This window comes from Marinobacter alkalisoli, from assembly GCF_045449855.1.
Taxonomy (GTDB): Bacteria; Pseudomonadota; Gammaproteobacteria; order Pseudomonadales; family Oleiphilaceae; genus Marinobacter.
On the sequence record NZ_JBJJLC010000006.1, the window covers coordinates 171,590 to 229,260 of the forward strand.

49 protein-coding genes (2 of these 49 running past the window's edge) are annotated in these 57,671 nt (G+C 57.6%); 36 read left to right on the forward strand and 13 right to left on the reverse strand.

Annotated features, from left to right (window positions below; all coding sequences use genetic code 11):
• On the forward strand, positions 1-378 hold the end of the coding sequence (gene cysB, locus ACJO5Y_RS04250; protein ID WP_406985184.1) for an HTH-type transcriptional regulator CysB. It extends 600 nt beyond the left edge of the window; 378 of the gene's 978 nt are visible here — the last part of the coding sequence; its start codon lies beyond the left edge, outside the window; it ends in the stop codon at positions 376-378.
• Here cysB and ACJO5Y_RS04255 read toward each other — a convergent pair.
• Positions 372-1,100: a phosphoadenylyl-sulfate reductase gene (locus ACJO5Y_RS04255; protein WP_406985185.1), complete on the reverse strand. Its 729-nt coding sequence runs from the start codon at positions 1,098-1,100 to the stop codon at positions 372-374. The genes cysB and ACJO5Y_RS04255 overlap by 7 nt on opposite strands.
• A 200-nt stretch (positions 1,101-1,300) precedes the next feature.
• Here ACJO5Y_RS04255 and thrH point away from each other — a divergent pair, with 200 nt between their 5' ends.
• On the forward strand, positions 1,301-1,915 hold the full coding sequence (gene thrH, locus ACJO5Y_RS04260) for a bifunctional phosphoserine phosphatase/homoserine phosphotransferase ThrH (protein ID WP_406985186.1): 615 nt from the start codon (positions 1,301-1,303) through the stop codon (positions 1,913-1,915).
• Between the two features lie 63 nt (positions 1,916-1,978).
• On the opposite strand, the gene pabB is transcribed toward thrH, so the two are convergent.
• Positions 1,979-3,331 carry an aminodeoxychorismate synthase component I gene (pabB, locus tag ACJO5Y_RS04265; protein WP_406985187.1) on the reverse strand — a complete coding sequence of 451 codons (1,353 nt, stop codon included), beginning with the start codon at positions 3,329-3,331 and terminating at the stop codon, positions 1,979-1,981.
• 184 nt (positions 3,332-3,515) lie between these two features.
• Between pabB and ACJO5Y_RS04270 the strand changes: the two genes are divergently transcribed.
• Positions 3,516-4,124, forward strand: a complete 609-nt coding sequence (locus ACJO5Y_RS04270) for a hypothetical protein (protein WP_406985188.1) — start codon at positions 3,516-3,518, stop codon at positions 4,122-4,124.
• A gap of 171 nt (positions 4,125-4,295) precedes the next feature.
• Positions 4,296-5,180, forward strand: coding sequence for a DUF6160 family protein (locus ACJO5Y_RS04275; protein ID WP_406985189.1), 885 nt, complete (start codon positions 4,296-4,298; stop codon positions 5,178-5,180).
• Positions 5,181-5,329: 149 nt separating this feature from the next.
• On the opposite strand, the gene ACJO5Y_RS04280 is transcribed toward ACJO5Y_RS04275, so the two are convergent.
• Complete coding sequence (locus ACJO5Y_RS04280; protein WP_406985190.1) at positions 5,330-5,959, reverse strand: hypothetical protein; 630 nt, start codon at positions 5,957-5,959, stop codon at positions 5,330-5,332.
• Between the two features lie 225 nt (positions 5,960-6,184).
• Here ACJO5Y_RS04280 and ACJO5Y_RS04285 point away from each other — a divergent pair, with 225 nt between their 5' ends.
• From ACJO5Y_RS04285 to ACJO5Y_RS04330, 10 genes are all read left to right on the forward strand, one after another.
• Positions 6,185-7,210: a DUF58 domain-containing protein gene (locus ACJO5Y_RS04285; RefSeq protein ID WP_406985191.1), complete on the forward strand. Its 1,026-nt coding sequence runs from the start codon at positions 6,185-6,187 to the stop codon at positions 7,208-7,210.
• Positions 7,210-9,303 carry a transglutaminase TgpA family protein gene (locus ACJO5Y_RS04290; RefSeq protein WP_406985192.1) on the forward strand — a complete coding sequence of 698 codons (2,094 nt, stop codon included), beginning with the start codon at positions 7,210-7,212 and terminating at the stop codon, positions 9,301-9,303. The genes ACJO5Y_RS04285 and ACJO5Y_RS04290 overlap by 1 nt, the downstream gene beginning before the upstream one ends.
• A 4-nt stretch (positions 9,304-9,307) precedes the next feature.
• Positions 9,308-10,339, forward strand: coding sequence for a DNA polymerase III subunit delta' (holB, locus tag ACJO5Y_RS04295; RefSeq protein WP_406985193.1), 1,032 nt, complete (start codon positions 9,308-9,310; stop codon positions 10,337-10,339).
• A 167-nt stretch (positions 10,340-10,506) separates the two neighbouring features.
• Entirely contained in the window at positions 10,507-10,857 is a 351-nt protein-coding gene (locus ACJO5Y_RS04300; RefSeq protein WP_008171779.1) for a PilZ domain-containing protein, read from the forward strand.
• Positions 10,858-10,879: 22 nt separating this feature from the next.
• Entirely contained in the window at positions 10,880-11,800 is a 921-nt protein-coding gene (locus tag ACJO5Y_RS04305) for an alpha/beta hydrolase (RefSeq protein WP_406985194.1), read from the forward strand.
• Positions 11,790-12,704, forward strand: coding sequence for a DUF4892 domain-containing protein (locus ACJO5Y_RS04310; RefSeq protein ID WP_406985195.1), 915 nt, complete (start codon positions 11,790-11,792; stop codon positions 12,702-12,704). Before ACJO5Y_RS04305 ends, ACJO5Y_RS04310 begins: the two co-directional genes overlap by 11 nt.
• A 5-nt stretch (positions 12,705-12,709) precedes the next feature.
• Complete coding sequence (locus tag ACJO5Y_RS04315) at positions 12,710-13,900, forward strand: patatin-like phospholipase family protein (RefSeq protein ID WP_406985196.1); 1,191 nt, start codon at positions 12,710-12,712, stop codon at positions 13,898-13,900.
• Positions 13,901-13,987: 87 nt separating this feature from the next.
• On the forward strand, positions 13,988-14,890 hold the full coding sequence (gene prmB / locus ACJO5Y_RS04320) for a 50S ribosomal protein L3 N(5)-glutamine methyltransferase (RefSeq protein ID WP_406985197.1): 903 nt from the start codon (positions 13,988-13,990) through the stop codon (positions 14,888-14,890).
• Between the two features lie 36 nt (positions 14,891-14,926).
• On the forward strand, positions 14,927-16,021 hold the full coding sequence (aroC, locus tag ACJO5Y_RS04325) for a chorismate synthase (protein ID WP_406985198.1): 1,095 nt from the start codon (positions 14,927-14,929) through the stop codon (positions 16,019-16,021).
• 141 nt (positions 16,022-16,162) lie between these two features.
• On the forward strand, positions 16,163-17,266 hold the full coding sequence (locus ACJO5Y_RS04330) for an MFS transporter (RefSeq protein ID WP_406985278.1): 1,104 nt from the start codon (positions 16,163-16,165) through the stop codon (positions 17,264-17,266).
• Between the two features lie 7 nt (positions 17,267-17,273).
• Here ACJO5Y_RS04330 and ACJO5Y_RS04335 read toward each other — a convergent pair whose 3' ends face one another.
• Both ACJO5Y_RS04335 and ACJO5Y_RS04340 read right to left on the reverse strand, forming a co-directional pair.
• Positions 17,274-18,419: a PilT/PilU family type 4a pilus ATPase gene (locus tag ACJO5Y_RS04335; protein ID WP_406985199.1), complete on the reverse strand. Its 1,146-nt coding sequence runs from the start codon at positions 18,417-18,419 to the stop codon at positions 17,274-17,276.
• A 69-nt stretch (positions 18,420-18,488) separates the two neighbouring features.
• Entirely contained in the window at positions 18,489-19,361 is an 873-nt protein-coding gene (locus tag ACJO5Y_RS04340; protein ID WP_406985200.1) for a LysR family transcriptional regulator, read from the reverse strand.
• A gap of 337 nt (positions 19,362-19,698) precedes the next feature.
• On the opposite strand from ACJO5Y_RS04340, the gene leuC reads away from it, so the two are divergent.
• The 20 genes from leuC to cobA all read left to right on the forward strand — a co-directional run bounded on the left by leuC (position 19,699) and on the right by cobA (position 44,870).
• Positions 19,699-21,117, forward strand: coding sequence for a 3-isopropylmalate dehydratase large subunit (gene leuC, locus ACJO5Y_RS04345; protein WP_406985201.1), 1,419 nt, complete (start codon positions 19,699-19,701; stop codon positions 21,115-21,117).
• A 16-nt stretch (positions 21,118-21,133) separates the two neighbouring features.
• Positions 21,134-21,781: a 3-isopropylmalate dehydratase small subunit gene (gene leuD / locus ACJO5Y_RS04350; RefSeq protein ID WP_406985202.1), complete on the forward strand. Its 648-nt coding sequence runs from the start codon at positions 21,134-21,136 to the stop codon at positions 21,779-21,781.
• A gap of 131 nt (positions 21,782-21,912) precedes the next feature.
• Positions 21,913-22,986, forward strand: a complete 1,074-nt coding sequence (gene leuB / locus ACJO5Y_RS04355) for a 3-isopropylmalate dehydrogenase (RefSeq protein WP_406985203.1) — start codon at positions 21,913-21,915, stop codon at positions 22,984-22,986.
• A gap of 128 nt (positions 22,987-23,114) precedes the next feature.
• Entirely contained in the window at positions 23,115-24,230 is a 1,116-nt protein-coding gene (gene asd, locus ACJO5Y_RS04360; RefSeq protein ID WP_406985204.1) for an aspartate-semialdehyde dehydrogenase, read from the forward strand.
• Between the two features lie 384 nt (positions 24,231-24,614).
• Entirely contained in the window at positions 24,615-27,821 is a 3,207-nt protein-coding gene (locus tag ACJO5Y_RS04365; RefSeq protein WP_406985205.1) for a FimV/HubP family polar landmark protein, read from the forward strand.
• 103 nt (positions 27,822-27,924) lie between these two features.
• Entirely contained in the window at positions 27,925-28,818 is an 894-nt protein-coding gene (gene truA, locus ACJO5Y_RS04370) for a tRNA pseudouridine(38-40) synthase TruA (protein ID WP_406985206.1), read from the forward strand.
• Positions 28,819-28,828: 10 nt separating this feature from the next.
• Positions 28,829-29,458 (forward strand): phosphoribosylanthranilate isomerase, encoded by a 630-nt coding sequence (locus ACJO5Y_RS04375; RefSeq protein WP_406985207.1) that lies wholly within the window; start codon positions 28,829-28,831, stop codon positions 29,456-29,458.
• Positions 29,451-30,659 (forward strand): tryptophan synthase subunit beta, encoded by a 1,209-nt coding sequence (trpB, locus tag ACJO5Y_RS04380; RefSeq protein WP_406985279.1) that lies wholly within the window; start codon positions 29,451-29,453, stop codon positions 30,657-30,659. Before ACJO5Y_RS04375 ends, trpB begins: the two co-directional genes overlap by 8 nt.
• A gap of 41 nt (positions 30,660-30,700) precedes the next feature.
• The gene (gene trpA, locus ACJO5Y_RS04385) at positions 30,701-31,513 is read left to right on the forward strand and encodes a tryptophan synthase subunit alpha (protein ID WP_406985208.1); all 813 of its coding nucleotides are present in this window, start codon (positions 30,701-30,703) and stop codon (positions 31,511-31,513) included.
• 46 nt (positions 31,514-31,559) lie between these two features.
• Positions 31,560-32,486, forward strand: a complete 927-nt coding sequence (accD, locus tag ACJO5Y_RS04390) for an acetyl-CoA carboxylase, carboxyltransferase subunit beta (protein ID WP_406985209.1) — start codon at positions 31,560-31,562, stop codon at positions 32,484-32,486.
• A complete protein-coding gene (gene folC, locus ACJO5Y_RS04395; protein WP_406985210.1) occupies positions 32,470-33,771 on the forward strand; it encodes a bifunctional tetrahydrofolate synthase/dihydrofolate synthase in 1,302 nt (433 codons plus the stop codon). The genes accD and folC overlap by 17 nt, the downstream gene beginning before the upstream one ends.
• A 137-nt stretch (positions 33,772-33,908) precedes the next feature.
• On the forward strand, positions 33,909-34,562 hold the full coding sequence (locus ACJO5Y_RS04400; protein WP_406985211.1) for an SPOR domain-containing protein: 654 nt from the start codon (positions 33,909-33,911) through the stop codon (positions 34,560-34,562).
• 94 nt (positions 34,563-34,656) lie between these two features.
• Complete coding sequence (locus ACJO5Y_RS04405; protein WP_406985212.1) at positions 34,657-35,226, forward strand: CvpA family protein; 570 nt, start codon at positions 34,657-34,659, stop codon at positions 35,224-35,226.
• A gap of 35 nt (positions 35,227-35,261) precedes the next feature.
• A complete protein-coding gene (purF, locus tag ACJO5Y_RS04410) occupies positions 35,262-36,785 on the forward strand; it encodes an amidophosphoribosyltransferase (protein ID WP_406985213.1) in 1,524 nt (507 codons plus the stop codon).
• A gap of 30 nt (positions 36,786-36,815) precedes the next feature.
• Positions 36,816-38,057 (forward strand): O-succinylhomoserine sulfhydrylase, encoded by a 1,242-nt coding sequence (locus ACJO5Y_RS04415; RefSeq protein WP_406985214.1) that lies wholly within the window; start codon positions 36,816-36,818, stop codon positions 38,055-38,057.
• Positions 38,058-38,063: 6 nt separating this feature from the next.
• Positions 38,064-40,649 (forward strand): DNA translocase FtsK, encoded by a 2,586-nt coding sequence (locus ACJO5Y_RS04420; protein ID WP_406985215.1) that lies wholly within the window; start codon positions 38,064-38,066, stop codon positions 40,647-40,649.
• Positions 40,650-40,662: 13 nt separating this feature from the next.
• Positions 40,663-41,316: an outer membrane lipoprotein periplasmic chaperone LolA gene (gene lolA, locus ACJO5Y_RS04425; RefSeq protein WP_406985216.1), complete on the forward strand. Its 654-nt coding sequence runs from the start codon at positions 40,663-40,665 to the stop codon at positions 41,314-41,316.
• Positions 41,316-42,656, forward strand: a complete 1,341-nt coding sequence (locus ACJO5Y_RS04430; protein ID WP_406985217.1) for a replication-associated recombination protein A — start codon at positions 41,316-41,318, stop codon at positions 42,654-42,656. Before lolA ends, ACJO5Y_RS04430 begins: the two co-directional genes overlap by 1 nt.
• A 91-nt stretch (positions 42,657-42,747) precedes the next feature.
• Complete coding sequence (gene serS, locus ACJO5Y_RS04435; RefSeq protein ID WP_406985218.1) at positions 42,748-44,022, forward strand: serine--tRNA ligase; 1,275 nt, start codon at positions 42,748-42,750, stop codon at positions 44,020-44,022.
• Positions 44,019-44,870 (forward strand): uroporphyrinogen-III C-methyltransferase, encoded by an 852-nt coding sequence (cobA, locus tag ACJO5Y_RS04440; RefSeq protein ID WP_406985219.1) that lies wholly within the window; start codon positions 44,019-44,021, stop codon positions 44,868-44,870. The genes serS and cobA overlap by 4 nt, the downstream gene beginning before the upstream one ends.
• Positions 44,871-44,906: 36 nt before the next feature.
• Here the strand turns inward: cobA and ACJO5Y_RS04445 are convergent, their stop codons facing one another.
• Positions 44,907-45,980: a 3-deoxy-7-phosphoheptulonate synthase gene (locus tag ACJO5Y_RS04445; RefSeq protein ID WP_406985220.1), complete on the reverse strand. Its 1,074-nt coding sequence runs from the start codon at positions 45,978-45,980 to the stop codon at positions 44,907-44,909.
• A gap of 230 nt (positions 45,981-46,210) precedes the next feature.
• On the opposite strand from ACJO5Y_RS04445, the gene ACJO5Y_RS04450 reads away from it, so the two are divergent.
• Both ACJO5Y_RS04450 and ACJO5Y_RS04455 read left to right on the forward strand, forming a co-directional pair.
• Complete coding sequence (locus ACJO5Y_RS04450) at positions 46,211-47,983, forward strand: DUF1631 family protein (RefSeq protein WP_406985221.1); 1,773 nt, start codon at positions 46,211-46,213, stop codon at positions 47,981-47,983.
• Between the two features lie 19 nt (positions 47,984-48,002).
• Entirely contained in the window at positions 48,003-48,419 is a 417-nt protein-coding gene (locus ACJO5Y_RS04455) for a PilZ domain-containing protein (protein ID WP_406985222.1), read from the forward strand.
• Positions 48,420-48,463: 44 nt separating this feature from the next.
• On the opposite strand, the gene ACJO5Y_RS04460 is transcribed toward ACJO5Y_RS04455, so the two are convergent.
• From ACJO5Y_RS04460 to gloB, 7 genes are all read right to left on the reverse strand, one after another.
• Complete coding sequence (locus ACJO5Y_RS04460; RefSeq protein WP_406985223.1) at positions 48,464-49,249, reverse strand: enoyl-ACP reductase FabI; 786 nt, start codon at positions 49,247-49,249, stop codon at positions 48,464-48,466.
• Between the two features lie 86 nt (positions 49,250-49,335).
• Positions 49,336-50,946 (reverse strand): ABC transporter ATP-binding protein, encoded by a 1,611-nt coding sequence (locus ACJO5Y_RS04465; protein ID WP_406985224.1) that lies wholly within the window; start codon positions 50,944-50,946, stop codon positions 49,336-49,338.
• A gap of 1 nt (position 50,947) precedes the next feature.
• Positions 50,948-51,967: an ABC transporter permease gene (locus ACJO5Y_RS04470; RefSeq protein WP_406985280.1), complete on the reverse strand. Its 1,020-nt coding sequence runs from the start codon at positions 51,965-51,967 to the stop codon at positions 50,948-50,950.
• A gap of 6 nt (positions 51,968-51,973) precedes the next feature.
• Complete coding sequence (locus ACJO5Y_RS04475) at positions 51,974-53,059, reverse strand: microcin C ABC transporter permease YejB (protein ID WP_406985225.1); 1,086 nt, start codon at positions 53,057-53,059, stop codon at positions 51,974-51,976.
• 43 nt (positions 53,060-53,102) lie between these two features.
• The gene (locus tag ACJO5Y_RS04480; protein WP_406985226.1) at positions 53,103-54,920 is read right to left on the reverse strand and encodes an extracellular solute-binding protein; all 1,818 of its coding nucleotides are present in this window, start codon (positions 54,918-54,920) and stop codon (positions 53,103-53,105) included.
• 80 nt (positions 54,921-55,000) lie between these two features.
• The gene (locus ACJO5Y_RS04485) at positions 55,001-56,746 is read right to left on the reverse strand and encodes a lytic transglycosylase (RefSeq protein ID WP_406985227.1); all 1,746 of its coding nucleotides are present in this window, start codon (positions 56,744-56,746) and stop codon (positions 55,001-55,003) included.
• Between the two features lie 155 nt (positions 56,747-56,901).
• Positions 56,902-57,671, reverse strand: partial view of a hydroxyacylglutathione hydrolase gene (gloB, locus tag ACJO5Y_RS04490; RefSeq protein ID WP_406985228.1) — the 3' portion only. 25 nt of this gene lie beyond the right edge of the window; the window shows 770 of its 795 coding nt (coding positions 26-795); the start codon falls outside the window, past its right edge — the gene reads right to left on this strand; the stop codon is at positions 56,902-56,904.

The following is a 57,671-nucleotide window of genomic DNA, read 5'->3' on the forward strand; positions in this document are numbered from 1 at the left end:
TTTACCGGTCGTTCCAAGCTGGATGAAGCGTTCCAGTCCCAGGGATTAACACCAAAGGTGGTCTTTACCGCCGCCGATGCCGATGTGATCAAGACCTACGTTCGCCTCGGGTTGGGGGTCGGCATCATTGCCAGCATGGCATTTGATGAGAAAGTTGATACCGACCTGGTTGCCCTGGACGCGCGCAAGCTGTTCCGGCCCAGCGTCACCCGCATCGGTTTCCGTAAGGGCACCTTCCTGCGCGGTTATATGTACGAGTTTATCCAGCGCTTCGCGCCCCATCTCACCCAGGAGAGGGTGGATGAGGCGGTTGCGCATCAGGGCAGCCGATCGGAAATCGAAGAGCTGTTCAGGGATGTCGAGCTGCCGACTTACTGATCGTCTTTGGCGATCAGATTCCCGGCGTGCAGGCCACATTCTTTCTGTGTGGCCTCTTCCCACCACCAGCGGCCTTCACGTTCGTGCTGGCCCGGAAGCACCGGTCGGGTGCAGGGCTCACAGCCGATACTGACGAAGCCTCTGTCGTGCAGTTTGTTGTATGGGGCTTCCGTCATGCGGATGTAGTCCCACACTTCCTTTGATGTCCAGTCCGCCAGGGGATTGAACTTCACCAGTTGGCGTTCGTCCGTGGAGAAGGCCTCGTCTATCTGCACCACCGGCACGTCGTTGCGGGTGCCCGGACTCTGGTCCTTGCGCTGCCCGGTAATCCAGGCGTCGACGGTCGCCAGTTTGCGGCGGAGCGGGTTGACCTTGCGAATGCCGCAACATTCCGAATGGCCATCTTCGTAGAAACTGAACATACCCTTGCGGGTGACCAGATCCTCTACTTCCTGCGCATCCGGGAACATCACCTCAATGTTAATGCCGTAATGCTTGCGCACCCGTTCCACGAACTCATAGGTTTCGGGATGCAGGCGACCGGTATCCAGGGTGAACACCTGAAGGTTATCAGTGAGCTTGTGGGCCATTTCAATCAGGGCCACGTCTTCGGCCCCACTGAAGGAGATGGCAATATTATCGAACTTCGCCAGGGCCGCTTTCAGAATGGCCCGGGGGCTCTGGCCTGCGAGTTCCTGCTGTAACGCGCCAATGTCTGTCATGAAAAGCTTAGTCCTTCATAAATGTGTGATAAATCTACCATTAAGGCGCGCCGGGCTAAAGGAATCTGGTCGTATATCCTTATAGCGGGCAAGAAGCACGATGCATTCGGCGGCGGATTTTCTTATCATACGGGCCCATTGAAACCCGAGCGTCCAGGCTGGCCGCCGGAAACACTGACTATGACAATCAGGAGATCACTGTGGAACTCGCGTGCCTTGACCTCGAAGGAGTACTGATCCCGGAAATCTGGATCGCGTTTGCGGAAAAAACCGGCATTGAGGAACTGAGGGCCACCACCCGCGATATCCCTGATTATGACGTATTGATGAAGCAGCGCCTGCGCCTGCTGGACGAGCACGGCTATGGTCTGCCCCAGATTCAGGAAGTGATCGGTGAACTGGACCCGCTGCCCGGTGCCAGCGAGTTTCTGGACTGGCTGCGTGAACGCTTCCAGGTGGTCATCCTGTCCGATACGTTCTACGAATTTGCCATGCCGCTGATGGCCAAACTGGGCTTCCCGACGCTACTTTGTCACAAGCTGGAAGTGGCGGAGAACGGTCAGATCACCAACTACCTGCTGCGCCAGCGCGATCCCAAGCGCCAGTCGGTAAGGGCCTTCCAGCTGCTGAACTACCGGGTTATCGCAGCCGGAGATTCCTACAACGACACCACCATGCTGAGCCAGGCGGAATCCGGCATCCTGTTCCACGCCCCGCAAAACGTCATTGACGAGTTCCCGCAGTTCCCGGCGGTTCACACGTTTGACGATCTCAGGCAGGAGTTCCTCAAGGCCAGTGCTGTTCACAGCGCCTGAGTTTCGGGTGTTATTGTTGTGTCGGATTACGCCTGCGGCTAATCCGACATCCACTAATCCGACTCACAACTCCAGCCGCTCCAGAAACTCCATAAGCGGCCGGACTTTGGTCAGCGTTTCCTCATACTCCGCCTGCGGATCGGAATCGGCAACGATCCCTCCACCTCCCCAGCATCGTATTGTCCCCTCGTTATCACAAAGCAGGGTCCTGATCGCGATATTGCTGTCCAATACACCGTTTAAACCCCAGTAAAACACCGATCCGCAATATGGACCGCGCCAGTGGGGTTCCAACTCCCGGATGATTTCCATGGCCCGTATCTTGGGCGCTCCGGTTATGGAGCCGCCGGGGAAGGCATCCAGAAGTGCTTTTATCGGTGACACATGCTCTTTGAGTGTGGCATGGATATGGCTGACCAGGTGATGAACATTGCGGTAGGACTCAAGGGCGAATAACTGGTCTACCGCCACGGTTCCGGTCACCGCGCTGACACCGAGATCGTTCCGGAGCAGATCCACGATCATCAGGTTTTCTGCACGATCCTTTTCCGAGGCACGTAACTCGTCCGCCAGGGCAGCGTCCTGTTCGGGGGTCGCACCGCGCGGGCGGGTGCCCTTGATCGGACTGGTGTGAACGGTTTTTCCCCGGATTTCCAGGAAGCGTTCTGGAGAAATCGAGAGTATTGAATGCCTGCCAGTCCGGATGAACGCACTGTACGGCGTGGGGTTGGCGTCTGAAAGCGCGCGGAAGGCCTGCCATGGATTGCCCGAATAGCGACCCTTGAACTCCTGGGAGAGATTGGCCTGGTAACAATCGCCGGCCTCAATGTACTGGCGAACCGCTGCAACGCTTGCTACGAATTCGTCCCGGGATTGAGTAGGCGTAAACGGAGTGGGCATGCGCCACCCCTCATCCGGTGAGGCTGGGTCGCCGGTCAGCCAGTCCTGGAGTTTTCTGCGGATTTTCCCCGGGCAGTCAGGGTGGACCCACAAATAATAGCTGTCGCTTGCCCTGTTATGGCTGGCGGACCACAAGTACAGGCCAGCGTGCATGAGTGGAACGTCAACGTCAGGGCATTGGTCAATCAGGCGTTTCTCTTTCACGTAGCCCAGTTCATACCCCAGGAAACCAATCCAGCCGCCTGTCAGGTGTTCCCCGGCTTCATTCTTGGGCATGGCATAGTGCCGGGATGCTTCCTCCATTTGCCCGGCGAGCTTGCGGAGATCAGCCGCTGCGGACCGGCCCGGGCTGATCTCCAGGGAGCGGTAGGCGCAGGCGGAAAACCCACAGATGACGCCCCGAGACTCGCCGGATCCAACGCTCCCGATATAAGCGAAGTCGGGTTCCTCGCAGGCATGATCCAATAGGTGGCTGTACTCTTCGCTGGTAATGGATCTGGAAACAGGCAGGTTCAAACTAACCCCGTAACAAATGTAGAAGAATGATAATCAGCCCACAAAACGGGCGTTGTCGGTTCCGAACTCCCGCTGATCTAATAGAGCGGACATTCCTCAGCTCCGGACAGGCTGGTCAATCTATTTTAACCGACTTCCGGGGCTGTCGTGTGGAAACCGGTTGAAAATAATAAGGAAGATTAGGATGACAAACCTCAACAAGTCACTGGTCAATATGGCGTTGACCGCAACTTTGCTCACATCCCCTCTAGCGTTATCCCAGGAAAATACGCTGGCCGTCGAAATACCAGAGAACAGCGTACTCTCTGATGGCATGCTGACCAAGGAGGAGTTGGCGAGATTCGCCGTTATTGGTCAACAGCAACTGGTAAAACTCACGGAACAGGCAACGGAGGAGTACACCAGCGAGTTAAGTGATAGTGACCCCAACATGCCAGCGGCCTGGATGCTGCTGGATGACGGGGAGACCATCAGGCGAATCAATATTGATGATCAGGCAGGGCAGGCGCCCGCCCGGGTGAGGATTCTGATGTACCGGGCAGCGCTCAAGTCGATTGCACGCCGCGGGAAGATCAATGCGGCAGTCATACTTTATACCGGCAAGGTTAAAGAGGGTGACGATGCCGAGGCATTGGTTATAGAGCATGAGCATCGACTCGGCATTTCCGCCAACAAGGTTGTGCCTTTCCGTCTGGATGGTGGGGAAGTGTCGTTCTCTCAGGCGGTTACCAGGGAAAAGCCTTTCCAGATGTTTTACGACGACAAGAATGAATCGCCGGCCCATCAGGGGTGAAACTGAGAAGTAATGCGCGTTTGTTTCAGGTTGTAAACGACTCGTGAAGAACTGTGAATGCAGTCACGGACTAGGACTGTAAAACAATCTTAAATGAAGTCGTGGGGTAAGGGACTCCACAACAAAAATACAAACTCAGATAACAACAACATGAGTTTATAAGGAGATAATATGAAAGGCCTGAAGAAAATCGCACTCGCCACAGCGGTCGCCGCTGCCCCTTTCGCGGCTCACGCTGACCTGAGGGCAATGGATGACAGTGCAATGGGTAACGTCACCGGTCAGGCCGGTGTGACCATTGAACTGGAAACCAAAGTAAGCATCGGCCAGTTCAAGTACACGGATGAAGGCTCCTTCGCGGTCAACGACATCGTTCTTGGTGGTGCCGGCGTGACAGCTGATGGCGCAGCCGCCGGCTACACTGATCTGCTGGACCAGTTGAAGATCGATATCGACGTGGCCGATGACGGTGACGCGGTTATCCACGTTGGCACCCTGGACGGCAACCCGATCGACTGGGGTATGACCGTTGGCTCCATGGAACTGCTGGCCGGCGGCACCGGGTCAGACAGCACCACGCTGATCTCCAACATGAGCGGATACGGTAACCTGGCACAGCTCGACTTGCGCGTTGACACCGCCACTGACCACCTGAACATCGTTGCTGCCTTCGACGTACAGGATATGGACTTTGACGTAGACTTCCTGGGTATCGGTGTCCGTGACATGGTGATCACCGGTGCTGGCGCCAACTTCGACTATGACGGCGACGGTTCTGTCATGTCTGAAGACGGTGATGGCGAGTTCGGTCTGGACCCGGCATCTCAGGAAGCTCAGGTACTGGCCGGCTTCGCCAACGTCAACCTGGATGTCTACAAGGGTGCTGGCCTCGGCGCCTCCACTGCCACAGACGTGTTGCGTATCGACGTGAACAACGTCTACATGGACATGTCTATCGGTGCAGTTGAAATCGGTGGTACTTCCATCGGTTCCTTCGCTATCGACAACCTGGCGGTTACCGACACCAAGCTGGCTGTGTATGGCCATGCTGACTAAGCGAACACTCGAAAGAGTCTAGCTTGTCTATGCCCCGCCATTGGCGGGGCATTTTTTTGTCTGCCAGGTAATTGCGAACAAAAAAACGGTGCCTCGCGAGGCACCGTTACAGGAATGCGATCTATCCCGCCAGGTGGTTCTGAATGCCGTTACTGATCAGGTACCGCGATCGACAAATCAAAACCACCCCCCGGCCGTGGGGTCAGGGTGACCGGCCCTTCGTTAATGGCGTGGGGAACTTCAATACGGTCAATGCCCGGGGGATTACCAATGGAAAAGTTTACGTTCTGGCCATCGTAGCCAATACCGAGCTGGTCGTTCAGGAATGTCTGGGTGAAAGGTTCATCCGGGATCTGGGCCTGCTGGCCAAAAATAATGGGCTGGATCGTGGGCGCAAAATCCGCGCGGGGCTGGGCGCGAGCCAGTTCTTCCTGAGGCAGCAGTAAAGCGCGGCGGAGAAACTCTTCCTCGGCCTGTTCCAGGGCGTCGGATTTGCCTTCTTCCTGGTAGCGCTGGAGGGCCTCCCGATAGGCTTCCTCTTCTGCTTCTGTCAGCACCGGTTCGCCGGGGGAAATTGTCAGGGAGCGAATAATGCGCTGTCGGTCTGCGGCGCTCTTTTGCTGATCCCTGGGGACGACAATAACGGCGGAGTCCTTCACATAGGTTTCCACCATCTCATCGGATGTCATGGTTTGGACCCCGGCCGACAGCGCGGAGCTGATAACGGCAAGGCCGGTGGCGCTGGCAATGGCAATGGAGAGGGACGTTGGGCGTGTCATGGTATAGCCTCTTGGCCTGTGATCCACGAAGGTGAGGTGCGTCTGAAAAGGTACGGCACTCAGTCAGCGCCCCATAAATCAGTATTCGGATTGCCAGACACAAATTCAAGGGATTTCTGGCGGGTTTGTGATCACCATCGGTGTATTGTCAGTATTGTTATAAAAATCCTTTAAAAGATGGTTATATAGGCAGCCTAATGTTCTTGGCTGGGTAACAGGAGCCATATGGTTCAGGCTATTCGTACACGCTGGCAGCGCTGGGTCAATCGCAGGATTCCCCGCGCGGACAAGCAGGTTTTCAGTCAGCGCAACATCTTCATACTGCCCACGGGGCCCGGGGTGGTGTTTGGCATGCTGCTGCTCATCATGCTCATCACCGGGATCAATTATCAGAACAGCCTGATTTATCTTCTCACGTTCATGTTGGGCGCGATTCTGGTGGCGGCCATGCACCAGACCCACCGGAACCTGGCGGGCCTGGAGCTTACCCTTGTTCAGGCCGGCGAGGGTTTTGCCGGAGACAGGATTCCGTTTCGTTTCCGTGCCGTGTCTGGCAGGCACGATGCGGTCGCCATATCGCTCAGCTGCGAACGCTACACCCTCAGTCAGCAACACGTTCCGGCAGGCCAGGCCGGGGATATGGTGCTGTCTGCTGAAAGCCCCCGTCGTGGGTATTTTCGTCCCGATCGGGTCCGGGTCGAAACCCGGTTTCCGTTCGGATTGCTCAAGGCCTGGTCCTGGGTGCGACCGGCATCCTTCGGCATTGTCTACCCGCGGCCGGTTCCGGCACCGGAAGCAACTGGCACCGTGACAGACGGCGATGATCAGGATACCTCCCGTTCCATGGACGGCAATGACCATGCGGATATGCGGCCATGGCGGGAGGGGGATCTGACCCAGCGGGTGTTATGGAAACGATACGCCCGTACCGGCCAGATGGTGATTGCCGACTGGGAAGGTGAGCAGGGCAGCCCTCACTGGCTCGACTATCAGGCCTTTCCGGGGGTGGATCAGGAATTGAGAGTCAGCTATCTCACTGCCCAGGTGCTTGAACGCAGCCGAACCGGCGTTCCTTTCGGTTTAAGTCTGCCGGGACAGGAGATAGGTCCGGACGCGGGACCTGCCCATGTCAGCCGGTGCCTGAAGAGTCTGGCGGTGTTTGGGCTTGAGAAGCCGCGGGATGATTCCACGGCTACTTTCGGTACACGGGGCCAGGCTGCCGGGTCGACGGTAGCCGGGGAGGGCGTTTGATGACCCTTGCCAGCGGTTACGGCGAACAGACCTTGCAGGGAACGGAGGCACCCGTATTACCCACCAGGGCCCTGATCTGGGTGATTGCCAGCTTTACGCTGCTGCTCACCCCTCAATGGGATCGACTTCCGCTCTGGCTGGTCGCCAGCTGTATTGTCCTTGCTGGTTGGCGTTGGCTGGCACAGTCCGGCCGTGTCCGGTTACCGGGGAAATGGTTGAAAACCGGCATCATGCTGGGGGTGATCGCGGTCTATATCGCCACCGTTCAGGGGCGCTTTACGGTGGACACGGCGGCGTCGTTTTTTGTGCTCGCGGTTGGCCTGAAATGGCTGGAGACCCGTTCTACGCGGGATTTCTATGTGCTGTTCTTTATTCTGGTGTATCTGGCAACCGTGAACTTCCTGTTCCATCAGGAGATCTATTGGGCCGTCGTGAATCTGATGGCGGTCGGCTTGTTGCTGGTGGGGCTTCAGGTTCTGAATGCGCCCGACCTGCCGGAGTCCATGGCATCCGGTTGGCGGCGGCTGGGGGCGATGTTACTGAAGACGCTGCCGATAGTGGTTCTGTTGTTTGTCTTCTTTCCCAGGATGGCACCGTTATGGAGCGTGCCCATGGTGTCCGGTGAGGCAAGATCGGGTATCAGTGACACCATGCGGCCGGGTGACATCTCCAACCTGGCGCAGAGCAGCGAGAGAGCCTTCCGGGCCACCTTTGGCGATGATCTTCCGGCCTACCGGGATCGGTACTGGCGTGGACTGATTCTCGACTATCTCGACGGAGAAACCTGGCGCCAGGGGCGTGATGAGCCCTTCAGGCGGCCGGGGCGGGTTGCGGTTGATGGCGGCGCGGGCGATCTTGAATCCGACCAATACGAGGTGCTGATGGAGCCCACGGATGAGCGTTGGGCGTTCGCGCTGGATGGTTCCGTGGCGGTTTCGGACAATGTGTTGCCGATCGATGAGGGGCTTTTCCGGTTTCGTCGCCCGGCGGACAGTGCCGTGCGCTATCGTATGGCCCTGGCTGACGGTGAAACCGATGACGCTGATGCGCCGCGAAGCCTGCGCCGATACCTGCAACTGCCGAGTCGCGGTAACCCCAGGGCCAGGGCGCTGGCGGAGGAGCTCAAAGCCGATTATCCCGACCCCGGCGCCATGGTCGAAGCGATGATGGCCCGCTTCCGGCAGCAACAGTACTTCTACACCCTGCGACCGCCGGCGATGCCGGAAGACGGCATTGACGCCCTGCTGTTCGATGCAAAACGGGGCTTTTGCGCCCATTACGCCGGTGCGACCACATTTTTGTTGCGGGCGGCGGGCGTTCCGGCACGGGTGGTTGTGGGCTACCAGGGTGGCGATCCCGGGGCTGATGACGAGTACCTGATCGTTCGTCAGTACGACGCCCACGCCTGGGTGGAGGCATGGATTGACGGCGAGGGATGGGTACGCGTGGATCCGACGGCTGCAATCGCTCCCGACCGCATTGAATCCGGTTTGCGGGATGCTGTCGCCGGTGAAGGCTCCTTCCTGGAAGACGACTGGGCTTCGCCGCAGCGGTACGGCAATATCCCCGTGCTGCAATGGGCGTCGTTGCAGGTGGACAGGATCAATTACCAATGGCAGCGCTGGGTCGTTGGCTATCAGGGCCAGTCACAGATGGACCTGATGTCCCGTTTGCCAGGGGGGCTCGGGCTCAAAGAGCTGGGTTACGCGACGGCGGGCATTGTCGGGTTGGCGTTGCTAGTGGCAGGCGCATTCTCGGCGTGGCAGGTGCGTCGGTCGGCAAGTCGTGATCCCGTGGTAAGGTTAATCCATCAGTGGCACCGGCTTTGTGAACGTGCCGGCATTCCGGTGCGATTCGGAGAGACTCCGGCCCAACTGGCCGACAGGATTGGTTCGGCCAGGCCTGCCGCCGCCGGAACCGCCAGGGCTTTTGCCCGGATGGTTAACAAGCATTACTATGGCAGCGATCCGGACGGGGAAGGGCGTCAATCCCGCGAGCAGATGCGACGCCTCCTGGTCACGATGCGTAAACAGATGTCACGGGCCCCCTCAAAGCCCCGTAAAACCACCACTAGAACAGCACTGGAAGGGTAACAGGTTGAATCCATCCGAAGCGTCCATGCCCTGGCTCCATGAAGCCTGGCAGAGCCTGCAGAAACGTCTTGCCGAGAACCGGCTGCCCCATGCGCTGCTGGTCACCGGGGAGCGTGGTGTTGGTAAACGGATGTTCGCGGACGGGCTGGCTGCACTGCTGATCTGCGACCAACCAGCCAGCGACAGTGATAATGGCCATCAGCCGTGTGGCGTATGCAAGCAGTGTGAGCTGGTTTCGGCGGGTACCCATCCGGATATCCGGATATACACCCCGGAAAAATCGCGGATGATCAAGGTAGACCAGGTGCGCGCACTGTCCACGTTTGCTGTGTCATCCCCGCAGGTCGGGCAGCGCAAGATCGCCATTATTGATCGTGCGGACCAGTTGAATATCAACTCCGCGAACGCCCTGCTCAAAACCCTGGAAGAGCCATCCGACGATGTGGTGCTGATTTTGCTGCAGGAAAGCGGGCGTCCGGTTTTACCGACTATCCGGTCCCGGTGCCAGAACCTGTTGATTGCGATTCCTGATGGCGACGCGGCTGCCCGATGGCTGGCGGCGGAAGTTATGAAGCTCGACGAGGCAGACCAACCGTCAGCCGAATTGTGCGGTAAAGCATTGGCGCTTTCCGGAAATGCGCCCAGACTGGCCTACGAGTACCTGACCAGTGATTTCCTGACGCAGCGCGATCAGGCGCTGGCGCAGTTTCGCCAGTTCATGAAAGGGCAGTTAACGGTGGGGGAAGCAGCAAAACCTTTCAAAGCCATGGGCCTGGAAGGCGCCCTGTGGCTATTTGAGGGCTGGGCCGCGGACCTGGCCCGGATAACCGCCGGTGGCAGCCCGAGGGATACGGATGCGGCGGATATGCTCGGCTATCTGGCCAAATCCAACCCGCCCTGGCGCGCACACCAGATACTGGAGTTGATCCATGAGGCCAGGTCTGCCGGCGTATACAATGTGAATCCGGAGCTGGAAGCCGGTCGGCTGTTGATCGCCTGGCAGGATTTAATGCCACGTAAACGGGCATCGGTCTGATCCCGATCGGCCACCGCAGGGAGAGCGATTTCGGTCAACTGCTGCTATGATTGCGAAATATCAGGGAATTTGATCCGTAGGTCGGATTAGTTAAGTAGGTCGGAATAGCCGCAGGCGTAATCCGACAAAACAACGTTTACAGCCATACAGACAGAAAGGTGTTAACTATGGGCCCCGGTTTTGGCGCACGAAGTGGCATTCTGACACTCACCATCAAGGACAAGGCCGTTCTGTACGCTGCGTATATGCCATACATCCGGCAAGGTGGGCTGTTCATCCCCACCCAGAAGCAGTATCAGCTTGGGGATGAAGTGTTTCTGCTGCTCAACCTGATGGATGAGCCCGAGAAGATTCCGGTTGCCGGAAAGGTAATCTGGATTACCCCGAAAGGCGCTCAGGGGAACCGGGCGGCCGGTATCGGTGTCCAGTTCAATGGGGACGATGAAACCGCGCGGACCAAGATTGAGTCCTATCTGGCCGGGTCACTGAGTTCAGATCGTCCGACCCACACCATGTAACCGGAAGCGAATAAACCCTTTAATGAATGATATTGCGTTATCCCCAAATACGGCCGTTGATACACCCTGCAAAGAAATAAACTGGCCCCTGCGAAATATCGAACTGGCCGGGCTGCATTGGCCCGCCGCCGATGCCCAAAGCGATTCCTGTCCGATTCTGATGCTTCATGGCTGGCTGGATAACAGTCTGACATTTGCTCACCTGGCGCCGGAACTCTGTCGTGAACGGGACGTATACGCCGTGGATATGGCGGGTCACGGTCATTCCGGTCATCGCCCGGAAGGTCAGAGTTACCTGCTGATGGATTACGTATCCGACCTGGCGGAACTGGTCGAGCGCCATTTTGGCGATCGTCCTGAGCACCAGGTGGATCTGGTCGGGCATTCCCTCGGCGGCATCGTTTGTGTGCTCTACGCCGCGGCGTTTCCGGAACATGTCCGCAGTCTGGTGATGATTGACAGCATTGGCCCGATCAGCCGGCCACCGGAAGACACCATCCCGCAGTTGCGTAAAGCCATCAAAAAACGCATGACCGGCTCGGGTAAGTCAGTGGTGTACCCAGATATACAGACCGCGGCCAAGGCAAGGGAAGGTGGCCTGAGCCCATTGTCCCCCGAGGCCGCGATGACGCTGATCCCCCGCAACATGAGAGATGTTGGGCAGGGGTATGTCTGGCGCACCGATCCCAGGCTCCGGCATCCTTCAATCATGATGCTGGAAGAGTCGCAGGTTCTGGCTTGTCTGCACAAGGTAATTACCCGCACGCTTTTCATTCGTGCCGAAGATGGCCTGCTATCCCATCGCAAGGGCTGGGAACCACGGTTGAATGCGATTTCCCGGATGGAAACGGTAACCGTGGCGGGCGGCCATCACTGTCATTTTGACGGGAACGTAACGCCCGTCAGCCATGCAATCAGGACATTTATCAACCATGACGGTTAAAGCGCTACTGAACTATCTCATCGCCGGTTTGCTTGTGTTGGCCGGCATCGTCCCTGTTGTGCAGGCTGATGAGGATGACCTGTCCGGTTTCCCGGATGCATTCCCCCAGTCTTCATTGGAAGAGGAAGTTCCGGTTGTGTCATCCGGTCATCTGATTCTGTTCAGTCCGGTCAGGGAGGTCAACAACCAGATCCGCTCTGATCGCATGGCGAGGATTCCGGTCAAGGGCGTAGGCCGGCTTTACCAGATTAACCGGGATGCCAGTCGTGGCGAAGCTCGGGAGCATTACCAGACTCTTTTGCAGGCCCGCGGTGCCCAGGTGCTGTTTGAATGCAGTGGTCGCAGTTGTGGTCGCAGTAATGTCTGGGCGAACCAGATTTTTGATCAGTCCACGTTGTACGGGCGTGACGCCGATCAGGACTACCTGGTTGCCGCGGTGACGGGAGAATCCGGCAAGACCTGGCTGACCCTGGTCTACACTGTTACCCGCGGCAACCAACGGGAGTATGTCTGGGTAGAGCATCTGGAGGCCGGCGAGGGCGCGGCAATTCCCGGTCTCGATTCCGCCAATGCCAGGGTCCGTGGTCCAATCATCATTCCGTGGCAGGGGGGCATCACCCATCGCTTTCAATGGAGTGCAACGGATCGTCGAATGCTGAATAACTGGGTAGAGGAAGAGGGCGCTCAGGTGGTACTCACCGGTTTTGCGTCACTCGGGGAGGATGAACCCCTGGAGGCAGCCATGGAGCGGGCACAAAATGCCATGGAGTCGCTGTCACAGGTCCTCGAAAAAAGCGGGGTATCAAAGAGTCGTCAGACACTGATAACCGTCGGGCCGTCCGTTATTTCACTTTCTCCCGAACGTCAGGGTGATCGTGTCGAAATTGTTGTGATTACGAGGTGATCCGGGTGAATAAACCGACAGACAAGCATGCCGATCAGGCCGAGAAGCCGGCGGACGGTGCGTCTGCTGTTGTCGAGGGAACCGGTATCTCTGCTGCGAAATCGCCTGCGTCATCTGAAAAAAAACCGTTGAAACCGGGCAAGGGCAAAACCGTTGCGCTGACCCTTGGCAGCGGTGGCGCCAGGGGCTACGCCCATATTGGCGCGATCGAGGTTCTGGAAGAGCGGGGCTATGAGATAATTGCCATATCCGGGTGTTCCATGGGCGCCCTGGTGGGCGGAATGTATGCGGCCGGGAAAATGAAGGATTACAAGGACTGGGTGACCGGACTCGGCCAGTTTGATGTGCTCAGGTTACTGGATGTGACCTTCAATGCGGTGGGTGCCATTCGTGGCGAGAAAATATTCTCCGTGGTGCGTGACATGCTAGGGGACACCCGCATTGAGGATTTGCCCATCGCCTATACCGCCGTTGCCACGGACTTGCTGTCACACAAGGAAATCTGGTTTCAGGAAGGGCCTCTTGATCAGGCGATTCGTGCCTCCGTTGCGATTCCGAGCGTTGTAACGCCGTTGGTTCTGAATGGTCGGGTCCTGGTCGACGGCGCATTGCTGAACCCGCTACCCATCATTCCCACCATTTCTTCCCACGCCGATATGATTGTGGCGGTAAACCTCAGTGGCGAGGATGACCGCCGCCGCCGAATTCCCGATGCGGCCTTCAATGACACGGGCGAAAGCGATGATAGTGACACTGAAGAATGGGTGAACGTTATCCGGGATAAAGCGTCGCGCTGGTTTGACTGGGACGCCATCAAAACCTTCACCAGTCGCAAGGGGGGTGGCCCCACCGGTGATTCGCCGGAGGACAAGATCAGCAAGGCCGTGGAGAAAAAGCAGGCCGAGAAGATACAGGATGATCCGGAACTGGCCCATGAAACCATCGATTGGGACAAGCTGGGTATTGGCAAGTTTGACGTTATGAACCTGACCATCGAAACCATGCAGAGCGCCCTGGTCCAGTACAAGATTGCCGGTTATCCGCCGGACCTGCTGGTGAATGTGCCGAAGAATGCGTCCCGCAGCTACGACTACCACAAGGCGCCGGAGCTTATTCAACTGGGTAGGGAGCGCATGGCAGCGGCACTGGACCGATACGAGGAGAGTCGCACCAGCTCCGGCCCGCTTGCGGTCTGAGCGGGGTTGATGGTTGGGGCTGCAGTAGAGCGGGCAAACAGCGTATAATGCCGGCCAGATACGCACCCACACAGGAATCCGGATACCGTGACCAGCCCCATCGATGACCTGCATACCGTGAGGGACTTCCTGCGGTACGTTTCTTCCCGATTCTCCGCCTCGGAGTTGTATTTCGGCCATGGCACGGACAACGTGTGGGACGAGGCCGTGCAACTGGTGATGCGCAGCCTGCATCTGCCCATGGAAAACAACACGCTGTTCCTGGATGCCCGTCTCATACGGGAAGAACGGGAGCTTATTATCAGCCGCATGCGCAGGCGCATCGAAGAGCGTGTGCCGCTGGCTTATCTGCTGGGTGAGGCCTGGTTTATGGGCATGCCGTTCAATGTGGATGAGCGCGTGCTGGTTCCGCGTTCTCCCATTGGTGAGCTGATTGAGCGCGGCCTTCAACCCTGGCTTGGCGATCGCCCCGTTGGGCGTATTCTCGACCTCTGCACGGGCAGTGGTTGCATCGGCATCGGAGCCGCCACGATATTTGAAGACGCGGAAGTCGATCTTTCGGATATCTCACCGGATGCTCTGGACGTGGCCAGATCCAACATCGAGCTTCACGAGTTGGACGACCGGGTACGCACGGTTCAATCGGATGTGTTCGACGGCATTGAAGGGCGTTATGACGTTATCCTGAGTAATCCGCCCTATGTTGACGCCGAGGATATAGCCGGCATGCCGGATGAGTTTCGCCATGAACCGGAACTCGGGCTGGCTGCCGGGGATGACGGTCTGCACATTGCTCACAGGATCATCGCCGGCGCGGCGGATCATTTGAACCCGGGCGGACTGCTTGTTGTCGAAGTTGGCAATAGCTGGGTGGCCCTTGAGCAGGCCTATCCGGATATGCCGCTGACCTGGCTGGATTTTGAAAATGGTGGGGACGGAGTCTTCCTGATGACCGCAGAAGACCTTCGCCAGTGGCAGGAAAAATCCTGAGACCTTTTTTATAAAACCTGGATAAGATACTGAATCATGTCGGGAAACTCCTTCGGAAAGTTGTTCACAGTTACCACCTTTGGTGAGAGTCACGGCGCTGCACTGGGATGCATTATTGACGGTTGCCCTCCGGGTCTGTCGTTGTCCGAAGAGGACATGCAGCGGGACCTGGATCGCCGCAAGCCGGGAACTTCCCGACATACCACACAGCGTCGTGAAGCGGATGAGGTGAAAATCCTGTCGGGGGTGTTCGAGGGAAAGACCACCGGCACCCCGATTGGACTGGTGATTGAAAACACCGATCAGCGATCCAAGGATTACTCCAAGATTTCCGCGCAGTTCCGTCCGGCCCATGCTGACTACACCTACGCCCATAAGTATGGCATTCGCGATTACCGGGGCGGCGGTCGTTCTTCTGCCCGTGAGACTGCCATGAGGGTTGCGGCAGGTGCGGTGGCCAGGAAATTTCTTGAGCAGCGTCTGGGCATCCGCATCCGGGGGTACCTGTCGCAGCTCGGTCCGATCAAGGCGCAAAAATTGGATTGGGATCAGGTACACCAGAATCCCTTCTTCTGTCCCGACGTCGACAAGGTGGCGGAGATGGAAGCTTACATGGACGCCCTGCGAAAAGAGGGGGATTCCATTGGCGCCAGGATCAACGTGGTGGCTGACGGGGTGCCGCCGGGACTGGGCGAGCCGATTTTTGACCGTCTGGACGCGGACCTTGCCCATGCGCTGATGAGTATCAACGCAGTGAAAGGGGTGGAAATTGGCGCCGGCTTTGGCTGTATTGAGCAAAAGGGCACTGAGCACCGCGATGAAATGACGCCTGAAGGCTTCCTGTCCAACAACGCTGGCGGCGTGCTTGGGGGGATCTCTTCCGGCCAGCCGATCCTGGCCAGTATTGCCCTGAAACCGACATCCAGCCTGCGGTTACCGGGGCGGAGTATTGATGTTGACGGTAATCCCGTGAAGGTTATTACCACCGGTCGCCATGATCCCTGTGTAGGTATCCGGGCAACGCCGATCGCCGAGGCAATGATGGCCATCGTGCTGATGGACCACTATTTACGCCATCGCGGACAGAATGGCGATGTGGAGGTCTCTACACCGGTTCTCGGCCAACTCTGACGCCAACCCCGCTTACTGGGTGGTCGTAGGTCGGATTAGCCAAAGGCGTAATCCGACAATTGTCGGGCATTGGTGGCATCCTGAAGGGTTATTGTTATCTACTGGCGGCTCTCAAACCTCTATTTCTGGTTCTTTGCCCTCCTGGGAGGGCTTCTTCCCTATTGGTCCCTTTACCTTGAGGGGCAGGGCTTTTCCTATCTTCAGATCGCCACGCTGATGGCGACCATCCAGCTCACCAAGATTGTCGCGCCCAGCGTGTGGGGCTGGTTGGGAGACCGGTCGGGGCGGCGAGTGCGTTTGGTGCGGTTTGGCGCCATTACCGGGTCTTTGTTTTTTGCCGGTGTTTTCCTGGAGCCCGGGTTCTATGGGCTGCTTCTTGTCATGCTGGCGTTTACCTTTTTCTGGAATGCCATCCTACCGCTCTATGAGGTGATCACTCTCAGATCCCTGGGCAAGCAAAAGGACAAGTACGGCAAGATCAGGCTGTGGGGCTCAGTCGGGTTTATCGGCGCCGTGGCCCTGGTAGGCGGGATTCTGGAGTGGGTGCCTATCCAGAAGCTGCCGTGGCTGCTTCTGCCGGTGTTTGCGGGCATTGCGGTGTCAGCCTTTCTGGTGCCGTCGGAACAAGGCGAACGTAAGCCTCCCGCGCCCAGAGGCAGTCTCAAGGCCATTGTCACCCATCCGGCGGTGGTGTCGTTCTTCCTGATGAACTTCCTGCTTCAGGTGTCACATGGGGCTTACTACACCTTCTTCAGTATCCATCTGGAGCAACACGGCTATGGCAAACTGTCCATTGGCCTGTTGTGGTCTCTTGGGGTGGTGGCGGAGATCGGGCTGTTTCTGGTGATGCATCGGCTATCCCGTACTTTTTCGGTTCGCCAGATCGCCATCGGTGCACTGACGCTGACCATGATCCGCTGGATGTTAATTGCCGAGTTAACGGATGTGGTCGCTGTGCTGCTGTTTGCCCAGCTGCTGCACGCGGCTTCTTATGGCGCCCTGCATGCCATTTCAGTGCAATACATCCAGGGCTTTTTTGGCCAGCACCACCATGGCCAGGGCCAGGCGCTGTACAGCGGGTTGACGTTTGGCGCCGGCGGCGCGGCGGGTGCGTGGTTGTCGGGTTTTCTGGTGGATGGTATCAGTACATCAGCGGCGTTCTGGGGTGGGGCGATCGCAATGATGGTGGCGATCGTCATCACCTGGCGGGGGCTCAGACCCCCGCCGAAAGATGAAAGCGCCTGACGCGGGGTTATTCCGGCTCGTCTTCTTCGTCTTCCTCGATCTGCAGTGACAGGCCGCTTCCGGTTGGTCCGGCGGGCTTGCCGGATTCTCCATCCTGGCCGTGAAGTTTGATCTTCAGGCGAAGGTTGTTGGCGGAATCCGCGTTCTTCAGTGCTTCCTCTTCGGAAATCTTCCCCTCCTTCCAGAGATTGAACAGTGCCAGATCGAAGGTCTGCATGCCTATGTTGGCCGATTTTTCCATGATTTCCTTGATGCTATCCAGCTCTCCGCGAAGGATAAGCTCGGAAATGGTCGGCGTACCAAGCAGAATTTCGATAGCGGCACAGCGTTTTTTATCGACCGTGGGTACCAGCCGCTGGGATACAAAGGCTTTCAGATTCATAGCCAGATCCATCAGTAGCTGGGGCCGCCGTTCTTCCGGGAAGAAGTTGATAATCCGGTCCAGGGCCTGGTTGGCGTTGTTGGCGTGGAGGGTGGAAATACACAGGTGGCCGGTTTCAGCAAAGGCGAGGGCGTGCTCCATGGTTTCCCGGTCGCGGATCTCACCAATCAGAATCACATCCGGTGCCTGGCGCAGGGTGTTTTTCAGCGCCTTGTGAAAGCTCCGGGTATCCACGCCCACTTCCCGCTGGTTCACAATGCATTTCTTGTGACGATGGATGTACTCCACGGGGTCTTCAATGGTGATGATATGGCCCGAGGAGTTGGAATTCCGGTAGTCAATCAGGGCCGCCAGTGAGGTAGATTTACCGGAGCCGGTAGCGCCGACAAACAGCACCAGGCCCCGTTTCGCCATCATCACGTCTTTCAGTATGGGCGGCAGCCCCAGATCATCCGCATTGGGGATTTCGGTGACAATGTTACGGGCAACAAGGGAAATCTCATTACGCTGACGAAAGATATTGACCCGAAAACGCCCGACATTGCGGATGCTGTAGGCCAGGTTCATCTCGAGTTCCTGTTCAAACTCCGACACCTGCTCGTTATCCATGATCTGATAGGCAATGTCCTTGATCGCACCCGGGGCAAGAGGCGTGCGGTCAATCGGCTTCAGCGTGCCGTGAAACTTTGCACAGGGCGGTGCGCCGGTGCTGAGGTAGAGGTCAGAGCCATCATTCTTGGCCAAAATCTTCAGATAATCATCAAATTCCATGAGAAATCCCCGAAATCCAGGATAGTTGCAGTTGCAATCCAGAGTGTTGTTGTCGAAATAACAGATTGTTCAGGCGCCTTCCTCGGCTTTGACCACCTCAATCAGTGCCTTGGCGGCACTGCTGAGCTGACGGCCGGAAAGACCGACGGCACCGAGTAACCGCGTGACCGGAAACCCGATATCCAGACGATGGACGCTGTTATCCATCATGCTCACTGGCAGCACGCTCCAGCCTAACCCGACGCTGACCATCATCTTGATGGTCTCAAGATAATTCGTCGGCATCTGCGGGTGCAGAGGCAGATTGGCCTCCAGGAACAAGCGGCTGACCACCCGATAGGTCGCTGTTGTAGTGTCCGGCAGCAACGCCGGATGTTCCGCGAGATCCTCCAGCCCGGGCGATTCAAGCCCTGCCAGTGGGTGTTCTGGCCCGACCACAAACGCCATAGGATCGGTCCACTGATCGTATACCATGAAATTTCCTTCCATGCTGTCACTAAGTGTGACAAACGCCAGCTCCGCGTTACGTTTGCGCATCTGCTCAAAAGCCGCATCCGATTCCATAAACTGCAGGTTCAGCGACACATTCGGGAACTCCCGGCTGAACCGGCGCAGCCAGTTTGGCAGGTGGTGAAGCCCGATATGGTGACTGGCGATGATCTGCAGCTCGCCTTCCACCTGTCCGGAATCCGGCGACAGTGAAACCCGGGCATTATGAATCTCATCGAGAATCTTGCGGGCATGGGGGAGCAGCCGGGCGCCGGCGTCCGTGAGCCTGATCTGGCGGTGGCTGCGATCAATCAGCGAAGTGCCGAGCTGATTTTCGAGTGCCGCCAAACGTTTGGAAATAGCAGGCTGGGTCAGATGGAGGATTTCGGCGGCTTCGGAGAACGATTCCTGATCGACAATCGTTAAAAAAGCCTTCAGTGCATTTGAGTCCACGGTTTTTCCCTTTGCCTGCTTGTTTGGGGGAGGTCGCATGGCGGGCAGCACCTTCCAAAACATTCTCAGCGGCTACTGCCAAGTGCCGGGGAGCGGATTGGTATAGCGGTTTCAAAACCGTTGAGGGCCATGGACGGCCCGAAACGAGCCCACATGGACGTGCTTGTTGGCGTGTTTTGAAACCGCTATACCAATTCGTGACCTTCACCAAAGCATAATCGATAACTAGTAGGCATGCGATAGATGAAAAACATGAATTGAGGTTATCCAGTGCAGAGCGGTAAGATAGCCCTATAGAGAGTCATAATCAGAAACCCCCAAAGAGTGAGAGAGAACCATGGCGGGCAAGACCTTATACGACAAATTATGGGACGACCATCTCGTCAAACAGCGGGACGACGGCTCCGCATTGATCTACATCGACCGGCACTTGCTGCACGAAGTTACCTCGCCCCAGGCCTTCGAAGGACTGCGCCTGGCCGGCCGCAAGCCCTGGCGGATTGACGCCAACATTGCCACGCCGGACCACAACGTGCCTACCACCGATCGCGAGCGCGGTGTGGAAGGTATCGTCGACCCGGTGTCCCGCATCCAGGTCGAAACCCTCGACAAAAACTGCGATGAATTCGGCATCCTCGAGTTCAAGATCAAGGACCAGCGCCAGGGCATTGTCCACGTCATTGGCCCGGAGCAGGGCGCTACCTTGCCGGGCATGTCCATCGTCTGTGGCGACTCCCACACCTCCACCCACGGTGCCTTCGGCTGTCTCGCCCACGGCATCGGTACATCGGAAGTGGAGCATGTGCTGGCCACCCAGTGCCTGGTGCAGCAGAAAATGAAAAACATGCTGGTCAAGATCAATGGCAAGCTTGGCCCCGGTATAACCGGTAAAGACGTCGTACTGGCCATTATCGGAAAGATTGGCACCGCGGGTGGTACCGGGTACGCCATCGAATTTGGTGGTGAAGCGCTGCAGGGGCTGAGCATGGAAGCCCGCATGACCATCTGCAACATGTCCATCGAGGCGGGCGCTCGTGTCGGCATGGTGGCCGTGGATGATACCACCATCAATTACGTCAAGGATCGCCCATTCTCGCCCAGTGGCGAGCAGTGGGAGGCCGCCGTTGACTACTGGCGCACCTTGCACAGCGATGATGACGCGGTGTTTGACAAGGTCGTGGAGCTTGAAGCTTCCGACATCAAGCCTCAGGTGAGCTGGGGTACTTCGCCGGAGATGGTGGCCGGTGTGGATGCCAATGTGCCTGACCCCGAGAAAGAAGCGGATCCCATCAAGCGTGAAGGCATCGTCCGGGCGCTCAAATACATGGGACTCCAGCCGAATATGCCGATCACCGATATCAAGCTGGATCGCGTATTTATTGGTTCCTGCACCAACGGTCGCATCGAGGATCTCCGTGAAGCGGCGACTGTGGTGAAAGGCCGTAAGGTGTCTCCGACACTCAAGCAGGCGATGGTGGTTCCCGGATCCGGACTGGTGAAGGCTCAGGCCGAACAGGAAGGCCTGGACAAGATCTTTATCGAGGCGGGGCTGGAATGGCGCGATCCGGGCTGTTCCATGTGTCTGGCCATGAACGCTGACAAGTTGGGGCAGGGCGAGCATTGTGCGTCTACCTCGAACCGGAACTTTGAGGGGCGTCAGGGCTTTGGTGGCCGTACCCACCTGGTCAGTCCGGCCATGGCCGCGGCAGCCGCGGTCACAGGCCACTTCATTGATGTCCGCGAATTGATGCACTGATCCACAGGAGAGAACCATGCGCGCATTTACGCAACACCAGGGCGTTGTCGCCCCCATGGACCGTTCCAATGTGGATACGGACATGATCATTCCCAAGCAGTTTCTGAAATCCATCAAGCGCACCGGGTTCGGCCCGAACCTGTTCGACGAACTGCGCTACCTGGACGAAGGCAAGCCGGACCAGGATAGTTCCCAGCGTCCGATCAATCCGGACTTTGTGTTGAACCAGGACCGATACAAAAATGCCAGCGTACTTCTGGCCCGGGCCAACTTCGGCTGCGGCTCCAGTCGTGAACACGCCCCCTGGGCGCTGGATGATTACGGTTTTCGGGTGATCATTGCGCCCAGCTTTGCGGATATTTTCTACAATAACTGCTTTAAGAATGGCCTGTTGCCCATTGTTTTAGAAGAAAAAGTGGTTGATCAACTTTTTCAGGAAGCCGAAGCACAGGAAGGCTATCAGCTGGCGGTGGACCTTGAGGCTAAAACCGTGACCACACCGTCTGGTGAGTCCTTCAGTTTCGATGTCGACGATTTCCGCCGACACTGCCTGCTTAACGGGCTGGACGACATTGGTGTCACGCTGGAAGATGCTGAGCTGATCAAATCATACGAAGAGAGCCGCCGGAAAACCGCTCCATGGTTGTTTGGCGCTGGTAATTGAGGGGCGTCAGTGTCGGATTACGCTTTCGCTAATCCGACCTACATGAGAACCCAATGTCGTAGTGCACGATCGTAGGTCGGATTAGCCGAAGGCGTAATCCGACAAACCAGTAAAATTTACAAGGAAAAATCATGCCCAGAACTGTACTTATGCTCCCAGGCGACGGCATCGGCCCGGAAATCGTCGCTGAAGCCGAGAAAGTGCTTCACAAAATCAACGAGAAGTTCGACCTCGGTCTGGCCTTTGAGTCCGGGCTGGTCGGTGGTGCGGCTATCGACGAAACGGACAGCCCGCTGCCGGAGGACACCCTGGATAAGGCCCGCAAGGCGGATGCGATCGTTCTGGGCGCCGTGGGTGGCCCCAAGTGGGACGGTTTGCCCATGGCCAAGCGTCCTGAGAAGGGGTTGTTGGGTTTGCGCTCCAGTCTTGAACTGTTTGCCAACCTCCGCCCGGCGATTCTCTACCCACAGCTTGCTTCAGCGTCTTCCCTGAAGCCGGAAGTGGTTTCCGGCCTGGACATTATGATTGTGCGGGAACTGACCGGTGGCATCTATTTTGGCCAGCCCCGCGGTGTGCGTGAACTGGAAAGTGGCGAGCGCCAGGGTTACAACACCTACGCCTACACCGAATCGGAAATTCGTCGTATCGGTCGGGTCGCGTTTGAGGCCGCCCAGCAGCGCGGCAAGAAGCTGTGTTCCGTCGACAAGGCCAACGTGCTGGAGGTGACGGTTCTGTGGCGGGAAATCATGGAGGACCTGCGCCGGGAGTACCCGGACGTTGAGCTGTCCCACATGTACGTTGATAACGCGGCCATGCAGCTGGTTCGTGCCCCCAAACAATTCGATGTGATTGTGACTGGCAACATGTTTGGTGATATTCTTTCGGACGAAGCGGCTATGCTCACCGGCTCGATTGGCATGTTGCCATCGGCATCGTTGAACTCTGAAAAGCAGGGCATGTACGAGCCTTGCCACGGTTCAGCGCCGGATATCGCCGGTCAGGGCGTGGCCAATCCGCTGGCAACAATCCTCAGTGCTGCCATGATGTTGCGGTACAGCCTGAACGAGGAAAAAGCCGCCGAAACCATTGAGGCGGCCGTCAGCAAGGTACTGGACCAGGGGCTTCGAACCGCGGACATCATGTCCGAAGGGGCGAAAAAGGTGTCCACCCGTGAAATGGGTGAGGCGGTTCTGGCGGCGTTGTAAGCCGCGGCCCGGGTTAATGTTTTTGAGACCCGACGGTAACGGGATGCAGTTGCCGCGGGATCATCCATCCTGTCCCTGCCAGCGATAAAGGCAGAGGGCGGGCATAAAACGAGGTTCAAAGGTCGCACATGAAGCGAGTTGGACTTATTGGCTGGCGTGGCATGGTGGGCTCTGTCCTCATGCAACGCATGCGTGAAGAAAACGATTTCGCGGATATCGAACCGGTATTCTTTACCACATCCCAGGCCGGCAAACCGGCTCCGGACGTAGGTAAGGAAGGCGTTCCTCCCCTGCAGGACGCGTTTGATATCGATATCCTGAAAACCCTGGATGTCATCGTTACCTGTCAGGGTGGCGATTACACCGGCGAGGTCTATCAGAAACTGCGTGACGCGGGCTGGGAAGGCTACTGGATTGATGCGGCATCCACGCTGCGGATGGTGGATCATTCCGTAATTGTTCTGGATCCGGTCAACCGCAACGTTATTGACGAAGCGCTGGACAAGGGCGTCAAGGACTACATCGGTGGTAACTGCACCGTCAGCCTGATGATGCTGGCCCTCGGTGGCCTGCTGGAGCAGGATCTGATCGAGTGGGTGTCTCCGATGACCTACCAGGCGGCTTCCGGTTCCGGCGCCCAGAACATGCGCGAACTGCTCAACCAGATGGGAGAGTTGAACGGCAGCGTCAAGAGCGAGCTGGACAGCCCATCGTCAGCGATTCTGGACATTGACCGCAAGGTCACCGAAACCATGCGCTCCGATGGCTTTCCGACCGAGCACTTCCAGGTGCCCCTGGCCGGCAGCCTGATTCCGTTCATCGACAAGCAGCTTGATAACGGCATGAGCAAGGAAGAGTGGAAGGCGGGCGTAGAGACCAACAAGATCCTGGGTCGCTCCGACAACCCGATTCCCATTGATGGTATCTGTGTCCGGATTGGCGCGATGCGTTCTCACAGTCAGGCACTGACCATCAAGCTCAAGAAGGACCTGCCGGTTTCCGAGATTGAGTCTATTCTGGCGAAGGCCAATGACTGGGTGAAGGTGATCCCCAATGATCGTGACGCGACCATTGAAGAGCTGACCCCGGCCAAGGTCACCGGAACCCTGAGCGTGCCGATCGGCCGAATCCGCAAGCTGACCATGGGGCCGGAGTATATTTCCGCGTTTACCGTGGGGGATCAGCTGTTGTGGGGTGCTGCCGAACCGCTGCGCAGGATGCTCCGGATTCTCCAGGAGCGTTAACCGCTGTGTAACAGTTGGTATTAAATGCCAACTGTGTCCGGTTTCAGAGAACCGGTCAGGGGGCGGAGGCTGAAATCAGTCTCCGCCCCTGTTATTTTTCAGAAGCGAGTTTGTAGGTGTTGGTGCCTGAGTTGGGCTACTATTTCCCGTGCTGATCAAGCCGATCATCGTTCGGTAACAGTAAGTTCCGCGCCTTTTGTAAAAAAATGGTACAACGGCTGCAGCTGATTGATTGATAAAACGGGCTTTATCAACAATACTTGGCCCACTGAAAATTAAAAAGATTACATAATAACTATAGAAAACCAGACGGAAGTCATCCAACCTCGTCCGATTCTGTTTGAAAAAGCAGTAACGAATAACGGAGACTGGTAAGGAAAAAGCATGAAGGTACGCAAGCTTGCGGTTGCCCTGGCTCTGGCGGGAGGGCTCGGTTCCGGTGTCGCACAGGCCCTGGGGCTGGGTGAAATTGAACTGCAGTCCTATCTCAATGAGCCTCTTGAAGCAGATATCAACCTGCGTAAAAGCCAGGGAGTCGATCCTGACGATGTATTCGTCAATATCGCTTCTGAAGGCGATTACCAGAGAGTCGGTATTGATCGGAACTATTTCCTTACCAAACTCAAGTTTGAGGTTACGACCAGCAATGACGGCAATCTGATCGTCAACGTATCCTCAAGAGAGCCGCTTCGCGAGCCATATCTGAACTTCCTGCTGGAAGTGACCTGGCCAAGCGGCAGGCTGATGCGGGAGTATTCACTGTTGGTGGACCCGCCTGTGTACGCTGAAGATTCGGGTATTCAGGAGCAGGTGTCTGCGCCGGCCACCCGCCAGTCGACGCCACCTGAAACCAGCACCGGAACCTCACAACGTTCCGGGCAGCGCCTATCTGACGGTACCTCATCTTCACGCACCACTGCAGGCCCCCGTACGCTTGGGCCAACCAATTCTTCCGACACGCTCTGGAAAATTGCCCAAAGCGTGAAGCCGAATGACAGCGTTTCTACGCAACAGGTCATGCTGGCTATCCAGGATCTGAATTCAGACGCGTTTATTGATGGCAATATCAATCGTCTCAAGCGCGGTGAAGTGCTGAGGGTTCCAGATCTGGAACAGATTCGTAGCCGTAGCCGTGGTGAGGCCAATCGCCAGGTCTCGATGCAGAATGAGGCGCTTTCCAGTCAGGCCCGTACGGTGGACGCCACCGAGTCCCGGTCGTCTGACGGGGCCGCTTCGGACACCGCAGGTGCTGGTGGTGATGAGCTGCGGTTGATTGCGGCTGAAGATTCCGGCAGCCGTGATAGCGAAGATGGCGGGTCCGCCGGGGGCGATGGTCAGACCGCTGGCGGCGTCGATGCGGGTTCTGCGGTGGCAATGGAAGAGCTTGAAAGTGCTCGCCGGGAAAGCGAGGAGCTGAACAGCCGGGTGGAAGATTTGCAGGATCAGGTCGAAACCCTGCAACGCCTGCTGGAGCTGAAAGATAGCCAGCTGGCTGAGATGCAGCAGATGGGCGGTGATGAAGATACGTCAGCGACAGCCCAGCCTGGCGAAGAGGGGGGCATGGATGATGACCCCATGGCCGCCGGTGATGAGATCGCTGGCCAGGGTGAGTCGGAACAACCGGGCAGTGAAGATCAGGAAGTCGCCGCAGAATCACCCGATACTGCGGATGCGGCCGGTGAGTCTGCTGACGCCGCAGGTGCTGAAGGACTGGAATCCGGTGACGACGTCGCTGAAGCCGATGGTGACATGGCTGCAGTCGAGGGCGACGAGCCCGCTGAAGAGAACATGGCGGCAGCTGACGATGCCGGGCTGTCTGATGAGGACGGGCCTGGTGCGGAAGCAGGGGCGGGTGATCCCGACCCCGGGACTCAGTCATCGGTTACAGAGCCGGACACGACCGAGGAACCCGCCACTCAGCCGGCTGCTCCGGCGCAACAGCCGGACAAGGGTTTTCCTGGCAATGTCATAGATGCGATTACCAATAACCCCATGTATCAGATCGCCCTTGGCGGCGGCCTGATTCTGCTTTTGTTACTGCTGTTGCTTTTGGCGCGTCGTAACGCGAATCGCGAAAAGGCGTTCTATGAGCAATTGAATGGGGAAGAGGGTGATGGCTCAGATACCTTTGATCTGAACCTTGAAGACGATGAGCCTGTCGATACAGCAGCGGGTGATCCCATGGCCGAGGCGGAAACCTACATCGCCTACGGCCAGATGGATAAGGCGACTCAATCTCTGGAAACAGCGATTTCCAGGGAACCCAGCCGTGCTGATCTCAGGCTGAAGCTGCTGGGCGTGTACGCAGACACTCAGGATCGGGAGTCGTTTGATAAGCAGTTCCGTGAGATTGAGGCGCTGGAAGATGACAGCGCCATTGCGGAAGCCGGTACGCTGCGGGAAAGGCTGGACGAAGCAGAGTCCATGCCCAGTATTGATGACCTGGAGTCCCAGTTGCGTTCTGATTCCTTTGGTCGGGAAGAAGAAACGTCTGGCGAAGAGTCAGCATCGCCTGAGAGTGGCGTTCATCTGACGAATGAGACCCTTGACAACCCGGAGGAGTCCCGTCAGCCAGAGCAGTCCAACGACGAGCTTGAAGAATTTGATACCGATTTCTCCGACCTGGATCTGACAGAAGAGCCGGAAGTGGAGCCGAAGCCTGAGTCAGAGGCTGACTCCGACAACGGCGCGATCGAGTACGATCTCTCGGGCATTGATGAATCCAGGGATGAAGAAATCCTCGCTGTTGAAGGCGCTGAAGCTGAAGAGGATGATGACCTGAGCTTTGACTTTGAGGGTTCCTCCCTGGAAAGTGACGCCGACACGGCATCCCTTGAGGCTTCCGACGATTTGTCTGATGAATTGTCTCTGGAAGATTTTGACAGCCTTGAAAGCGATCTCACCACGGATGACGCTGCCGAAAAGGCGGATGAGGTGTCATCGTTTGAGGAACCCGTGGAAGGCAATACTGAGGAAGGTGAGGGTCTTGGTGATCTCGACGAGTCTTTCCTTGATGAGCTGGATGCGGAACTCGACAAGGTTGCCGACGAGTCCGGCGATGACCCCCTGGCGGGCGAAGAGTCCGGCATGGATGACCTTGAGCTGGATGTTTCTGACGAAGACCTGGCGCTGATGGAAGAGTTTTCGGAGTCCGGCGATGCCGATACGCTGGAAACTGAAGAGCCCGCACCGGCGCTGGATGAGGAACTTGATCTGGAGGATTCCCTGATGGATAACAAGGACGAAACGCCAGAGGAGCTTTCGGATCTCGGTGAAACCGATGAGTTTTCGGCCGATGCCTCTGAATCTTTCGAAGAAGCTGATGTCGAGCCACCCGTGGCTTCGGATTCACTGGATGCAGATTCCCGTAAAACCGCGGTTGAAGATCTCGACGAATCCGACCTGGGCGATGATGACGACTTTGACTTCCTCGCAGGTACTGATGAAGCGGCGACCAAACTGGATCTGGCTCGTGCTTACATCGAAATGGGGGATATGGACGGCGCCCGCGACATTCTTGAGGAAGTTGCGCTGGAAGGAAGCGATGAGCAGAAGACAGAAGCGCAGGATCTTCTTAAAAATCTGTCCTGATTCGTTATAATCAGGCTCATCGAACGCAGAACGCCGGCTACCGGGCGCTGACCCGGCTACAGCCGGCGTTTTGTTTTGTTATACAGGTTAGTCGGATTGTCACTTGTTTCTGAACCCGCAAGCACTTACCACGGATAATGCCATAGGCGATGGTCGCGTCGCCCTGGCTTTTGAATACGACGGACGCTCCTTTCACGGCTGGCAGGCGCAGAAATCCGGTGTTCGCTCGGTTGAGGCGGAGCTGACCCGGGCTGTGTCAAAAGTGGCCGATCACGAGGTGGATCTGGTCTGCGCCGGACGTACCGACGCGAGTGTTCACGCCAGTTACCAGATTGTTCATTTTGACACGTCATCGGTGCGCAACCTGCGTTCGTGGGTGATGGGCATCAATACAGCACTGCCTGACGACATCGCCGTGCATTGGGCCGGGAATGGCGTTGGCGACTTTCACGCCCGGTTTTCCGCCACCTATCGCCGTTATCGTTACGTCATCTATAACCACCCGGTTCGGCCTGGCATCCAGCGCGGACAGGTCAGTTGGACATTTCGCCCCCTGGATGCGGAAAAGATGAACGAGGCCGCCCAATTCCTTCAGGGTGAGCACGACTTCTCCTCATTTCGTGCTGCTGGGTGTCAGTCCCGCAGCCCCAACCGCTTTATGGAGCATATACAGGTAAGCCGAAAAGGCGAATTCGTCGTAATTGATGTACAGGCCAATGCGTTCCTTCATCACATGGTCAGGAATATTGCCGGCGCACTGATGGCGGTTGGTACTGGTAAGCGACCTGTGCAGTGGATTCGTGAGATACTGGAGGCCAAAGACCGGACGGTGGCTGGAGTGACCGCACCGGCATTCGGGTTGTATCTGGTGGATGTGGGCTATCCTGAGCGATTCGGAGTGCCGCCGGCACTCTGTGGTCCAGGGTTTCTACGGCCCTGGTTTGAGGGTGAGGACAATCGACCAAGGCAACCCACGTGGACCCATCGAACCAACTGACGCAAGGCCTATGAGAACCCGAGTCAAAATCTGTGGCATAACCCGACCCGAGGATGTTCGCGCTGCTGCACAGGCGGGGGCGGATGCGCTGGGTTTCGTATTCTACGAATCAAGCCCCCGATCGGTGACCGTTCCACAGGCAGAAAATCTGGTGTCGGTTTTGCCGGCTTTCACCGGGGCCGTAGGGTTGTTTGTGAATCCGGAGAGGGAGTGGGTTGAACAGGTCCTCAAAACCGTCCCCCTGGACCTGCTCCAGTTCCATGGTGATGAATCACCGGAATTCTGCGCCAGTTTCGGCAAGCGCTGGATCAAGGCTGTCCGTGTCCGGAGCTCTGGTGATATCGAGTTGGCGTACGATCGTTACGCGGGCGCCAGCGGTTTGCTGGTAGACGCCTGGGACCCCCAGCGGTACGGGGGGACCGGCAAGAGTTTCAACTGGTCACTGATTCCGGCCCATCGCCCGTTACCGCTGATATTGGCCGGAGGCCTGGCATCTGATAACGTTGCCAGCGCTGTAGCACAGGTCCGGCCCTGGGCGGTGGACGTCAGTGGCGGTGTGGAGAGTAGCAAGGGCGTGAAAGACAGCGCGAAAATTTCCGACTTTATAAACGAGGTTCACCGTGTCGATGAAACTGACTGAAGAAATGCTGAGCGCACTTCCGGATGCACGGGGTCACTTCGGTGCCTACGGCGGCCGGTTTGTGTCGGAAACCCTGATGGATTCGCTGATGACGCTGGAAAGAGAGTACCTGCGTCTGAAAAAGGACCCGGCATTCCAGAAGACGTTTGATGAAGACCTTGCCAATTATGTTGGCCGCCCCAGTCCGCTGTATTTTGCCGAACGCCTGACCCGTGAAACCGGCGGTGCCCAGATCTGGCTCAAGCGGGAAGACCTGAACCATACTGGCGCCCACAAGGTGAACAACACCATTGGCCAGGCGCTGCTGGCAAGCTTCCTGGGCAAGAAACGGGTCATCGCCGAAACCGGTGCCGGCCAGCATGGCGTTGCGACAGCCACGGTATGCGCGCGCCTGGGGCTTGAGTGCCATGTGTTCATGGGGTCAGAAGACGTCAAGCGCCAATCCCTGAACGTGTATCGGATGAAGCTTCTGGGGGCCGAGGTCCATGCCGTGGAAAGCGGCACCAAGACACTGAAGGACGCCATGAACGATGCCATGCGTGACTGGGTGGCAAACGTGGATGAAACCTTCTATATCATCGGTACGGTCGCTGGTCCACACCCTTATCCCTTGCTTGTGCGGGACTTCCAGTCGGTGATTGGCCGCGAAACCCGCAGGCAGTCTCTTGAACAGGCCGGTAAGCTCCCGGATGCTCTGGTAGCGTGTGTGGGCGGCGGTTCTAACGCCATTGGCATGTTCTATCCGTTCCTCACGGATGAGAGTGTGCAGATGTACGGAGTGGAGGCCGGTGGCCTGGGTATCGAATCCGGCCAGCATGCCGCACCATTGTGCGCGGGCCGTCCGGGTGTGCTCCACGGTAACCGGACCTACCTGATGGAGGATGAGAACGGCCAGATCGCCAGCACCCATTCCGTAAGCGCGGGTCTTGATTACCCGGGCGTTGGCCCCGAGCACAGCTGGCTGAAAGACATTGGCCGCGCCCAGTATGTGTCGGTGACTGACGACGAAGCGCTTGACGGGTTCCGCAAGCTTACCCGGGTGGAGGGCATCATGCCGGCGCTGGAATCCGCCCATGCTGTGGCCTACGGGGTGAAACTGGCGGCCACCATGGACAAGGACCAGGTGCTCGTGATTAACGTCTCTGGCCGTGGCGACAAGGACATACACACCATCGCCCAGTTGGATGGCATTGAAGTCTGATCAAACGGTAAACACTCAGTGTACAAGAGACAGGAGCAGGCATGAGTCGAATTGAAGGGGTGCTAAAGTCCCTGAAAGGGCAGGGACGCAAGGCGTTGATCCCTTACATTACCGCAGGTGATCCGCACCCGGACCAAACCGTTGGTCTGATGCACACCCTGGTAGAGGCTGGAGCGGATATTATCGAACTGGGTGTGCCGTTCTCCGATCCCATGGCCGATGGCCCGGTGATTCAATTGGCCTGCGAACGGGCCCTGAAGCATGGCACCTCGCTGCGCCAGGTTATTGCTATGATCAAACAGTTCAGGGAAACCGATGACACCACGCCGGTGGTCCTCATGGGGTATCTGAACCCGATGGAAGCCATGGGCTACGAGGCGTTTGCGGACGCAGCGGCCGATGCCGGAGTCGATGGTATCCTGACGGTCGACCTGCCTCCGGAGGAAGCGGACGAAGTGGCTCCACTGTTTACCGCCCGCAAGCTCGACGCGATTTTCCTGTTGGCGCCCACTACGACCGATGACCGGATCCGCTCAATCAGTGAGCACTCATCCGGTTATGTGTACTATGTTTCATTCAAGGGGATCACCGGTGCTGGCAACATAGACGTGGATGAAGTGGCCTCCAGGGTTGCCCATATTCACGACATCACCGCCTTGCCGGTGGGCGTTGGTTTCGGTATTCGTGACGCGGAAACCGCTGCAGCGGTTGGTCGGGTATCCGATGGTGTAATTGTTGGCAGCGTTCTGGTCGATACAATAGCCAGAAATCAGGCGGATCCTGAACAGCTGAAACGGGCACTGACGGATCTGCTCCACCCAATGCGAGAAGCACTGGACGGTCTGGCTTCCTGAATCTCAGGCAACCAGGCGGGCAGGCATCAAAGGACAGGATGAAAACATGAGTAACTGGCTGGACAAAATCATGCCGAGCAAGATTCGCTCGGAATCCAAACAGCGCACTGGCGTACCTGAAGGGTTGTGGAAGAAGTGCCCCAAATGCGGCGCCTTCCTGTACAAGCCTGAGCTTGAGAAAAACCTGGATGTCTGCCCCAAGTGTAATCATCACCTGAGGGTGAACGCCCGGCGCAGACTGGATGTATTCCTGGATGCCGACGGCCGGGAAGAGATTGCCGCAGATCTTGAACCCTGGGACCGGCTCAAGTTCAAGGACAGCAAGCGCTACAAGGACCGTCTTGCCCACGCTCAGAAGGCGACGGGCGAGAAAGACGCCCTGGTCGCCATGAAGGGCACGACCCTTGGGCTGCCGTTGGTGGCCTGTGCCTTTGAGTTCAACTTTCTTGGCGGCTCCATGGGGCAGGTTGTGGGCGAGAAGTTCGTGCAGGCGGCGAATGTCTGCCTTGAGGAGCGTATTCCCCTGGTCTGTTTTTCTGCCAGCGGTGGTGCCCGCATGCAGGAAGCGATCCTTTCCCTGATGCAGATGTCGAAAACAGCGGCTGTGCTGGAGCGCATGAAGCAGGAAGGTATCCCCTATATTTCCGTGATGACCGACCCTGTGTTCGGTGGGGTGTCCGCGAGTCTGGCCATGCTGGGTGACCTGAACATTGCCGAGCCTAACGCCCTGATCGGGTTTGCCGGCCCGCGGGTCATTGAGCAGACTGTTCGGGAGAAGCTGCCGGAAGGTTTCCAGCGCAGTGAATTCCTGCTGGAGCACGGCGCCATCGACATGATTCTCCATCGCCACCAGATGCGTGAGCGTATCACCCATGTGCTGGCGAAGTTTACCGGGCATGACAAGCCGGCGACGGAAGACCCGATAGAGTTTGAAGTGACAGAAAGACCGGAAGCCGATGCCGCCGAAAGCTGACCACATGTCCCGGCACCCGGAAGCTCCGGGTGCCGGAGCCACGCTGGATCAGTGGCTGTCCTACCTGGAATCCATTCACCCCGCAGAAATTGACCTTGGACTTGACCGCGTACTGGTGGTGCTGCGCCGGTTGTTCCCCCGTAAACCGGCTGCACGGATCATCACGGTCGGCGGCACCAACGGAAAGGGCAGTACCGTGGCCTGTCTGGAGTCCCTGTTGATGGCCGCAGGTCGCACGACGGGGGCTTACACCTCGCCTCATCTCCAGCATTACAATGAACGGGTGCGGCTGAATGGCAAAGACGTAGCGGATGACGAACTGATTGCCGCGTTCGAAAAAGTCGAGAACGCCCGCAAGAATGTCACGCTGACGTACTTTGAGTTCGGAACACTGGCGGCTTTCGTATTGCTGGCCCGGGCAGGGGTCGAAGACTGGATCCTGGAAGTCGGTCTTGGCGGACGCCTGGATGCCGTCAATGTGCTCGACCCTGACCTGGCTATTATCACTTCAGTGGATATTGATCACGTTGCCTTCCTTGGTAATGACAGGGAGGTGATCGGCTTTGAGAAGGCAGGCATCCTCAGGCCCGGCATTCCGGCAGTCTATGCCGATATCGACCCACCGCGATCCGTCTTGCAGCAAGTGGCGGCACAGCGTGTCAGGTTGCATCGACTGGGCGATACCTACCGTCTGGAGGAGGCCGGGCAGGTGAGGGTGCTTCGCTTCAGCGACGGCAATGTCACCGTTGCGCTGCCGCCAGTAACGTTGCCTTTAGGCAGTGTTGCTGCCGCAATCGTCGCCTTCCACGAGCTGGAGCCTGAGCAGTCGCTGGATTCGCTCGTTCCGGCCATTGGTCAGGTCCGCGCGCCGGGCCGGTTCGAAAAGCTGGGTGACAGCCCCGCCGTGTATGCGGATGTTGGTCACAATCCCCATGCGGCCCGCTGGCTGGCCATTCGTCTTGAATCGATGAAATCGCCTGCAGGGCGGATTTTAGCGGTCTATGGGGCGCTCTCCGACAAAGATGTCGAGGGTGTGGTGTCGGCCATGGCATCGGTGGTGGACCACTGGTACGTGGGCGGTCTGGATTGTCATCGCGGATTGGCTGCCGGGGAACTCGCAGGGCGGGTTGCTTCTGCATCTTCCGGGCTCAATGTTACCGAGTGCGATACGGTCTCCGGTGCGCTTCAGGCGGCCATGAATCTGGCCAAGCCGGATGACCTGGTGATTGCCTTTGGCTCGTTCTATACGGTGGCGGAAACCCGCCGGTTCTTTGGGGCGGAGTAATAAAGTGGCGGACTTCCGCCTTAAAGTTTGGTCATGCCCGGGTAGAGACTTTGAGTTCTCCGCAGCAGGCGGTTAGTATCTGGCCTGATCGCCAACTTCCGTGGCCGCCAGTGGTATAAAACAGGGGACATCAAGACGTGGACGGACTTAAGCAAAGAATAATCGGCGCATTGGTACTGGTTTCCCTTGCGGTTATTTTTGTGCCCATGCTGTTTGACGAGCCCCATTCCGAGCGTACCTCCAACTCGATCAAGATTCCCGAGGAGCCCCCATTCCCCGAGGTTGATGCCCCGGAGCCGCCGGAAGCAGACGCCCCGGCCTATCGGCTAGAGGAAACGGATGAACCGGAACCAGTCGCAGACAGCGATTCCCAACAGGTACAGCGGGTGGAAGAGCCCGTTGAGCAGGCGCCGGCGCCTCAACCGGCACCGGAACCTGAAGCCGCCCAGGAAGAGCCGGTGTCGCAGCCGGTGGCAGACGAATCCAAGCCCGAACAGGATGACGGTGAAGAGCCTCAGCAGGCTGCTTCTGCCGAATACGCCGGCTCTCTGGAAGGTGCCTGGGTTGTCCAGCTGGGAAGTTTTGGCAGTGCCGATAATGCCCGGAACCTCCGCAACAAGGTTCGCGATACCGGTTACAGCTCCCACCTGCAGGAAATACAGCGTGGCGATGCGACCCTGACCCGCGTGTTCAGTGGCCCGTTTGCCGAAAAAGCCGAGGCTGAACGAGCCAAGAAAGCACTCGATCGCGAGTTTGGTCTGAACAGCCTTGTGACCACCGGGGACAAATAACACGGTCTTCCGTAAGTGTTATGCGAAACCGGCAGTTTGGTGCGGGGGCGTTTCCTGTTAGAATTCGCGCTTCAATATCACCACCGGGTTTTTCATGGAAGCGCTGATCTGGATTGACTGGGTCATCATTGCCCTAATCACCGTATCCACTCTTATCAGCCTCAAGCGGGGCTTCGTTAAAGAAGCCTTGTCGCTGGTCACCTGGGTCGGCGCGTTTATTATCGCCCGGACATTCCATCCCCAGATGCAGTCCCTGCTGGAAAGCACCGTTGAGACCCCTCTGGTTCGCCTGGTCGCAGCGTTCGCCATTCTGTTCTTTGGCACCCTGATCATCGGTGCCATTATTAATAACATGATCGGCCACCTTGTCCGTGCAACCGGATTGTCAGCCACGGACCGCGTACTTGGCATGGGGTTTGGTCTGCTTCGTGGCGTGGTGGTGGTCATTGTGGGCATTGCGTTCACCCGCTATACCCCTTTGGCTCAGGACACCTGGTGGAAAACCTCCATCATGATTGATCGGCTGGCCGTCGTGGAAGACTGGTCCAGACGCACACTCGGGGATGAATTTGCCCGATTCCTGGGACCGGCGGCCGATGACGCTGCCAGTCCCGACGAACCTCAGCAGAAAGAAGGCGTGGAACCTGTTTCCGCGTCCCGCTAACATTCAGTAATAACGCTTCGGAGATTACCGTATCCATGTGTGGCATTGTCGGCATAGTCAGTACTTCCAACGTGAATCAGTCGCTTTATGATGCGCTGACCGTTCTACAGCACCGGGGCCAGGATGCGGCGGGCATTGTTACGTTTCAGGATGATCGGTTTAACCTTCGTAAGGACAACGGGCTGGTTCGGGATGTGTTCCACACCCGGCATATGCGCCGTCTCGTCGGCAATGTCGGGATAGGGCATGTCCGGTACCCGACGGCCGGCAGCTCGAGTTCGGCCGAAGCCCAGCCCTTCTATGTGAACAGCCCTTACGGCATCACCCTGGCTCACAACGGTAACCTGACCAACGCCGATGATCTCAGCAAGGATCTGTTCCGTACTGATCTGCGCCACATCAATACCAACTCGGATTCCGAGGTCCTGCTGAACGTGTTTGCCCACGAGCTCCAGAAGCTCGGTAAACTGGACCCGACCAAGGATGAAATCTTTTCTGCCGTCCGTGCAGTTCACAAGCGCTGTCGTGGTGCCTATGCGGTGATTGCCATGATTACCGGGTACGGTATCGTGGGTTTCCGTGACCCCAATGGCATCCGTCCGGCCTGTTACGGTGTGCGTGAAACCGACGAAGGCAAGGAATACATGATTGCCTCCGAGAGTGTGGCACTGAGTGCCGCCGGATATACGCTGGTCAGGGACATCGCGCCAGGGGAAGCGGTTTACATTGAAACCGACGGTACCTTGTACACTGAGCAGTGTTCAGAAAATCCGCACCTGTATCCCTGTATTTTCGAGCACGTCTATTTTGCCCGTCCGGACTCGATCATCGACAAGGTGTCGGTATACAAGGCACGCCTCAGGATGGGGGAAACCCTGGCGGAAAAAATACTGAGAGAGCGCCCGGATCACGATATTGATGTCGTGATGCCGATACCGGATACCAGCAGGACATCCGCCCTGCAGATGGCTCACCTGCTTGGGGTGAAGTTCCGCGAGGGGTTCATCAAGAACCGCTACATTGGTCGGACGTTCATCATGCCTGGCCAGAAAATGCGCAAGAAGTCAGTGCGCCAGAAACTCAACCCGATCGATCTGGAGTTCCGTGGCAAGAATGTCATGCTGGTGGATGATTCCATTGTCCGTGGCACCACCTGTAAGGAAATTGTGCAGATGGCCCGGGATGCCGGCGCCCGTAACGTGTACTTTGCATCGGCCGCGCCCCCCGTTCGGTATCCGAATGTGTACGGTATCGATATGCCGTCGGCCAGCGAGCTGATCGCCCATGATCGAACCGAAGATGAGATCCGCGACCTGATTGGCGCTGACTGGCTGCTGTATCAGGACCTGGGTGATCTGATCACCTGTGTCAGTGATGTGAACCCTGACATTGAAGGCTGGGAATGTTCCGTCTTTACCGGCAACTATGTCACCGGGGATGTCGACGAGGCCTACCTCAACAAGCTGGAAGCCATGCGTAACGACGAGAATCGCTTCCAGGCGGCTGGAGGGGACTCCGCCGATAACGGCATCATTGATCTGTACAACGATGAAGACTAACCGCCACACCGCGAATTTCAGGAGCAAACCATGACATTTTGCCGCGACGAACAGGTCTGGATCCCGGAATCGGATCTCGAAGGCATGTCAGTTGACACCCTGGCGGTGCGTGCCGGACAGATCCGTACTGGCCAACTGGAACACAGTGACGCGATCTTCCCGACCTCCAGCTTTGTCTATGGCAGTGCGGCCCAGGCTGCCGCACGGTTTGGTGGAGAAGAGCCGGGTAACATCTATTCCAGGTTCACCAACCCGACGGTGCAGGCGTTTGAAGGCCGTATTGCGGCCATGGAAGGCGGGGAGAGGGCAGTGGCAACCTCGTCCGGTATGGCCGCTATTCTCAGTACCTGCATGTCATTACTGCAATCCGGTGATCATGTGATCTGTTCCCGGGGCGTCTTCGGCACAACCAATGTGCTGTTCCAGAAGTACATGGCCAGGTTTGGCGTCGAGACCACGTTTGTCAGTCTGACGGATATGGCGCAATGGAAAGCCGCCATCCGGCCGGAAACCCGGATGCTGTTTATTGAGACACCGTCCAACCCGCTGTGCGAAGTCGCGGATATGAAGGTATTGGCTGACCTTGCCCATAACAATGACGCCCTGTTTGTGGTGGATAACTGTTTCTGCACCCCGGTACTGCAACGCCCCTTTGAACATGGCGCTGACATCGTCATCCATTCCGCCACCAAATATCTGGATGGCCAGGGCCGCTGCATTGGCGGTGTAGTAGTGGGGTCTGACAAATTGATGGAAGAGGTTTATGGATTCCTGCGTTCGGCAGGCCCGACCATGAGCCCCTTCAACGCCTGGGTGTTCCTTAAGGGATTGGAAACCTTACCAATCCGTATGCGAGCCCATTGCGACAATGCGTTAGAGTTGGCCCTGTGGCTGGAACAGCAGCCGGCAGTGGCCGAGGTATTCTATGCCGGACTGGGGAACCACCCGCAACATGAGCTGGCCAAACGCCAGCAAACCGGCTTCGGTGGCGTGCTCTCGTTCCGACTGAAAGGGGGCAGGGAAGAAGCCTGGGCATTCATTGACGGTACCCGGATGATTTCCATTACGGCGAACCTCGGGGATGTGAAAACCACGATTACCCATCCGGCGACAACCACCCATGGTCGGTTGTCTCCGGAAGACAAGGCGGAAGCCGGCATTACAGAGAACCTCGTCAGACTGTCGGTTGGTATTGAAGCGGTCGAGGACCTGAAAAGCGATCTTGAGCGAGGCTTCAGGGCCCTTGAAAATAACAGTAACGGAAACGTCTGAGTATTCATGGCAGAGTCTGCAAAAGCACAGAAGACACAGGAACTGACTGAAAAACAGCAGCGATTTCGTCGGCTGGCCGCCCAGGGCAGCCGCGAGGGCGCCGTGATCGCCCTGATTGCCCTGTGTATTTACCTGGCAATGGCACTGGTGACATTCAGCCCCTCTGACCCTGGTTGGGCCAGTATCGGCCATGAAACCAGTGTCGATAACTACGCCGGTCGCACCGGTGCCTGGATTGCCAGCCTGCTGATGGACTTCTTCGGCCACGTGGCCTTCCTGTTCCCGCTGATGATTGCAGGCTACGCGGTGATGCTGATTCGCCGCCGGAACGACCCGCTGGACCTCCACTGGCCCTTGCTGATGATGCGATTCGGCGGGTTCCTGTTGATCTTGCTGTCGGCGACCAGTCTGCTGTCCCTGTACTCCGTATTCGGCCTGGGAGTGTCTTCCGGCGGGGTGTTGGGTACTGCAGTATCCGAAGCCATGGTGCGGTTCTTCAATCTGCCCGCGACGACCCTGCTACTCATTTCAATTTTCCTGTTTGCACTTACCGTCACCACGGGTCTGTCCTGGTTCTGGCTGATGGATCAGGTGGGGCTGACCACTATCCGTTTTGGCACCTGGCTGAAGAATGTGTTCAGTGCCGATGGAAAGCCTGCTAAAAGACAAAAGCCTGAACCTGCTGCGAAGCCGCAGCCGGAACCGCCGGTAGTGAAGGATCGGGTTGATAGCTCCCGGGCGGACAAAGCGACCGGCGGCCGCTGGTGGCACAAGATTCCGGGGTTTGGTCCCAAAAAGCCCAGGCCAGCGGCCGACAAAAGGTCAGCGGACCGCAAGGAGCCGGCGATGGATGGCCTGCACTCCTCGACAGACGAGGAACCCGCACGTCTGGAAAGCTTCAGTTCACGGGATGATATGGAGCCGGTGGATCCGCCTTCGGTGAATGGCACCGCCAGAAAAGAAAAGGCTGCGCCTGACGGCCCCGTATCCCGGGCACTGAAGATATCGCCGTTCAAGCGGGATGAGCCTGCCAGAAGTGGCAAGAACGGCAAGGGCAGCCAGCCATCCCTGCTGGAAGACGTGGAAAGCCCGATTCCTCCGATTACGTTGCTTGATCCGCCGGAGGAGCATAAGGAGAAGGGCTATTCGGAAGAATCCCTTGAGCACATGTCGCGGCTGCTGGAAGAAAAACTGGCGGACTTCGGAGTCTCCATAGAGGTGGTCGAAGTCAATCCGGGACCTGTGATCACCCGCTTTGAGATCAAGCCGGCGCCGGGGGTCAAAGTCAGCAAGATATCGAACCTGGCCAAGGATCTTGCCCGCTCCCTGGCAGTCCTGAGCGTTCGGGTAGTGGAAGTCATTCCGGGCAAATCCGTTGTCGGGATCGAGATTCCCAACGAAGAGCGCGAAATGGTTCGCCTGAGCGAAGTTCTGGGTGCCCGGGTGTTTACGGAATCATCCTCCGCCCTGACGCTGGCCTTGGGTAACGACATCGGGGGCAACCCGATGGTTGCCAACCTGGCAAAAATGCCTCACCTGTTGGTGGCCGGTACCACGGGGTCCGGTAAGTCCGTGGGTGTGAACGCCATGCTGCTGAGCATGCTGCTGAAGGCAACGCCGGAAGAGGTTCGCTTTATCATGGTGGACCCCAAAATGCTCGAACTGAGCATTTACGACGGCATTCCGCACCTGCTGGCGCCGGTGGTCACGGATATGAAAGAGGCGGCCAATGCGTTGCGCTGGTGCGTGGCCGAGATGGAGCGTCGTTACCGTCTCATGGCCAACCTGGGTGTTCGTAACATTGCCGGTTACAACCGCAAGGTCCGTGATGCTGCGGCAGCCGGAGAGCCGCTACTGGATCCACTGTGGAAACCCGACGAATACCTGGCCAACGATGAGCAGGAACGCCCTGAACTGGAAACCCTGCCGTTCATCGTGGTGGTGATTGATGAATTCGCCGACATGATGATGATCGTCGGCAAGAAAGTGGAAGAGCTGATTGCCCGGATCGCCCAGAAAGCCCGGGCAGCAGGTATTCACCTGATACTGGCAACCCAGAGACCGTCAGTGGATGTCATCACCGGCCTGATCAAGGCCAACATACCGACGCGGATGTCGTTCCAGGTCTCTTCCAAGATTGATTCCCGTACCGTACTGGATCAGGGCGGCGCGGAACAACTGCTGGGCCACGGTGACATGCTGTACCTGCCCCCGGGCTCCGGTCTGCCGGTTCGGGTACACGGTGCATTCGTCGATGATGATGAGGTTCATCGGGTGGTCAGTGCCTGGAAGGCACGGGGCGAGCCAGTCTACGTGGATGACGTGTTAAGTGGCGCTGAAGGGGAAAATCTGCCCGGCGTACCGACCCTTTCCGAGGGTGGCGGTGACGAAGCCGACGCTCTGTTTGATGAGGCTGTGGCGTTCGTTACCGAAGGGCGTCGGGTTTCCATTTCCTCCGTTCAGCGTAAATTCAAGATCGGGTACAACCGGGCGGCAAACCTGGTTGATGCCATGGAAGCATCGGGTGTGGTCAGTGCCGCCGGCCATAATGGCGCGCGGGAAGTGCTGGCACCGCCACCACCAAGAGACTAGGAGTTAGTTGACGATGAAACAATTTGCCCGACTGTTCTGGATGTCGCTCCTGATGGCTGTGCTGATGCCATCATTGACGGTGCAGGCCGAAGAAACCAGCAAACAGGCCGCCGCCGACCTGGCGGACACATTGAAAAGCTATGAATCCTACCAGGCGCGGTTTATCCAGATTGTCGTCAATGAAAACGGCAACCGGGTCCAGGAATCCCGCGGCTCCCTTAAGGCCAAGCGTCCGGGGCTGTTTTACTGGGAAACCAGAGAACCACATTCACAGTTCATTGTCAGTGATGGCTCAACCGTTGAGGTATACGACCCTGACCTGGAGCAAGTGACCGTTCACAGCCTGGACGAGAAGGTTCAGACAACCCCGGCGTTGCTGCTCAGTGGCGAAGTCGGCAATCTCGACGAGACCTACAGGGTGTCAGGTCGCAGCAAGGGTAAGAATACCCACGAGTATACCCTGGAGCCAAGGGATGCGGATTCGTTGTTTGTGTCTTTGCGGCTGACCTTCTACGAGGGAGAGCTGCAGGAAATGCGCATGGAGGATTCCCTGTCGCAGATCAGCGTTCTCAGCTTTGATGAGATCGAGTTGAACAAAGCCATTGAAGACAGGGTCTTCACCCTCGATTACCCAGACGAGGTGGACGTTATCCGGGACGGGGCCTGATGCAGGAGAACCTGTTTTCCGGGCAGCAGCAGGGATTTCGGCCGCTCGCCGCCCGAATGCGCCCGCGAAACCTGGATGAATACGTTGGTCAGGCCCACCTGGTGGGCCCAGGCAAGCCGCTGAGGCGAGCGGTCGAGCAGGGACAGCTCCATTCCATGATTTTGTGGGGGCCGCCCGGCGTTGGTAAAACCACGTTTGCCCAATTGCTGGCCAATCTTGGTGACCTCAGTTTTGAGACCGTCTCTGCCGTACTCAGTGGCGTGAAGGATATCCGCGCCATCGTTGAGCGGGCGAAGAACCGCAAGCACACGGAAGGCCGGGACACCCTGTTGTTCGTGGACGAAGTGCACCGTTTCAACAAGGGACAGCAGGACGCGTTTTTACCCCACATCGAAGACGGCACCTTTATTTTCGTGGGTGCAACCACCGAGAATCCCTCCTTCGAACTCAACAGCGCACTGTTGTCGAGAACCCGGGTTTACGTCCTCAAGAACCTGGAAGAGAGCGATGTGCTGGTGCTCCTTCGGCGCGCGCTGGAAGCAGAAGAAGGCCTGAACAGCCAGATAGCCGTTGATGAAACGGTGTTGGCCATGATGGCATCCGCCTCCGGTGGCGATGCCCGCAGGGCGCTTAATATTCTGGAAGTGGCAGCGGACCTTGCCGAGGAAGATCCCCAGGGAACTCTGCGAATTACCGATCATCATCTGGAGCAGGTACTCCAGACCAGCCTGCGTCGGTTCGACAAGGGTGGCGATGTCTTCTACGACCAGATCTCCGCCCTTCACAAATCGGTGCGGGGATCGGATCCTGATGGCTCCCTGTACTGGCTGTGTCGCATGCTCGATGGTGGCTGCGATCCGTTGTATGTGGCCCGCCGGCTGGTTCGTATCGCCAGTGAGGATATTGGCAATGCCGACCCGAGGGCGCTGCAGCTTTCAATGGATGCCTGGGAAGCGCAGGAACGCCTGGGCAGCCCGGAGGGTGAGCTGGCTCTGGCCCAGGCCGTGACGTACCTGGCCATGTCGCCGAAGAGTAACGCTGTGTATAAGGCCTTCAACCAGTGCATGGCAGACATCCGCAACGATCCAGACTACGAGGTACCCGTCCACCTTCGCAACGCTCCGACCAAGCTGCTGAAAAGCCTTGGCCACGGGGATGAATATCGCTATGCCCACGACGAGCCCGAAGCCTTCGCGGCCGGTGAATCCTATCTGCCGGAGGCGATCCATCAACGTCGCTATTACGAACCGGTTAACCGCGGGCTGGAAATCAAGCTGGCCGAAAAACGCCAGCGGCTGAATGCCCGCAACACCGAAAGTTCCCGCAAACGCTATTCCTGAACAGGCCCCGGCACGGTAGCCACCAGCGCCTGTGCAGGTATAATGGCCTGTCATTCAACACATATTGCTAATCGGAAAATTCAGGATAACCATGCTCGATCCCAAACGCGTCCGTACTCAGACTGAAGAGATCGCCCGTCGGCTGGCCGTCAAGAATGTCGAATTTGATACCGCCACCTTCGAGCAGCTTGAGGAGCGCCGTCGTGCCATCCAGGTGCACACGGAAACTTTGCAGAGCGAGCAGAACAAGCGTTCCAAATCGATTGGCAAGGCCAAGGCCGCAGGCGAAGATATCCAGCCGTTGCTGGACGAGGTAGAAAACCTCAAGAAGCAAAAGTCAGACGCTGAGGACGAGCTCCGGACACTGCAGGAACAGCTGAATGCCTTCCTGGCCGGCATCCCCAACCTCCCGGACGACGACGTGCCGGCAGGTGATAGCGAAGACGACAATGTTGAGGTGCGTGCCTGGGGTACACCCAAGTCTTTCGACTTTGAGCCGAAGGATCATGTTGCGCTGGGAGAGGGCCTGAAAGGACTGGATTTCGAAACCGCATCACGACTGGCGCACTCCCGTTTTGCGGTGATGCGCGGGCCGGTGGCACGCCTGCACCGGGCGCTCACCCAGTTCATGCTGGATCTGCATACCGGCGATCACGGGTACACTGAAACCTACGTGCCATACCTGGTCAACGCAGAGACGCTCTACGGCACCGGGCAACTTCCCAAATTCGAGGAAGACCTGTTCAAGACCGAGGGTGAGCATCCCCTGTACCTGATTCCGACCGCCGAAGTGCCGGCAACAAACCTGGTATCCGATACCATTCTCGATGCCAAGGAGCTGCCGCTACAGATGGTGTGCCACACTCCATGCTTCCGCAGCGAAGCGGGCTCTTATGGTCGTGACACCCGAGGCATGATCCGTCAGCACCAGTTTGACAAGGTCGAGCTGGTTCAGGTGGTCCGTCCGGAAGATTCGGAAGCTGCGCTTGAAACCCTGACCGGCCATGCCGAGAAAGTCCTCCAGCTGCTTGAGCTGCCTTACCGGGTCGTTGCGCTGTGCGGCGGCGACATGGGTTTCTCCGCCGCCAAGACCTATGACCTGGAGGTCTGGCTGCCGGGCCAGGACAAGTTCCGTGAGATTTCATCCTGTTCCAACACCCGTGATTTTCAGGCACGGCGCATGCATGCTCGTTGGCGTAACCCGGAAACCGGTAAGCCCGAGCCTGTCCATACCCTCAATGGTTCAGGTCTTGCGGTAGGCCGTGCACTGATTGCGGTCATGGAAAACTATCAGCAAGCCGATGGCAGCATTGTGATTCCGGATGTCTTGAAGCCGTATATGGGAGGTTTGGAAAAGATTCAATGACTAGCCGGGACGATGCACCAGGAAAGGGCGTAAGGGCAGGGCATGCACCAGTTCGATACAGGGCCAATCCGGTCACTGACAACCCCAATACCTCCAGCGGGGAAGTTGCCCTGGTAGGGGCGGGGCCGGGCGACCCGGAGCTGCTCACCCTGAAGGCCTGGCGATTGATCAATTCGGCGGAAGTGGTGTTGTACGATCGCCTGGTGTCACCGCAGATCCTGGCATTGATTCCGGAGTCCGCAGAGCGGATCCATGTAGGAAAGCAGCGGGCCAATCACACGCTGCCCCAGGAGCAGATTAATCACCGCCTGGTGGAACTGGCGCGACAAGGTCGTCGTGTCGTGCGCCTGAAGGGCGGCGATCCCTTTATCTTCGGACGCGGTGGAGAGGAAATCGAGACCCTGGCTGAAGCCGGTGTCCGTTTTCAGGTGGTGCCCGGCATTACCGCCGCCTCTGGTTGCGCCGCTTATTCCGGTATACCGCTGACTCACCGCGACTACGCCCAATCGGTGCGATTTGTCACCGGACACCTTAAAAACGATACCTGCGATCTGCCCTGGCGGGATTTTGTCCAGAATAACCAGACACTGGTGTTCTATATGGGCCTGGTGGGGCTGCCGATCATCTGTCGGGAACTGGTGGCTCACGGAATGGCCAGTGATATGCCGGTTGCGCTGGTGTCCAAAGGCACCACACCTGAGCAGGAAGTGATCACCGGAGATCTGTCGACGATTGTGGATCGGGTGAACGAGCGCCAGGTACAGCCTCCGACACTAGTCATTATCGGGCAGGTGGTCGGTTTGCGGGATCGCCTGGACTGGATCGGGGCAGTTACCACAACGCCATAAAAAACGGGGAGCCTGGCTCCCCGTTCTTGTCTGACCTCAGCCTTTTCGCTTCGGAAGTACGTCGCGGAGCTTGTCGCGCATATCCCGAATGGCCTTTTCGGTGGTCGGCCAGTCAATACAGGCGTCGGTAATGGAGACACCGTATTTCAGGTCGGCCAGGTCGTCGGGAATGGACTGGTTGCCCCAGTTGATGTTGCTCTCAACCATCAGGCCCTGGATGGACTGGTTGCCTTCCAGGATCTGATGGGTAATGTCCTGCATGACCAGCGGCTGAATAGCCGGGTCCTTGCTGGAGTTGGCGTGGCTGCAATCCACCATGACGGACTTGCGCAGGCTGGCTTTATCCAGTGCCTGTTCGCACAGGGCCACACTGACGGAATCGTAGTTGGGCTTGCCACCGCCGCCACGCAGGACAACGTGACCGTAGTTGTTGCCCTTGGTGCGAATGATCGCGACCTGGCCCTGCTGGTTAATGCCCAGGAAGCTGTGAGGATGAGAAACCGAGTTCATGGCGTTAACCGCAACGTCGAGGCTGCCGTCCGTGCCATTCTTGAAACCGATGGCCATGGACAGCCCGCTGCTCATCTCGCGGTGCGTCTGGGACTCGGTGGTGCGCGCGCCTATGGCTGACCAGGAAATAGTGTCTTGCAGATACTGGGGAGAAATCGGGTCCAGCGCTTCCGTCGCGGTTGGCAGACCGATTTCAGCAATGTCCAGAAGCAACCGGCGGCCAATGTGCAGACCCTGTTCGATATCAAACGTGTCATTCAGGTGCGGATCGTTGATCAATCCCTTCCAGCCAACGGTTGTGCGCGGCTTCTCAAAATAGACACGCATAACGATCAGCAGCGTGTCGCTGACTTCATCGGCAAGTTTCTTGAGTCTGGTGGCGTAATCGCGAGCGGCTTCCACATCATGGATGGAGCAGGGGCCAACCACCAGAAACAGGCGGTGATCCTTGCCATCCATGATGTCATAGATGGCCTGGCGGCCTTTCTCAACGGTTTCGGCTGCGGCGTTGGATAGTGGCAGTTCCTGCTTTAGCGCTCCAGGGGTAATCAGTTGTTCCTGATTTGCCACATTTATGTTCTCAAGTTTGTTGCCCGACATTCTGTTGTTTTCCCCGGTTCTGAGCAGTGCAGCGACCTTTCAGACAGGGATTCTGGTACCCTGCAGGCCGTGCCAATATGAACTAAACAAGCCGGTTTCCATTGCGGTAAACCCCGGCGAGTTGGTTATACTGCGTCATTTGGTGGCCCATTTCAACGCTTCTTACGTGCGGATGACGGATGTCTCAGAACCGGCGGAAACCGCTTTCAGCAGTGCCCCCTGGACAGGTAATGGAAAGGATTTCGGATGTCCTCGCCGGCATTCGAATACCGGACCTTCCTTATCCGGTCGGAAAAGTCCCGGCGGAATCCGTCAGCGACTGGAAGCCGTTGCTGCTCTCCTGCTGGACGGAGCAACGGGACGAGCGGGTGACACAGCTGATACGTTCGGTCTCCCTGACCTGGTCCGTACGCCAGATTAACGCAGCCTATGTGGCTGATCGCATCATGGATGTGTTCGTGCAGACCAGCGGGCTGCACCCCGAGCTTGCCCGGCGGATTGCCCGCCTGCGTTTCTTTCTGGCGTGGCGCATGAACGAGGAGGGAGCGGCCGCCTTCAGCGACAATCTGCTGTCCTGGCTGGATGGTCTGCAGGAGCTACGGGGCTGGAGCGATTCCGGGGGACGCTCATCCAGAGTATTGCTGGATCAGCTGGACTCTCTGGTGATCTCCGTCTCCGCCTGTTTTGAAACGGGCACCCGGGAGCCTCTGGAGGCTTTCTGCCGGGATTGGCAGGCGGATTCCGACAAGCGCGCTCAGCAGATATCCAGATTCCGCCAGCGCCTGCTCGAAACCGAGAACGGCGCCGCCAGGCAGCGGCGTGCCGAGCAGACCGCCAGGGCCCTGGTGGGACGTGCCCTCCGTGATCGTCAGTTACCCAGACCCATTACCGCCTTCATTTTTGAATACTGGATGCCGCTGCTGAAACAGGTGGTGTGGTCTGGCGGCATGGATGGTGAAAACTGGCGACACAGCGGCAAACTCCTTGAGTGGCTGGTCTGGATTGGTGATCCGGCGCTGTCTGACAAGGACCGCAACCGCCTGTATCACGTAGGTGAGCAGATCGGTGATCGTATTCTGGATGTCTGGCAACGGGTTCAGGGCGAACCACTGCCGGCGAAGGCCCTGGAGGGCATACAGACCGTGATGATGGCGCGTCTGCGGGGAGAGAGTCCCGAGTTGGCCGACGGATTGTCGGGTCAGTCCGGTTTTTCCTGGGACACCGCCTGGTTGTCTTTCGAAGGGCCGGATCAGCAACGCCTCGAGGAGCTGGAAGGTCACTGGTTTGTTGAGGGGGAAGGGCCCGGTGAACAGCGGCGATACTTTTTTGCGTTATTGCCGGACACCGCTGACATTTTGTGGACGAACGGCTCTGGCGTAAAGCTGGGGCTACAACCCTGGGCGGAGTTCGAGGCCGCAAAAAACCAGGGTCGAATCCGCCCGTTACCCCCGTTAACGCCGTTTGGTCGTATTCTCACCGATGCGGTCACGTCTCTTGCGGCTGTGCTGGAAAAACAGAAGGCGCAGCGGGAGAAAGCCGCCATGGAAGCACGCAACCGGGCCGATGCGCTGAAGAGGGAAAAGGAGGCCGCGGAAGCCCGACGCAGGGCCGAGGAAGCGGAACGGCAGGCCGAGTTCGACAACCGCAGGCGCGAAGAGCAGGAACGGCGCCAGGCTGACGAACAGGCGGAGCAGGAGCGCCTGGAGCAGGAAAGGCTGGCGGTCGCGCGCAAGCTGGTGGATAACATAAAGCTCGGTGGCTGGATTGTTCTCAATGAGAAAGACGCCAGTGGTGATCCGCTCAGACTGAAACTGGCCGTGCGGATCAACGCCTCCAACAAGCTGGTGTTTGTTGACCGCCTCGGCCTCAACAGAAGGGAGTTTCCCGGGGATGAACTGGTTCGGGGCGTCCTGTCGGGGGCGGTCCGTGTGCTGGGCAGCTCCGCGGAATTTGATGAGACCCTGAGCCGGGTTGTGGGGCGAATACGGGTTGGTCGCAACTGAGGGAGCTGGGTGTAGAGCCATGAGTGATGTGGATTACAATTTCGGGAATAACGAAGACCTGCCGGCAGGTAAGGACTCCCGGGGAGACTATCGGCTTTTCGCCAGTGCGTACGCGACCCTGGAGCTGGATTCCGGAATGCCCGGTAGTTCCGGTGGTCCGTCGTCGGGCGCGAGGATTCTCGAGTGCCGTATCAGGGATCTTTCCGCCGGCGGCTTATGTCTGGTGACGCCTCAGCCGGTAACCACAGGGGCACTGTTATCGGCCAGTGTAACGTTGGGTCGCGAGCGCCCGCCGTTCCATTTCACTGTGGAAGTGGTGTGGTGCCGTGAAGGCAGTCCTGGCGAATGGCTGGTAGGTATCGGGATTCAGGAGTCGGACGATACATCCTACCTGGACTGGGTGGAAGCGGTCTCAAGGGTGATGGTCGAAGATTAGTCATACTCCACCGGGCGTGTTGCAGCCCGGTGGAGACAGCAAACTCAGTCTTCGAGTTCGCCCATGCCGGTGATGTTGAAACCGGCGTCCACGTACATGATCTCACCGGTGACACCGCTGGCCAGGTCGGAGCTCAGGAAGGCTGCGGCGTTGCCGACTTCCGCGGTGGTGACGTTGCGGCGCAGCGGGGCGCGCCTGGCGTTTTCAGCCAGCATACGGCGGAAGCTTTTGATGCCGGATGCCGCCAGGGTCTTGATCGGGCCTGCAGAGATACCGTTAACCCGGATGCCTTCACGACCCAGGCTTGCCGCCATGTAGCGCACATTGGCCTCAAGCGAGGCCTTGGCCAGACCCATGACGTTGTAGTTCTGCAATACCTTCTCGGCGCCCAGGTAGCTCAGTGTCAGCAGTGAGCTGTTTTCGTGCATCATGCCACGGGCGCCTTTCGCGAGCGCGACAAAGCTGTAAGAGCTGATGTCGTGGGCAATCCTGAAGCCCTCACGGGTGGTTACATCGACGAAATTGCCATCGAGCTCATGGGCCGGGGCATAGCCAACCGCATGAATGATGATGTCGATATTATCCCAGTGCTTCCCGAGTTCCTTGAACACGTTTTCGATTTCTTCGTCACTGGCAACATCACAGGGGAAGGTGAGTTTGCTGCCCCATCCCTCTGCGAACTTTTCAACCCGGGACTGAAGTTTCTCGTTCTGGTAGGTGAAGGCCAGTTCCGCGCCTTCACGGGCAAATGCTTCGGCAATGCCGTAGGCAATTGAGTGTTTGCTGGCAACGCCAACAATCAGTGCTTTCTTGCCACTGAGTAATCCCATTGGTTTTCTCCCTGCGTTCTCGGTTTCCGTGCATTATCCCTGAAGTGTTTCGGTAGGGGTAACGCTCAATTGGTCGTAGGTTTCTGCTAGATAGATTTCTGGTCGATAGATTTCTGGTAGAACAGCGCGGCACTCAACAGTTCCTGAGTGTAGCCCTGTTTCGGTGAATCGAATATCTCCGTTGCGTTTCCGTATTCGACCACCTTGCCATGCTGCAACACCAGCAGCTTATGGCTCAGCGCTCTCACTACCGAAAGATCGTGACTGATAAAGATGTAGCTAAGCTGATAACGGGCCTGGATATCCCGCAGCAACTGGATAACCTGTTTCTGCACCGTGCGGTCGAGGGCCGAAGTGGGTTCATCGAGAATGATGACTTCCGGTTGCAACACCAGGGCCCTGGCGATCGCGATACGTTGACGCTGCCCGCCGGAAAACTCATGGGGATAGCGGTGTCTTGCCTCCGGGTCGAGTCCGACATCAGAGAGTGCCTGGATGACTTTCCGATCCTGCTCTTCTGCACTGGCGGGGGTATGGATTTCCAACCCCTCACGAACGATCTCAGCGACGGACATCCGCGGACTCAGGCTGCCAAAGGGGTCCTGGAAAACAATCTGCACACGGCTGCGATACGGGCGAAACCGCTTCTGGTCCAGATGTGCCAGCTCCTCGCCGTTCAGGCGAATACTGCCGGTGGCGCCGGTGAGCTTGAGCAGGGCATGGCCGATGGTGGTTTTACCGCTGCCGCTTTCCCCGACAATGCCGAGGGTTTCTCCGCGGGCCAGAGTAAAGCTGGTGTCCTGAACCGCGTGGAAGTAGCGGGTCGTTCGGCCAAACAGGCTTTTTTTGATCACAAACCGCACATCGAGGTTGCTGACCTCAAGCAGTGGTTGATCTGATTGATCTGTGCTGACGGGATGTTCCGGGGGCTCGGCATCCAGCAGGCGACGGGTGTAGGGGTGTTCCGGCGCGCTGAACAGTTGCTCGGTGGTGGCCTGCTCCACCAGTTTGCCCCGTTCCATGACCGCGACCCGGTCCGCATAACGGTGCACGATGGACAGGTCGTGGGTGATCAGCAGGATGGCCATGCCGAATTCCTGTTGCAGGTCCCGTAGCAGCTCCAGAACCTGGCGTTGCACGGTCACATCCAGGGCCGTAGTGGGTTCGTCGGCGATCAGCAGTTCCGGCTCGTTGGCCAGCGCCATGGCGATCATGACACGTTGCTTCTGGCCGCCGGATAACTGGTGGGGGTAGCTGTTCAGTCGGGTTTCAGGATCAGGGATACCAACCAGTTCGAGTAGCTCAAGGCAACGTTTGCGCGCCTGGGGGCCCCGTAATCCTTTGTGAAGGGCGAGGGTTTCACTGACCTGTTTTTCTACCGTGTGCAGCGGGTTCAGGGAGGTCATGGGTTCCTGGAAGATCATGCTGATCCGGTGCCCACGAATTTGCCGAAGCCTTTTGTCATTCGCCTTCAGCATGTCTTCACCCTGGAAGAGAACCCGCCCGGAAGGGTAACGGGCGTGTCGTTCGTCCAGTAACCGCAGGATGGAAAGTGCGGAAACGGATTTCCCGGAGCCGCTTTCACCCACCAGGGCCAGGGTCTCTCCCCGGGTGATGTCGATGGAGAGACCATCGACCACCAGATGATCTTGATCAAAGCGAATGGAGAGGTCTGAGATTTCCAGCAGCTTGGACATATCAGTTTTTTCTCGGATCAAAGGCGTCGCGCACGGCTTCGCCGACGAACACCAGCAGGGTCAACATCAAGGACAGCGACACAAAGGCCGAGATACCGAGCCAGGGAGCGTGCAAGTTGGCCTTGCCCTGGGCGATCAGCTCACCCAGCGAAGGCGACCCCGAAGGCAGGCCAAACCCCAGGAAGTCCAGCGAGGTGAGCCCGGTAATGGCGCCGGTCAGGATGAAAGGCAGGAACGTGAGCGTCGCCACCATGGCATTGGGGAGAATGTGTCGGAACATAATTTTGCGATTACCCAGCCCGAGCGCCCTGGCGGCACGAACGTATTCAAAGTTCCTCGCCCTGAGAAATTCGGCCCGGACCACATCCACCAGGCCCATCCAGCTAAACAGCAACATGATTCCCAGCAGCCACCAGAAATTGGGCTGGACGATACTGGACAGAATGATCAGCAGGTACAGCACCGGCAGACCAGACCAGATTTCGATGAAACGCTGGCCCAGCAGGTCGATCTTGCCGCCATAGAAGCCCTGGATCGCCCCGACGGTAACGCCAACAATGCAGCTGGCAATGGTCAGTGTCAGGCCAAAGAGCACGGAAATCCGGAATCCGTAGATCACCCGGGCGGCGACGTCACGGCCCTGGTCATCGGTACCCAGCCAGTTTTCGGCGCTGGGCGGGGCGGGTGAGGGCACATCAAGATTATAATTGATGGTGTCATAGTTGAAGCGGATGGGTGGCCAGAGCATCCAGCCATTGGCCTTGATTTCGTCTGCAATGAACGAATCCCGGTAATCGGCTTCAGAAGGCAAGAATCCGCCAAAGGTCTCTTCCGGAACGGACTCGACCACCGGAAAGTAGTAATCACCCTGATAGGACACCACCAGGGGCGCGTCGTTGGCAATGAGTTCCGCCACCAGGGACAACCCGAACAGTGTCAGAAAGATCCACAGGGACCAGAAGCCCCGGCGGTTGTTGCGAAAATTCCGCAATCTTCGCTGCTGGATCGGGGTGAGTGACATCATGGCTCAGGCACCCTCCCGGCTTTCAAAATCGATGCGAGGGTCAACCAGCACATAGGTTATGTCGCTGATCAGTTTCAGCACCAGCCCCATGAGCGTGAAGATATAAAGCGTGCCGAAGATCACCGGGTAATCCCGGTTGAGCGCGGCTTCAAAACCCAGCAGGCCCAGACCGTCCAGGGAGAAAATGACTTCAATCAGCAGGGAACCGGTGAAGAACAGCGAAACCAATACGCCCGGCATGCTGGCAATCACAATCAGCATGGCGTTGCGGAACACGTGGCCATAGAGCACCTGCTTTTCCTCGAGGCCCTTGGCCCTGGCCGTCACTACGTACTGCTTGCTGATTTCATCCAGGAACGAGTTCTTGGTCAGCAAGGTCAGGGTGGCAAAACCGCCGATAACATTGGCAGTGACCGGCAGCGCCAGATGCCAGAAATAGTCGCCGATTTTCTGGTACCAGTTAAGCTCGTCGAAGTTGGAGGAAGTCAGTCCGCGAAGGGGGAACCAGTCGAAATAGCTGCCGCCGGCAAACAGTACGATCAGCAGGATGGCAAACAGGAAACCCGGGATGGCATAGCCAACAACAATGGCGGAACTGCTCCAGACATCAAATCGTGAACCGTCGGTGATCGCCTTGCGAATGCCCAGAGGGATGGAAATCAGGTAGATGATCAGCGTGGACCAGAGGCCGAGGGATATGGACACCGGCATCTTGTCGACGATCAGCTCAAGCACCGTTCGTTCACGGAAAAAGGACTCGCCAAAATTGAAGGTGGCATAATCCCCCAGCATCTTGAAGAAGCGTTCATGGGCCGGCTTGTCAAAGCCGTACATGACCTCGATCTCTTTCAGCAGTTCCTCCGGGATGCCCCGTGAGCCACGGCTGTCGCCGTCGGAGGAGGCAACTTCACCGCCACTGCCGCCGCCACTGGCACGGGCCAGGGCACCCCCGCCATGACCCTCCATTTCGGCTATCAGCTGCTCGACGGGTCCGCCGGGCGCAGCCTGTACGATAACGAAGTTGAGCAGCATGATCCCGATCAGAGTCGGAATGATCAGTGCCAGCCGTCGTAGTATGTATACGCCCATCTAGTGGAGCCCTTTCACCGTTGTACCGATCGCAATCATTGGGTCAGGGTTGAATCCACCAGTTGTCGATATCAATGCCATTCTTGGGTGTGATGTCAGGACGCTCCAGGTAACCCCAGTACGCAATACGGTCGCGGGGCAGATACCACTGGGGGATCACATAGTGACCGTGAAGAAGCACGCGATCCAGCGCGCGTACGCGGTGAACCAGTGATTCCCGGTCCGGGGCCTGGATGACCTTGCTGACCAACTGATCAACCACCGGGTCGTTGACGCCCATGTAGTTCCTGGAGCCGTTCACATCGACATTGGAGGAATGCCAGTACTCCCGCTGCTCGTTGCCCGGCGAGTCGGACTGGGGCAACACCTGGGTAATCACGTCGTAATCGAACTGCCGTACGCGCTGAATGTACTGGTTGGTGTCGACCAGTCGCACAGATACATCAATCCCAAGCCGGGCGAGGTTGTCCTTGAAGGGCAAAACGATGCGTTCGAAGTTTTTCTGGTGCAGCAGCACCTCAAACGACAGCGGCCGGCCATTTTCAGTGTTCACCATCTTACCGTCGCGAATATCGTATCCGGCCTCTTTGAGCAGCTGCATCGCCTTGCGCAGGTTTTGCCGGAGACCGTTTTTGCCTTCTATGCCCGGCGGCTGATAATCCTCGGTGAAGACGTCCTCCGGCAGTTGATCACGATACTGCTCCAGAATCTCGAGTTCCCGCCCTTCTGGCAATCCGGTAGAGGCCAGTTCACTGTTCTCGAAGAAACTTTCTGTACGGGTATATTGGCCGTAGAAGAGATTTTTGTTGGCCCATTCGAAGTCAAAACCGTAAGACAGCGCTTCCCGAACCCTGGGGTCCGAAAACACCGATTTGCGGGTATTCAGGACAAATGCCTGCATGCCTGCGGGGCGTTGATGCTCAATGGCTTCCGTGACAATCGTGTTGTTGTCGAACTTGTCGCCCTTGTACGCCGTGGCCCAGTTCTTGGCGGAAGATTCAACGCGGAAATCAAAGCTGCCGGCCTTGAAAGCCTCCAGGGCCACAGTGTCATCGGAGTAGTAGTCGTAGCGAATTTCATTGAAATTGAAACGGCCTTTTCGACTTCCAATATCCCGGGCCCAGTAATCATCGACCCGTTTGTAGGTAATGGAGCGCCCGGCCTCGAAATTGCCGATCCTGTAAGGGCCGCTGCCCACCGGTGGTTTCAGACCATTGCGACCGAACTCACGGCCGTCCCAGTAATGGGCGGGCAGGATGGGCATTTGTCCGAGGATCAGTGGTAACTCACGATTGTTGGTGTCGCCGAAGTCGAAGCGCACCCGGTGCTCATCTTCCACGGTGACTTCGGTGACGTCGGCGTAGTAATTCCGGTAGAACGGATGCCCTTCCGTGGTAAGCGTTTCGAAGGAGAACCGGACGTCCTCTGCGGTAATAGGTTCGCCGTCCTGGAAGCGCGCTTCCTCACGGAGATTGAAAATGACGTAACTGCGGTCCTCTGGGGTTTCCAGGGATTCCGCAATCAGTCCGTAGGCGCTGAAGGGTTCATCATCGGACGATTCCAACAGGGTGTCATACAGGTAACTGCTGACCCCGGCCGCTGCGACACCGCGGATCACGAACGGATTAAAGGAATCATAGCCGTTCGCCACGACTGCCATGCGCAGCGTGCCGCCCTTGGGGGCGTCCGGATTGACGTAATCAAAATGGTTGAACCCCTCGGAGTATTTGGGGGCTCCGTGCATGGCGATGGCGTGTTGGGTGTCGGCATCCGCCGTCTGTGCGGGGAGTGGGGCGGCCAGGAGTGCCAAAGCCAGTGAGCAAAACGACGTAAGGTATGAGGTTGTCCGTGTTGTTGTCATAGATCTCGCACGTTTTGGTGAATCGTCCAGGAATCAATGATTGTTTTTATTGCCCGGAGTTCCCGCCATTGGCGAACTTGTCAGGGGCTATTCCTGATATCTACGTAGAGTACCAGACTTTGCCCCGGCTGGAGATAACGGGCGGAATTCAGGTCGTTCCAGCTTGCGATATCGCGCACATTGACTGAAAACCGGCTGGCGATGGCTGACAGGGAATCACCCTTGCGCACCTTGTAACCGACCTTGCGAACCATGGCCTTGCCCCGGTCGTTGCTGGCTGCGGTTTTCGGTTGGCTGTTCTGTGACCAGATTACGAGCCGCTTACCGGGAATCAGGGCATCGCCCGGCGCCATATTGTTCCAGGCCGCCACCTGGCGGACGGAGACCCGATGATCGCGGGCGATATCCCAGAACGTGTCACCACGGCGGACGGTGTAGTCGACACGGTTACCTTTCCGGTTGCGCGACTGCTTTTTCTCCAGACGCTGGCTGGCGCTGAGGGCGTACTGGTCGGAATTCTGGCTGGCGGAGGGAATCATCAGCCGTTGGCCGACACGAATCATGTCACCGGAGAGGTTGTTGATGCGGCGAATAACGGACGTTGTGGTGGAAAACTTCCGCGCCACGGTGCTCAGGCTGTCACCCGCGACCACTTCATAGTTGCGCCAGGCTACCCGTTCATTCTCCGGAATATTGCTCAGTGCCTCCCTGAACGTGCTGGCCTTTTCCCGTGGAATAAGCAGACGGTGAGGGCCGTCGGGGGCTGTCGCCCAGCGGTTGAAGGAAGGGTTAAGCAGGTAGATTTCGTCGACATCCACTTCTGCCAGCTCCGCTGCCTGCGCAAGGTCCAGTTGTGAGCCGGTTTCCACCACTTCGAAATAGGGTTCATCACTCAGCGGTGGCAGTTCGATGCCATAGTCTTCGGGCTTGTCGAAAATCTTTGCCAGGGCAATCAGCTTGGGCACGTAGTGGGTGGTTTCTCGTGGCAACTTCAGGGACCAGTAATCCGTCGGTTTGTTGGCGTTACGGTTGCGGCGCATGGCGATGGACACCGTGCCGCCGCCACTGTTATAAGCGGCCAGGGCGAGGGTGTAGTCGCCGTCGAACCGTTTGGCCAGACGGTCCAGATAGGTCAGGGCAGCGTCTGTTGCTTCAATAATGTCGCGGCGGTCGTCGTGCCACCAGCTTTGGGTCAGACCAAAATATTTGCCCGTACTGGGAATGAACTGCCACAGCCCGGCGGCCCGACCATGAGAATAGGCAAAAGGGTCAAACGCACTTTCAACCACAGGAAGCAGGGCGAGCTCCGTTGGCAGGCCGCGCTTTTCGATTTCAGAAACGATGTAGTGCAAATAACGACTGCCGCGCTCAACCACCCGGCGGATGTAACTCGGGTGCTTGCGGTACCAGTCGAGCTGGTTTTTTACCCTGGGGTCAGTGACGTCGTGATCGAGTTCAAAGCCAGCGCGTAGCCGGTGCCAAAGGTCTGTCGTGGTATCGGCGTCCTTGTCAGCCTGTTCCCGGGGGGCGTCCAGTTTGTCCCTGGCGCCTTCCGCTGCGGCTTTCAATTCCGGGGCGATGGCTTCGTCGAGTTCTGTGCGTGCATCGTTGTCGCCGTCACCGCCGGATTCAACCGATTCTTTCAGCTCATCGTCGCCAGCGGCAACCGTCGTTTTCCTGGAGTCGAGGGGGCTGTCGCCGTCCTCATTGTCGTCGCCGAGATAGGTGGCGGGGTTTATCCAGTCAGGCGTACTGTTTTCGAGGGTGGTGCAGCCGCCCATAAGGGCGCTCGCGAACAAAATCGTGGAAAGTTGTCTGACCGGCATAGTAATACTTCCGACTGGCTGGTTGCGCCGGGGTATGTATGGAAGCCCGGCACATTTAATAAGTTATGGCAATAATTTTGAAAGGATTCTATGGTCGCGGCCAGAGGGGGTCAAGAAACCTCTGGTTACGTCATTGAGAGGATTTGTTAACCGCGTTAAAAATGATCCTTGCCGTGTCGAACGGCGGCAAACACGTCGTCATCGGTAGCCGACGGTAAGCCGTTGTCGGTGCAGTATCTTTGTGCTGACTCGATCACTGCGGGGTCGTCCCATCTCAGAAACGGGTTCAGTCGCTTCTCGTCTCCAAGCTTTGAGGGGACGGTGGCCATCCCTTTATCGCGCAGGGCCTGGCACGTGTCCTCAAAACGGCGGAGGTCGTTATCCTCCGGGAGCCAATGTCGGGCGAACCTGAGATTGGCCAGGGTGTACTCATGGGCACAGTACACCAGGGCGTCATCGGGCAGGCTCCTGAGGCTCGCGAGGGATTCACGCATCTGGGATGGAGTGCCTTCGAACAGGCGACCGCAACCACACACAAACAGCGTATCGCCACAGAACAGCACCGGATGGTCGTTGACCTGTGTCTCGGAAAAGTAGGCAATGTGATCAAGGGTATGCCCCGGCACGCCCATGACCCGAAAGGTCATCGAGTACCAGGTGACCTCGTCGCCGGGCTGTACCGCCTGGGTTATTCCCTTGAACGGTGATCCCGCCGGGCCGGTAATCCTGCAATCCGGCGCGTCTTCGGCCAGGGCGTTTACCCCGCCCACGTGATCCGGGTGATGATGGGTTACCAGTATGGTGTCGAGCGTCAGATCATGCTGTCTGAGGTATTCCCTGACCGGTTCCGCCTGGCCCGGGTCAACAATGAGAGCCTTGCCGGAATCGGTATCCGCAAGACACCAGATGTAATTGTCGTTAAATG

What these genes read in the sequence shown, in the direction of transcription:
- ACJO5Y_RS04255 (WP_406985185.1), bottom strand. Translation starts at nt 1,100, where the DNA reads ATGACAGACATTGGCGCGTTACAGCAGGAACTCGCAGGCCAGAGCCCC.
- ACJO5Y_RS04270 (WP_406985188.1), top strand. Translation starts at nt 3,516, where the DNA reads ATGACAAACCTCAACAAGTCACTGGTCAATATGGCGTTGACCGCAACT.
- ACJO5Y_RS04275 (WP_406985189.1), top strand. Translation starts at nt 4,296, where the DNA reads ATGAAAGGCCTGAAGAAAATCGCACTCGCCACAGCGGTCGCCGCTGCC.
- ACJO5Y_RS04280 (WP_406985190.1), bottom strand. Translation starts at nt 5,959, where the DNA reads ATGACACGCCCAACGTCCCTCTCCATTGCCATTGCCAGCGCCACCGGC.
- ACJO5Y_RS04285 (WP_406985191.1), top strand. Translation starts at nt 6,185, where the DNA reads ATGGTTCAGGCTATTCGTACACGCTGGCAGCGCTGGGTCAATCGCAGG.
- ACJO5Y_RS04290 (WP_406985192.1), top strand. Translation starts at nt 7,210, where the DNA reads ATGACCCTTGCCAGCGGTTACGGCGAACAGACCTTGCAGGGAACGGAG.
- ACJO5Y_RS04300 (WP_008171779.1), top strand. Translation starts at nt 10,507, where the DNA reads ATGGGCCCCGGTTTTGGCGCACGAAGTGGCATTCTGACACTCACCATC.
- ACJO5Y_RS04305 (WP_406985194.1), top strand. Translation starts at nt 10,880, where the DNA reads ATGAATGATATTGCGTTATCCCCAAATACGGCCGTTGATACACCCTGC.
- ACJO5Y_RS04310 (WP_406985195.1), top strand. Translation starts at nt 11,790, where the DNA reads ATGACGGTTAAAGCGCTACTGAACTATCTCATCGCCGGTTTGCTTGTG.
- aroC (WP_406985198.1), top strand. Translation starts at nt 14,927, where the DNA reads ATGTCGGGAAACTCCTTCGGAAAGTTGTTCACAGTTACCACCTTTGGT.
- ACJO5Y_RS04335 (WP_406985199.1), bottom strand. Translation starts at nt 18,419, where the DNA reads ATGGAATTTGATGATTATCTGAAGATTTTGGCCAAGAATGATGGCTCT.
- leuC (WP_406985201.1), top strand. Translation starts at nt 19,699, where the DNA reads ATGGCGGGCAAGACCTTATACGACAAATTATGGGACGACCATCTCGTC.
- leuD (WP_406985202.1), top strand. Translation starts at nt 21,134, where the DNA reads ATGCGCGCATTTACGCAACACCAGGGCGTTGTCGCCCCCATGGACCGT.
- leuB (WP_406985203.1), top strand. Translation starts at nt 21,913, where the DNA reads ATGCCCAGAACTGTACTTATGCTCCCAGGCGACGGCATCGGCCCGGAA.
- asd (WP_406985204.1), top strand. Translation starts at nt 23,115, where the DNA reads ATGAAGCGAGTTGGACTTATTGGCTGGCGTGGCATGGTGGGCTCTGTC.
- ACJO5Y_RS04365 (WP_406985205.1), top strand. Translation starts at nt 24,615, where the DNA reads ATGAAGGTACGCAAGCTTGCGGTTGCCCTGGCTCTGGCGGGAGGGCTC.
- ACJO5Y_RS04375 (WP_406985207.1), top strand. Translation starts at nt 28,829, where the DNA reads ATGAGAACCCGAGTCAAAATCTGTGGCATAACCCGACCCGAGGATGTT.
- trpA (WP_406985208.1), top strand. Translation starts at nt 30,701, where the DNA reads ATGAGTCGAATTGAAGGGGTGCTAAAGTCCCTGAAAGGGCAGGGACGC.
- accD (WP_406985209.1), top strand. Translation starts at nt 31,560, where the DNA reads ATGAGTAACTGGCTGGACAAAATCATGCCGAGCAAGATTCGCTCGGAA.
- folC (WP_406985210.1), top strand. Translation starts at nt 32,470, where the DNA reads ATGCCGCCGAAAGCTGACCACATGTCCCGGCACCCGGAAGCTCCGGGT.
- ACJO5Y_RS04405 (WP_406985212.1), top strand. Translation starts at nt 34,657, where the DNA reads ATGGAAGCGCTGATCTGGATTGACTGGGTCATCATTGCCCTAATCACC.
- purF (WP_406985213.1), top strand. Translation starts at nt 35,262, where the DNA reads ATGTGTGGCATTGTCGGCATAGTCAGTACTTCCAACGTGAATCAGTCG.
- ACJO5Y_RS04415 (WP_406985214.1), top strand. Translation starts at nt 36,816, where the DNA reads ATGACATTTTGCCGCGACGAACAGGTCTGGATCCCGGAATCGGATCTC.
- ACJO5Y_RS04420 (WP_406985215.1), top strand. Translation starts at nt 38,064, where the DNA reads ATGGCAGAGTCTGCAAAAGCACAGAAGACACAGGAACTGACTGAAAAA.
- lolA (WP_406985216.1), top strand. Translation starts at nt 40,663, where the DNA reads ATGAAACAATTTGCCCGACTGTTCTGGATGTCGCTCCTGATGGCTGTG.
- ACJO5Y_RS04430 (WP_406985217.1), top strand. Translation starts at nt 41,316, where the DNA reads ATGCAGGAGAACCTGTTTTCCGGGCAGCAGCAGGGATTTCGGCCGCTC.
- serS (WP_406985218.1), top strand. Translation starts at nt 42,748, where the DNA reads ATGCTCGATCCCAAACGCGTCCGTACTCAGACTGAAGAGATCGCCCGT.
- cobA (WP_406985219.1), top strand. Translation starts at nt 44,019, where the DNA reads ATGACTAGCCGGGACGATGCACCAGGAAAGGGCGTAAGGGCAGGGCAT.
- ACJO5Y_RS04445 (WP_406985220.1), bottom strand. Translation starts at nt 45,980, where the DNA reads ATGTCGGGCAACAAACTTGAGAACATAAATGTGGCAAATCAGGAACAA.
- ACJO5Y_RS04450 (WP_406985221.1), top strand. Translation starts at nt 46,211, where the DNA reads ATGGAAAGGATTTCGGATGTCCTCGCCGGCATTCGAATACCGGACCTT.
- ACJO5Y_RS04455 (WP_406985222.1), top strand. Translation starts at nt 48,003, where the DNA reads ATGAGTGATGTGGATTACAATTTCGGGAATAACGAAGACCTGCCGGCA.
- ACJO5Y_RS04460 (WP_406985223.1), bottom strand. Translation starts at nt 49,249, where the DNA reads ATGGGATTACTCAGTGGCAAGAAAGCACTGATTGTTGGCGTTGCCAGC.
- ACJO5Y_RS04465 (WP_406985224.1), bottom strand. Translation starts at nt 50,946, where the DNA reads ATGTCCAAGCTGCTGGAAATCTCAGACCTCTCCATTCGCTTTGATCAA.
- ACJO5Y_RS04470 (WP_406985280.1), bottom strand. Translation starts at nt 51,967, where the DNA reads ATGTCACTCACCCCGATCCAGCAGCGAAGATTGCGGAATTTTCGCAAC.
- ACJO5Y_RS04475 (WP_406985225.1), bottom strand. Translation starts at nt 53,059, where the DNA reads ATGGGCGTATACATACTACGACGGCTGGCACTGATCATTCCGACTCTG.
- ACJO5Y_RS04480 (WP_406985226.1), bottom strand. Translation starts at nt 54,920, where the DNA reads ATGACAACAACACGGACAACCTCATACCTTACGTCGTTTTGCTCACTG.
- ACJO5Y_RS04485 (WP_406985227.1), bottom strand. Translation starts at nt 56,746, where the DNA reads ATGCCGGTCAGACAACTTTCCACGATTTTGTTCGCGAGCGCCCTTATG.